Origin of the sequence: Pseudomonas sp. 2024-210 (assembly GCF_045062345.1) — a bacterium.
In the GTDB taxonomy this organism is placed as follows: domain Bacteria; phylum Pseudomonadota; class Gammaproteobacteria; order Pseudomonadales; family Pseudomonadaceae; genus Aquipseudomonas.
In genome coordinates, this window is the sequence record NZ_JBJGEJ010000001.1 from 403,701 (window position 1) to 458,765 (window position 55,065).

58 protein-coding genes (1 of these 58 cut by a window edge) are annotated in these 55,065 nt (G+C 56.6%); 24 read left to right on the plus strand and 34 right to left on the minus strand.

The window, feature by feature from the left end:
- On the minus strand, nt 1-223 hold the 5' end (the start) of the coding sequence (trxB, locus tag ACI7MX_RS01855; protein WP_405588703.1) for a thioredoxin-disulfide reductase. Its footprint begins 743 nt before the window's first position; only the first 223 of its 966 coding nucleotides appear in the window; the start codon lies at nt 221-223; its stop codon lies beyond the left edge, outside the window.
- Nucleotides 224-534: 311 nt separating this feature from the next.
- On the opposite strand from trxB, the gene cysZ reads away from it, so the two are divergent.
- Together cysZ and ACI7MX_RS01865 are read left to right on the plus strand one after the other, a co-directional pair.
- Nucleotides 535-1,293 carry a sulfate transporter CysZ gene (cysZ, locus tag ACI7MX_RS01860; RefSeq protein WP_314490633.1) on the plus strand — a complete coding sequence of 253 codons (759 nt, stop codon included), beginning with the start codon at nt 535-537 and terminating at the stop codon, nt 1,291-1,293.
- A 40-nt stretch (nt 1,294-1,333) separates the two neighbouring features.
- A complete protein-coding gene (locus tag ACI7MX_RS01865) occupies nt 1,334-2,539 on the plus strand; it encodes a glycosyltransferase family 4 protein (RefSeq protein ID WP_405588699.1) in 1,206 nt (401 codons plus the stop codon).
- Here the strand turns inward: ACI7MX_RS01865 and ACI7MX_RS01870 are convergent.
- Entirely contained in the window at nt 2,536-3,018 is a 483-nt protein-coding gene (locus ACI7MX_RS01870) for a glutathione peroxidase (protein ID WP_314490628.1), read from the minus strand. The two genes, ACI7MX_RS01865 and ACI7MX_RS01870, sit on opposite strands and share 4 nt — an antisense overlap.
- Nucleotides 3,019-3,153: 135 nt before the next feature.
- Nucleotides 3,154-3,639: a peptidylprolyl isomerase gene (locus tag ACI7MX_RS01875; protein ID WP_153404431.1), complete on the minus strand. Its 486-nt coding sequence runs from the start codon at nt 3,637-3,639 to the stop codon at nt 3,154-3,156.
- On the opposite strand from ACI7MX_RS01875, the gene ACI7MX_RS01880 reads away from it, so the two are divergent.
- From ACI7MX_RS01880 to ACI7MX_RS01890, 3 genes are all read left to right on the plus strand, one after another.
- A complete protein-coding gene (locus ACI7MX_RS01880; protein ID WP_314490622.1) occupies nt 3,608-3,946 on the plus strand; it encodes a DUF3565 domain-containing protein in 339 nt (112 codons plus the stop codon). The two genes, ACI7MX_RS01875 and ACI7MX_RS01880, sit on opposite strands and share 32 nt — an antisense overlap.
- Before the next feature lie 62 nt (nt 3,947-4,008).
- Nucleotides 4,009-6,108 (plus strand): phosphate acetyltransferase, encoded by a 2,100-nt coding sequence (pta, locus tag ACI7MX_RS01885; RefSeq protein ID WP_405588694.1) that lies wholly within the window; start codon nt 4,009-4,011, stop codon nt 6,106-6,108.
- Entirely contained in the window at nt 6,109-7,005 is an 897-nt protein-coding gene (locus tag ACI7MX_RS01890) for an acyltransferase (protein ID WP_405588691.1), read from the plus strand.
- 210 nt (nt 7,006-7,215) lie between these two features.
- On the opposite strand, the gene cysN is transcribed toward ACI7MX_RS01890, so the two are convergent.
- From cysN to ACI7MX_RS01910, 4 genes are all read right to left on the minus strand, one after another.
- On the minus strand, nt 7,216-9,114 hold the full coding sequence (gene cysN / locus ACI7MX_RS01895; protein ID WP_405588688.1) for a sulfate adenylyltransferase subunit CysN: 1,899 nt from the start codon (nt 9,112-9,114) through the stop codon (nt 7,216-7,218).
- A 53-nt stretch (nt 9,115-9,167) separates the two neighbouring features.
- On the minus strand, nt 9,168-9,509 hold the full coding sequence (locus tag ACI7MX_RS01900) for a four helix bundle protein (protein WP_405588686.1): 342 nt from the start codon (nt 9,507-9,509) through the stop codon (nt 9,168-9,170).
- A 104-nt stretch (nt 9,510-9,613) separates the two neighbouring features.
- Nucleotides 9,614-10,531, minus strand: coding sequence for a sulfate adenylyltransferase subunit CysD (gene cysD, locus ACI7MX_RS01905; protein ID WP_405588683.1), 918 nt, complete (start codon nt 10,529-10,531; stop codon nt 9,614-9,616).
- A 155-nt stretch (nt 10,532-10,686) separates the two neighbouring features.
- Entirely contained in the window at nt 10,687-11,445 is a 759-nt protein-coding gene (locus ACI7MX_RS01910) for a Nif3-like dinuclear metal center hexameric protein (RefSeq protein WP_314488455.1), read from the minus strand.
- Between the two features lie 101 nt (nt 11,446-11,546).
- Here ACI7MX_RS01910 and algW point away from each other — a divergent pair, with 101 nt between their 5' ends.
- A complete protein-coding gene (algW, locus tag ACI7MX_RS01915; RefSeq protein WP_314488453.1) occupies nt 11,547-12,707 on the plus strand; it encodes a Do family serine endopeptidase AlgW in 1,161 nt (386 codons plus the stop codon).
- 125 nt (nt 12,708-12,832) lie between these two features.
- On the opposite strand, the gene hisC is transcribed toward algW, so the two are convergent.
- The 10 genes from hisC to ACI7MX_RS01965 all read right to left on the minus strand — a co-directional run bounded on the left by hisC (nt 12,833) and on the right by ACI7MX_RS01965 (nt 20,881).
- Nucleotides 12,833-13,885, minus strand: coding sequence for a histidinol-phosphate transaminase (hisC, locus tag ACI7MX_RS01920; protein ID WP_405588678.1), 1,053 nt, complete (start codon nt 13,883-13,885; stop codon nt 12,833-12,835).
- A gap of 2 nt (nt 13,886-13,887) precedes the next feature.
- Complete coding sequence (gene hisD / locus ACI7MX_RS01925) at nt 13,888-15,216, minus strand: histidinol dehydrogenase (RefSeq protein ID WP_146426625.1); 1,329 nt, start codon at nt 15,214-15,216, stop codon at nt 13,888-13,890.
- Between the two features lie 160 nt (nt 15,217-15,376).
- Nucleotides 15,377-16,012, minus strand: coding sequence for an ATP phosphoribosyltransferase (gene hisG / locus ACI7MX_RS01930; protein WP_314488444.1), 636 nt, complete (start codon nt 16,010-16,012; stop codon nt 15,377-15,379).
- A 183-nt stretch (nt 16,013-16,195) separates the two neighbouring features.
- Nucleotides 16,196-17,461 carry a UDP-N-acetylglucosamine 1-carboxyvinyltransferase gene (murA, locus tag ACI7MX_RS01935; protein ID WP_153378546.1) on the minus strand — a complete coding sequence of 422 codons (1,266 nt, stop codon included), beginning with the start codon at nt 17,459-17,461 and terminating at the stop codon, nt 16,196-16,198.
- A gap of 31 nt (nt 17,462-17,492) precedes the next feature.
- Nucleotides 17,493-17,732: a BolA family protein gene (locus ACI7MX_RS01940; protein ID WP_008070578.1), complete on the minus strand. Its 240-nt coding sequence runs from the start codon at nt 17,730-17,732 to the stop codon at nt 17,493-17,495.
- Between the two features lie 114 nt (nt 17,733-17,846).
- Nucleotides 17,847-18,152, minus strand: a complete 306-nt coding sequence (locus ACI7MX_RS01945; protein ID WP_314488441.1) for an STAS domain-containing protein — start codon at nt 18,150-18,152, stop codon at nt 17,847-17,849.
- A complete protein-coding gene (locus tag ACI7MX_RS01950; protein ID WP_314488438.1) occupies nt 18,149-18,796 on the minus strand; it encodes an ABC transporter substrate-binding protein in 648 nt (215 codons plus the stop codon). The genes ACI7MX_RS01945 and ACI7MX_RS01950 overlap by 4 nt, the downstream gene beginning before the upstream one ends.
- 11 nt (nt 18,797-18,807) lie before the next feature.
- Nucleotides 18,808-19,275 (minus strand): outer membrane lipid asymmetry maintenance protein MlaD, encoded by a 468-nt coding sequence (gene mlaD / locus ACI7MX_RS01955; RefSeq protein ID WP_314488435.1) that lies wholly within the window; start codon nt 19,273-19,275, stop codon nt 18,808-18,810.
- Complete coding sequence (gene mlaE / locus ACI7MX_RS01960) at nt 19,275-20,072, minus strand: lipid asymmetry maintenance ABC transporter permease subunit MlaE (protein ID WP_122786404.1); 798 nt, start codon at nt 20,070-20,072, stop codon at nt 19,275-19,277. Before mlaE ends, mlaD begins: the two co-directional genes overlap by 1 nt.
- A complete protein-coding gene (locus tag ACI7MX_RS01965) occupies nt 20,072-20,881 on the minus strand; it encodes an ATP-binding cassette domain-containing protein (protein ID WP_146385426.1) in 810 nt (269 codons plus the stop codon). Before ACI7MX_RS01965 ends, mlaE begins: the two co-directional genes overlap by 1 nt.
- Before the next feature lie 294 nt (nt 20,882-21,175).
- Between ACI7MX_RS01965 and ACI7MX_RS01970 the strand changes: the two genes are divergently transcribed.
- The 10 genes from ACI7MX_RS01970 to ACI7MX_RS02015 all read left to right on the plus strand — a co-directional run bounded on the left by ACI7MX_RS01970 (nt 21,176) and on the right by ACI7MX_RS02015 (nt 28,261).
- Nucleotides 21,176-22,150, plus strand: a complete 975-nt coding sequence (locus ACI7MX_RS01970) for a KpsF/GutQ family sugar-phosphate isomerase (RefSeq protein WP_314488430.1) — start codon at nt 21,176-21,178, stop codon at nt 22,148-22,150.
- Nucleotides 22,150-22,674: an HAD family hydrolase gene (locus tag ACI7MX_RS01975; RefSeq protein WP_314488429.1), complete on the plus strand. Its 525-nt coding sequence runs from the start codon at nt 22,150-22,152 to the stop codon at nt 22,672-22,674. Before ACI7MX_RS01970 ends, ACI7MX_RS01975 begins: the two co-directional genes overlap by 1 nt.
- Before the next feature lie 8 nt (nt 22,675-22,682).
- Nucleotides 22,683-23,255 (plus strand): LPS export ABC transporter periplasmic protein LptC, encoded by a 573-nt coding sequence (lptC, locus tag ACI7MX_RS01980; protein WP_314488426.1) that lies wholly within the window; start codon nt 22,683-22,685, stop codon nt 23,253-23,255.
- The gene (gene lptA, locus ACI7MX_RS01985; protein ID WP_314488423.1) at nt 23,242-23,787 is read left to right on the plus strand and encodes a lipopolysaccharide transport periplasmic protein LptA; all 546 of its coding nucleotides are present in this window, start codon (nt 23,242-23,244) and stop codon (nt 23,785-23,787) included. The genes lptC and lptA overlap by 14 nt, the downstream gene beginning before the upstream one ends.
- The gene (gene lptB, locus ACI7MX_RS01990; protein WP_314488421.1) at nt 23,787-24,512 is read left to right on the plus strand and encodes an LPS export ABC transporter ATP-binding protein; all 726 of its coding nucleotides are present in this window, start codon (nt 23,787-23,789) and stop codon (nt 24,510-24,512) included. Before lptA ends, lptB begins: the two co-directional genes overlap by 1 nt.
- Before the next feature lie 238 nt (nt 24,513-24,750).
- On the plus strand, nt 24,751-26,244 hold the full coding sequence (locus ACI7MX_RS01995) for an RNA polymerase factor sigma-54 (RefSeq protein WP_314488418.1): 1,494 nt from the start codon (nt 24,751-24,753) through the stop codon (nt 26,242-26,244).
- Between the two features lie 76 nt (nt 26,245-26,320).
- On the plus strand, nt 26,321-26,635 hold the full coding sequence (gene hpf, locus ACI7MX_RS02000; protein WP_153378531.1) for a ribosome hibernation-promoting factor, HPF/YfiA family: 315 nt from the start codon (nt 26,321-26,323) through the stop codon (nt 26,633-26,635).
- 12 nt (nt 26,636-26,647) lie between these two features.
- The gene (gene ptsN / locus ACI7MX_RS02005; protein ID WP_314488414.1) at nt 26,648-27,112 is read left to right on the plus strand and encodes a PTS IIA-like nitrogen regulatory protein PtsN; all 465 of its coding nucleotides are present in this window, start codon (nt 26,648-26,650) and stop codon (nt 27,110-27,112) included.
- 2 nt (nt 27,113-27,114) lie between these two features.
- Nucleotides 27,115-27,972 (plus strand): RNase adapter RapZ, encoded by an 858-nt coding sequence (gene rapZ / locus ACI7MX_RS02010; RefSeq protein WP_314488411.1) that lies wholly within the window; start codon nt 27,115-27,117, stop codon nt 27,970-27,972.
- Between the two features lie 16 nt (nt 27,973-27,988).
- A complete protein-coding gene (locus tag ACI7MX_RS02015; protein WP_314488409.1) occupies nt 27,989-28,261 on the plus strand; it encodes an HPr family phosphocarrier protein in 273 nt (90 codons plus the stop codon).
- 92 nt (nt 28,262-28,353) lie between these two features.
- Here ACI7MX_RS02015 and ACI7MX_RS02020 read toward each other — a convergent pair whose 3' ends face one another.
- From ACI7MX_RS02020 to pmbA, 6 genes are all read right to left on the minus strand, one after another.
- Nucleotides 28,354-29,247, minus strand: a complete 894-nt coding sequence (locus ACI7MX_RS02020; protein ID WP_314488468.1) for a ZIP family metal transporter — start codon at nt 29,245-29,247, stop codon at nt 28,354-28,356.
- 22 nt (nt 29,248-29,269) lie between these two features.
- On the minus strand, nt 29,270-29,881 hold the full coding sequence (locus tag ACI7MX_RS02025) for a superoxide dismutase (RefSeq protein WP_405588663.1): 612 nt from the start codon (nt 29,879-29,881) through the stop codon (nt 29,270-29,272).
- A gap of 1 nt (nt 29,882) precedes the next feature.
- On the minus strand, nt 29,883-30,332 hold the full coding sequence (locus tag ACI7MX_RS02030) for a hypothetical protein (protein WP_405588660.1): 450 nt from the start codon (nt 30,330-30,332) through the stop codon (nt 29,883-29,885).
- Between the two features lie 27 nt (nt 30,333-30,359).
- Nucleotides 30,360-31,736, minus strand: a complete 1,377-nt coding sequence (locus tag ACI7MX_RS02035) for a class II fumarate hydratase (protein WP_405588657.1) — start codon at nt 31,734-31,736, stop codon at nt 30,360-30,362.
- Nucleotides 31,729-32,124: a FagA protein gene (locus ACI7MX_RS02040; RefSeq protein ID WP_405588654.1), complete on the minus strand. Its 396-nt coding sequence runs from the start codon at nt 32,122-32,124 to the stop codon at nt 31,729-31,731. Before ACI7MX_RS02040 ends, ACI7MX_RS02035 begins: the two co-directional genes overlap by 8 nt.
- 157 nt (nt 32,125-32,281) lie before the next feature.
- On the minus strand, nt 32,282-33,628 hold the full coding sequence (gene pmbA / locus ACI7MX_RS02045) for a metalloprotease PmbA (RefSeq protein ID WP_405588651.1): 1,347 nt from the start codon (nt 33,626-33,628) through the stop codon (nt 32,282-32,284).
- A gap of 107 nt (nt 33,629-33,735) precedes the next feature.
- Between pmbA and yjgA the strand changes: the two genes are divergently transcribed.
- Nucleotides 33,736-34,257 (plus strand): ribosome biogenesis factor YjgA, encoded by a 522-nt coding sequence (yjgA, locus tag ACI7MX_RS02050; RefSeq protein ID WP_122786385.1) that lies wholly within the window; start codon nt 33,736-33,738, stop codon nt 34,255-34,257.
- 44 nt (nt 34,258-34,301) lie between these two features.
- Here the strand turns inward: yjgA and tldD are convergent, their stop codons facing one another.
- From tldD to mreB, 8 genes are all read right to left on the minus strand, one after another.
- Complete coding sequence (gene tldD, locus ACI7MX_RS02055; RefSeq protein WP_314488392.1) at nt 34,302-35,744, minus strand: metalloprotease TldD; 1,443 nt, start codon at nt 35,742-35,744, stop codon at nt 34,302-34,304.
- 61 nt (nt 35,745-35,805) lie between these two features.
- Nucleotides 35,806-36,654: a carbon-nitrogen hydrolase family protein gene (locus tag ACI7MX_RS02060; RefSeq protein WP_314488390.1), complete on the minus strand. Its 849-nt coding sequence runs from the start codon at nt 36,652-36,654 to the stop codon at nt 35,806-35,808.
- Nucleotides 36,655-36,715: 61 nt separating this feature from the next.
- The gene (locus tag ACI7MX_RS02065) at nt 36,716-40,528 is read right to left on the minus strand and encodes a YhdP family protein (RefSeq protein ID WP_405588646.1); all 3,813 of its coding nucleotides are present in this window, start codon (nt 40,526-40,528) and stop codon (nt 36,716-36,718) included.
- A 77-nt stretch (nt 40,529-40,605) separates the two neighbouring features.
- On the minus strand, nt 40,606-42,063 hold the full coding sequence (rng, locus tag ACI7MX_RS02070) for a ribonuclease G (protein WP_314488384.1): 1,458 nt from the start codon (nt 42,061-42,063) through the stop codon (nt 40,606-40,608).
- A gap of 56 nt (nt 42,064-42,119) precedes the next feature.
- Complete coding sequence (locus ACI7MX_RS02075; RefSeq protein ID WP_314488381.1) at nt 42,120-42,725, minus strand: Maf family protein; 606 nt, start codon at nt 42,723-42,725, stop codon at nt 42,120-42,122.
- Between the two features lie 52 nt (nt 42,726-42,777).
- Complete coding sequence (mreD, locus tag ACI7MX_RS02080) at nt 42,778-43,266, minus strand: rod shape-determining protein MreD (RefSeq protein WP_314488378.1); 489 nt, start codon at nt 43,264-43,266, stop codon at nt 42,778-42,780.
- The gene (gene mreC / locus ACI7MX_RS02085; RefSeq protein WP_314488466.1) at nt 43,266-44,345 is read right to left on the minus strand and encodes a rod shape-determining protein MreC; all 1,080 of its coding nucleotides are present in this window, start codon (nt 44,343-44,345) and stop codon (nt 43,266-43,268) included. The genes mreD and mreC overlap by 1 nt, the downstream gene beginning before the upstream one ends.
- Nucleotides 44,346-44,489: 144 nt before the next feature.
- Complete coding sequence (gene mreB, locus ACI7MX_RS02090) at nt 44,490-45,527, minus strand: rod shape-determining protein MreB (protein WP_002555108.1); 1,038 nt, start codon at nt 45,525-45,527, stop codon at nt 44,490-44,492.
- Between the two features lie 210 nt (nt 45,528-45,737).
- On the opposite strand from mreB, the gene gatC reads away from it, so the two are divergent.
- From gatC to ACI7MX_RS02115, 5 genes are all read left to right on the plus strand, one after another.
- Nucleotides 45,738-46,025 (plus strand): Asp-tRNA(Asn)/Glu-tRNA(Gln) amidotransferase subunit GatC, encoded by a 288-nt coding sequence (gene gatC, locus ACI7MX_RS02095; protein ID WP_153378510.1) that lies wholly within the window; start codon nt 45,738-45,740, stop codon nt 46,023-46,025.
- Between the two features lie 15 nt (nt 46,026-46,040).
- Nucleotides 46,041-47,492: an Asp-tRNA(Asn)/Glu-tRNA(Gln) amidotransferase subunit GatA gene (gatA, locus tag ACI7MX_RS02100; protein ID WP_405588638.1), complete on the plus strand. Its 1,452-nt coding sequence runs from the start codon at nt 46,041-46,043 to the stop codon at nt 47,490-47,492.
- A 10-nt stretch (nt 47,493-47,502) separates the two neighbouring features.
- A complete protein-coding gene (gene gatB, locus ACI7MX_RS02105) occupies nt 47,503-48,948 on the plus strand; it encodes an Asp-tRNA(Asn)/Glu-tRNA(Gln) amidotransferase subunit GatB (protein WP_405588635.1) in 1,446 nt (481 codons plus the stop codon).
- Nucleotides 48,949-49,128: 180 nt separating this feature from the next.
- A complete protein-coding gene (locus ACI7MX_RS02110) occupies nt 49,129-49,500 on the plus strand; it encodes a septal ring lytic transglycosylase RlpA family protein (RefSeq protein WP_314492416.1) in 372 nt (123 codons plus the stop codon).
- A gap of 47 nt (nt 49,501-49,547) precedes the next feature.
- Nucleotides 49,548-50,588, plus strand: a complete 1,041-nt coding sequence (locus ACI7MX_RS02115; protein WP_405588851.1) for a calcium/sodium antiporter — start codon at nt 49,548-49,550, stop codon at nt 50,586-50,588.
- A gap of 9 nt (nt 50,589-50,597) precedes the next feature.
- On the opposite strand, the gene ACI7MX_RS02120 is transcribed toward ACI7MX_RS02115, so the two are convergent.
- The 3 genes from ACI7MX_RS02120 to ACI7MX_RS02130 form a co-directional block, all read right to left on the minus strand.
- A complete protein-coding gene (locus tag ACI7MX_RS02120; RefSeq protein ID WP_405588632.1) occupies nt 50,598-51,539 on the minus strand; it encodes an AEC family transporter in 942 nt (313 codons plus the stop codon).
- A 67-nt stretch (nt 51,540-51,606) separates the two neighbouring features.
- Nucleotides 51,607-52,080, minus strand: coding sequence for a WbuC family cupin fold metalloprotein (locus ACI7MX_RS02125; protein ID WP_314492411.1), 474 nt, complete (start codon nt 52,078-52,080; stop codon nt 51,607-51,609).
- Nucleotides 52,081-52,097: 17 nt separating this feature from the next.
- Complete coding sequence (locus ACI7MX_RS02130) at nt 52,098-52,655, minus strand: hypoxanthine-guanine phosphoribosyltransferase (protein ID WP_153378503.1); 558 nt, start codon at nt 52,653-52,655, stop codon at nt 52,098-52,100.
- Nucleotides 52,656-52,820: 165 nt separating this feature from the next.
- On the opposite strand from ACI7MX_RS02130, the gene upp reads away from it, so the two are divergent.
- Nucleotides 52,821-53,459, plus strand: coding sequence for a uracil phosphoribosyltransferase (gene upp / locus ACI7MX_RS02135; protein WP_405588628.1), 639 nt, complete (start codon nt 52,821-52,823; stop codon nt 53,457-53,459).
- A gap of 1 nt (nt 53,460) precedes the next feature.
- Nucleotides 53,461-54,735 carry a uracil-xanthine permease family protein gene (locus ACI7MX_RS02140; RefSeq protein WP_122786369.1) on the plus strand — a complete coding sequence of 425 codons (1,275 nt, stop codon included), beginning with the start codon at nt 53,461-53,463 and terminating at the stop codon, nt 54,733-54,735.
- The last annotated feature ends 330 nt before the right edge of the window (nt 54,736-55,065 follow it).

A 55,065-nucleotide genomic window follows, 5' to 3' on the forward strand; every position in this document is an offset into this window, starting at 1 on the left:
GCTCGGCGTGCTCACGCATGCGTTCCATCAAAACAGGGCCGGTCAGGCCGTGAACATCACCCGGCCAGTTGTCGACTTCAGTGGTCGTGGTCAATTGGCCGCCCGCCTGCATGCCCGTAATCAGCAAAGGCTTGAGGTTGGCGCGGGCCGCGTAGACAGCGGCGCTGTAGCCGGCAGGGCCGGAACCCAGAATAATGACTCGCGAATGACGTACTTCAGACATGACTCACTCCTATGACCGCCCGTATCGACACCGGGTCGGAACGCCGCTTTGGCGGCGGGAATAAAAAAAAACCGCATATCTGCTCAGGCTGTGCCTGAAATCCGCAGATCCTTGAAAAGTAGGTGCAGCGTATAGAGGCCGCAGAGAGTAAGGAAATACGCAATAACAATCCAGCTCATAGCGGGTCTCTATGCAGTCAACGTGACGTTTTTAACGTCTTTGTTACAGTTATTGTCGATCCTGACTCAAGGCTTTCGTCCTACAGATAAAGCCGCTAAGGTCGCCCCGTTTACCACTGCTCGGAGCACACTATGCCCGCCCCCGTTCTTTCTGGCCCGCAGTACCTGCGTGAAGGGTTGACGTTAGTCCTCAGCCCCGGACTTCGCCTGTTTGTACTCTTGCCATTGCTGATTAATCTGGTGCTGTTCGTCGGGCTGATCTACTTTGCCGGCCATCAGTTCAGCCTGTGGGTCGATACCCTGATGCCAACGTTGCCCAGCTGGCTGAGCTTTCTCAATTACGTGTTATGGCCCTTGTTTGTAGTGCTGGTCGCTTTAATGGTGTTTTTCACCTTCACCATGCTGGCGAATATCATTGCGGCCCCTTTTAACGGCTTTCTCTCGGAAAAAGTCGAAGCGGTCGTGCGCGGTGCCGACAATGCGCCTCCCTTTAGCTGGGGCGAACTGGTGGCGATGGTGCCGCGTACGCTGGCACGTGAAATGCGCAAACTGGGTTACTTTCTGCCACGCGCCATTGCCTTGCTGATCCTGTCATTTATCCCGGTACTCAACCTGATTGCTGCCCCACTGTGGCTGATTTTCGGGATCTGGATGATGGCCATTCAGTACATCGACTACCCGGCGGACAACCACAAACTGGGCTGGAACGAGATGCTCGCCTGGTTGCGCGAAAAACGCTGGCAGAGCATGAGCTTCGGCGGCGTTGTGTATCTGGTGTTGCTCATTCCGGTGGTCAATATCCTGATGATGCCTGCCGCCGTTGCGGGCGCCACGTTGTTCTGGGTTCGAGAGCGCGGTGAAGAGGCTCTGGCCGCCTCAAGCCGCAGCTGACGGGTTCATCAATCCATCATGTCGGTGAAACAGCTTCGTCATGGCTCCAGCCGATACTGGGGCCATGACGACAGCCCTGCATATAACCCTGATTAGCGACACCTTCGCCCCCGAAATCAATGGCGTGGCCAATACCCTTGGCCATTTGTTCGAAGGTTTGCGCGCACGCAAGCATTTCGTCGAACGGGTACGCCCGCGTCAACCGGACGAAGGCCGCCGCCCCAGCTCCCCTGAACTGATGTTATGCCGAGGCTGGCCTTTACCGGGCTACCCGGGCCTGCTATGGGGCATGACGTCAACACAACGCCTGAGCAGGCGCTGGCAGCAACAGCGCCCGGACGTGGTGTACATCGCCACCGAAGGGCCGTTGGGCTTATGTGCCCTGCGTGTCGCCCGACGCTTGGGTATCGCCGTGGTCAGCGGCTTCCATACCCACTTTCAGCAGTACGTGAACCAACACGGTCTCGGGTTGTTTTCTCGTTGGCTGACGCATTATTTACGCTGGTTTCATAACCGCTCATTCTTGACGCTGGTACTCAGCGCCAGCCAGCGCGATGAACTGACACGCCGTCACTTTGACCGCCTGGAACTGCTCTCGCAGGGTGTCGACAGCCAGCTGTTCAATCCCTGCCGACGGCAAGCAGCCTTGCGTCAAAGCTGGGGCCTGCGAGAAAACGACATTGCCTTGCTCTATGTGGGACGTTTAGCCCCGGAAAAAAATCTGGGTGCCCTCAGGCTCGCTCTTGATGCGCTTCAAGCCCGCTACCCGTCCCGGCGATTCAAATTAATTGTGGTCGGCGAAGGATCGAAACGCGTCACCCTGGAAGCCTCTCTGCCCGAAGCCTTATTTTGTGGCGTGCAAAGTGGTGAAGCCCTGGCCAATCATTACGCCAGCGCCGATGTGTTTTTATTTCCCGGCTTGTCGGAGACGTTTGGCAACGGGGTGCTTGAAGCGCAAGCATCTGGCCTGGGTGTGGTGGCCTATGACGAAGCCGCCGCCGGGCAGCACATCCGCCATGGCTACAGCGGTGTATTGGCCATGCCGGGCGATGAAGATGCCTGGATCGAAGCCGCCTGCTGGTTGCTGGAAGCCCCGGAGACCTTGCGTACCATACGTCTCAATGCCCGCAGACACGCCAGTCGTCAAGGCTGGGCGCAGAGCATCGAGCAATTGGAAACTCACTTAAGGCGGGCCTGCCATCGTGAGGCCGATGCTGTGGAAGTACCGGCTCACATTGCGCCTTAGGCCAGCGCTTTTTCGATGGCTTGGATAACCGACGGGTCATCAGGCGCCGTACGGGGAGAAAAGCGCGCGAGCACCCGACCGTCCTTGCCCATCAAAAATTTCTCGAAATTCCAGGTGATGTCGCCCGGGAACTCGGCGCCTTCGCCAGCCAGCAAGCGGTACAGCTGATGACGATCAGGCCCGTTGACCTCCAGTTTGCTGCTCAAGGGGAACGTCACCCCGTAATTGAGGCTGCAAAATTCCCTAATTTCCTGCTCGGTTCCTGGCTCCTGACCTGCAAACTGGTTGCAAGGCACGCCCAGAACGCTAAAACCCTTGTCCTTGTATTGCTGGTAGAGGTTTTCCAGTGCGGCGTACTGCGGGGTCAAACCACACTTGGAGGCGACGTTCACCACCAGCACCACCTTGCCGTTAAAGGTACTCAGAGGCAGAGGCTCGCCATCCAGCGCCTCTAAGGTAATTTCGTGAAAAGCACTCATGACCGACTCCACAATTTGCATCTCAACATTTAAACAATCGCACGACCCGCGGACTGCCCTCATGACTAAAAATGAAAAAAGGCGCCCGTAGGCGCCCTTTTCTGGCTAGCTCACACATGAGCGTAGCAGCACTTATCAGTGCTGATGACCGCCTTCACCGTGAACGTGGCCGTGAGCCTGTTCTTCTTCGGAGGCGTCACGTACCGCAACAACTTTAACCTTGAAGTTCAGACGCTGGCCTGCCAACGGGTGGTTGCCGTCTACAGTCACGTCGTCGCCGTCCAGATCACGGATGGTCACGATCTGCATTTGGCCGTCCGGCGCAGAAGCGTGGAACTGCATGCCCACTTCCAGTTGGTCAACGCCTTCGAACATGCTTTTGTTCAGGGTGCTGACCAGTTCGGCCGAGTATTCGCCGTAAGCGTCTTCCGGTTCAACGGTCACGTCCAGCTCATCGCCAACAGCCTTGCCTTCCAGTGCCTTTTCCAGACCTGGAATGATGTTACCTGCGCCTTGCAGGTAAACCAGTGGAGCACCACCAGCAGAGCTGTCGATGACATCACCAGCGTCGTTGGTCAGGGTATATTCGATGGAGACTGCCTTGTTGGTGGCGATCGTCATGGGGCGAGACCTTTTGCAAAATAATAAAGAGTGCGCAAGTCTAACCAAGCAAACGCCCGAAAGCGAACACAACCAAGACCAACGGATAATTTTGAAAACATCAATGATCATTGGCTGGCACCAAGACGAGGAGCAACATTGGGTTGCCGTCCTTTCTTGCGGCCACACTCAGCATCATCGACACCAACCACCGTGGCAATCGCGCCCTTGGGTACTTGACCCTGAACTACGGCGTAAAAAAATAGGTCAACCCTTTGACTGTGGCTGGTGTGCTCAAGCGACAGATAGCGCTAATCTTCACCATTGACTCAGACACACGCCCGCCGTTTCAAAGGTGTTGCCTGGGGACTGCCACGTCAGGAAGCTCGCATGCAAACTTTCTTTATCGCCCCCACTGACTTTGGTGTGGGCTTGACCTCTATTAGCCTTGGTCTGGTACGCACACTGGAGCGCGCAGGGTTGAAAGTCGGTTTTTTCAAACCGATTGCCCAGCCTCATCCCGGCGATGTCGGCCCCGAGCGCTCGACCGAACTCGTCGCCCGTACCCACGGCCTAAAACCCCCGACCCCTTTGGGTTTGGCCCACGTGGAACGCATGCTTGGGGATGGCCAACTGGATGAACTGCTCGAAGAAATCATCCGTCTTTATCAAGAGGCGGCCATTGGCAAAGACGTGCTGATCGTTGAAGGCATGGTGCCCACCCGCACCGCCAGTTATGCCGCACGCGTCAACCTGCACCTGGCCAAGAGTCTGGATGCCGAGGTGATTTTGGTCTCGGCCCCTGAAAACGAGGTACTGACTGAACTTTCAGGTCGCGTTGAATTGCAGGCTCAGTTGTTTGGCGGCCCTAAAGACCCGAAGGTACTGGGTGTCATACTCAATAAAGTGCGCACCGACGAAAGCATGGACGTGTTTGCAGCACGCCTCAAAGAGCATTCGCCCTTGCTGCGCAGCGGTGATTTCAGGCTGCTGGGCTGTATTCCCTACCAACCCGAACTCAATGCCCCACGCACCCGCGACGTGGCCGAATTGCTCGGCGCGCAGGTCCTGAACGCCGGAGACTATGAAACGCGGCGCATGTCCAAAATCATCCTGTGCGCGCGCACCGTGCTCAACACCCTGCAACTGCTTAAACCCGGTGTGCTGGTGGTAACCCCCGGTGATCGAGACGACATCATCCTCGCCGTCAGTCTGGCGGCGATGAACGGCGTTCCGTTGGCCGGCTTGCTGCTGACCAGCGGCACCACACCTGATCCCCGCTTGATGGAGCTGTGCAGCGGAGCCTTACAGGCCGGTTTGCCGGTACTGTCGGTCAGTACCGGTTCTTATGACACGGCCAACCAGCTTAATCAGTTGAACAAGGAAATTCCCATCGATGACCGCGAGCGGGCGCAGATCATCACTGATTTTGTTGCCAGTCATCTGGACGCCAACTGGCTGCATCAGCGCTGTGGCACTCCGCGGGAAATGCGCCTGACCCCGGCGGTGTTCCGCTACCAACTGATCCAGCGCGCCCAGCAAGCCAATAAACGGATCGTGCTGCCCGAGGGCAATGAACCGTTGACCGTGCAAGCGGCGGCTATTTGTCATGCCCGAGGGATTGCCCGCTGTGTCTTGTTGGCAAAGCCCGAAGACGTTCACGCGGTGGCCAAGGCGCATGGCGTCGAGCTGCCTGAAGGCCTGGAAATTCTAGACCCGGATCTGATTCGCGAACGCTACGTAGAACCGATGGTGGCGCTGCGCAAGAGCAAAAGCATTAACGCCCCAATGGCCGAGCAGCAACTCGAAGACCCGGTAGTGATTGGCACCATGATGCTCGCGCTGGACGAGGTCGACGGGCTGGTATCGGGTGTCGTGCACTCCACGGCCAACACCATTCGTCCGGCCTTGCAGCTGATCAAAACCGCGCCTGGCTGCACGCTGGTGTCGTCGGTGTTCTTTATGCTGTTCCCGGAGCAAGTACTGGTTTACGGCGACTGCATCATGAACCCGCACCCGTCAGCCACGGAACTGGCCGAAATTGCCCTGCAAAGCGCCGATTCTGCTGCTGCGTTCGGGATCACCCCACGCGTGGCCATGATCAGTTACTCCAGCGGCGACTCAGCCAGCGGCGAAGAGGTCGAAAAAGTGCGCGAAGCGACCTTACTGGCCCACGAAGCCCAGCATGCCTTATTGATCGACGGCCCCTTGCAATACGACGCCGCCGCCAACGACAAGATAGCCCGGCAACTGGCCCCGAACAGCCAAGTGGCGGGTCGGGCAACAGTGTTCGTGTTTCCCGACCTGAACACCGGCAATACCACCCTCAAGGCCGTGCAACGCAGTGCTGATTGCGTCAGCCTGGGGCCGATGTTACAAGGCCTGCGCAAACCGGTTAACGACCTGCCTCGCGGCGCCCAGGTAGACGACATCGTCTACACCATCGCCCTTACGGCAATTCAAGCCGCCAACCGACCAATGGATGTGTAAATGCTGGATTCTCTGCCTGCGCCAGTTCGTGGCGTTATTGCATCGCTGTTGCTGGCGATCAACACCATCGTGTGCTGCACGCCGCTGTTCATCGTTGCCATTTTCAAGCTGTGCCTGCCCTTCCCGGCCGCGCAGCGGGTGACAGACGAGTTGATGCGCCGTATTCACGAAGCATGGGTCAGCAATAACTCGCGCTGGATGGACTTGATCCGTAAAACCCGTTGGCACATCAAAGGCCTAGAAGGCCTGGACTATGAGCACTCCTACCTCGTGACCAGCAACCACCAGAGCTGGGTCGACATCATGGTGCTGCAATACGTGCTCAACAAACGTATTCGCCCGCTCAAGTTCTTCCTTAAACAAGAGCTGATCTGGGTGCCGGTGATCGGTCTGGCCTGGTGGGCGCTGGGCTTCCCGTTTATGAAGCGCTATTCCAAGGCCTATTTAGCCAAACACCCCGAGAAGAAAGGCGCCGACCTGGCGACCACGCGTAAAACCTGTGCCAAGTTTAAAAATCAGTCCGTCGCCATTTTCAACTTTGTTGAAGGCACGCGATTTACCGAGGGCAAACACGCGCAACAGCAGTCACCGTTTCGCTACCTGCTCAAGCCAAAGGCCGGAGGTATCGCTTTTGTGCTGGATGCGATGGGTGAACAGTTGAAGTCCATCGTCAACGTGACGATTCACTACCCGGGCGGGCGTCCGGGGTACTGGGACTTGCTGTGTGGCAATGTGAAGGACGTGGTTGTGGTGTTTGAAGAACTGCAAATCCCGGCTGAGTTTTTGGGTAAAAACTACGATCAGGATGCCGAGTACCGATTGGCGTTCCAAGGCTGGATCAATCGGCTGTGGGAAGACAAAGATCGTTTGTTGGACCAGCTGCATCGCGAATACTAGGAGCACCCTCACCCTAGCCCTCTCCCAGAGGGAGAGGGAACTGATTGGGGGTAGTGCTGCAATATGGGCTTTAACGCAAGCCGGCCCCCTCTCCCTCTGGGAGAGGGCTGGGGTGAGGGTAAAGTCTTCACCCATTAAAAAGCCCGCCACCGATCTCTCGGTGGCGGACTTTTACTTGCCGCTTGAAGCTAAACGCTTACCGCTGCTTTATCAAATCGCGCCGCGTTGACGCAACAGATCCAGCACCAACTTCACGCTTTCATCCAGCGACAGCGACTGCGTGTTAACCACCAGATCGGCGTTCAACGGCACGTCATACGGGAAGGATTCGCCCGGAATGTTGTCACCGCCCGCCGCGTACAGGCCTTGCGGATCGCGCTCGGCACACACTGCTGGGGATGCCTGGACATACACCGTCAACAGTCGGTCATCACCAATCAGCGCTTTAGCCTGTTCGCGACCTTCGGCATCCGGCGCCACAAACGCAGCCAGAGTCAGCAAACCAGCTTCGTTGAACTGACGCGCTACATGTGCAGCACGACGCCAGTTTTCAGTCCGCCCGGCTCGGTTCTGAGGCAGACCTTTATTCAGGTCATGGCGCAAGTTCTGGCCATCCAGCACAAACACCGCACGGCCCATGTCGAACAACTTGCGCTCTACCGCATACGCCAGCGTACTTTTACCCGCACCCGACAAGCCGCTGAACAACACGGTCGCTGGCTGCTGGCCAAAACGCTGGGCGCGCTCTTCTGTGGTCACGTGGGCAAGGTCGCCGTGATGGCTGGCGCTTCCATGGCCCAGTGGCTGAGCGATGATCATGCCGGCCCCGACCGTGCCATTGGTCAGGCGGTCGATGATGATGAACGAACCCGTGGTGCGATTGCTTTCATAACCGTCCAGCGCAATCGGAGCGTCCAGACTGATCTTGACCTTACCGATTTCGTTCAACTGCAAGGCACTGGCCGGCCCTTCTTCCAGTGTGTTCACATCTACTTTGTTGACGATGCTGGCAATCGAACCCGGTACGTAGCTGGTCGCACGCTTGATGTCGTACTTCTTGCCCGGCAACATCGGCTCTTCAGCCATCCATACCAGCATGGCTTCGAAGCTGTCGGTCACTACAGGCACATTGTCAGCATGCACCAACAGGTCGCCGCGGGAGATGTCGATCTCGTCTTCCATGGTCAGGGTAATGGCCTGACCTGGGCCAGCGTGCTCCAACTCACCTTCGAAGGTGACAATGGATTTGACCCGGCTGCTTTTGCCCGAAGGCAACACCACGATTTCGTCGCCCTTGCGCACGATACCGCTGGCCAGCGTACCGGCAAACCCACGGAAGTTCAGGTTCGGACGGTTTACGTACTGCACCGGGAAGCGCAAGTCGGTGAGGTTGCGGTCAGCCGCCACTTCCACGGTTTCAAGAATTTCCATCAATGACTGGCCGGTGTACCAAGGCGAACGCTCGCTCTTGTTCACCACGTTGTCGCCTTTAAGGGCAGACATCGGCACAAAGTGCAGGCTGGTCGGCTTGAGTTTCAAGCCTTCGGCGAACTTCAGGTAATCGGCCTTGATCGACTCGAATACACCTTCGTCGAAACCCTTGAGGTCCATTTTGTTAATGGCCACAACGATGTGCTTGATGCCCAACAACGACGCAATAAAGCTGTGGCGACGGGTTTGGGTCTGCACGCCGTAACGGGCATCCACCAGGATGATCGCCAGATCACAGGTCGACGCACCGGTGGCCATGTTGCGGGTGTATTGCTCATGGCCGGGTGTGTCGGCAATGATGAATTTGCGCTTGGCGGTTGAGAAGTAACGATACGCCACGTCGATGGTGATGCCCTGCTCGCGCTCTGCTTGCAGACCGTCTACCAACAGCGCCAGGTCGATATCATCGCCCGTGGTGCCGCTTTTTTTCGAATCACGGGTAATGGCTTCCAGATGGTCTTCATAGATCATCTTGGAGTCGTGCAGCAGGCGCCCGATCAGGGTGCTCTTGCCGTCATCGACGTTGCCGCAGGTCAGAAAGCGCAACATCTCTTTGCGTTCATGCTGGCCCAGGTAGGCGAGGATGTCCTCGCTGATCAAATCAGATACGTGGCTCATTGGGTGAAAGCTCCAAGCGGTAAGCTTCAAGCGGCAAGCTTGTCGGCGTACAGCTAGTCAGAAATTTTGTTGATCAAGGCGCTAAGCATTTTCGATAGCTCGCGAGTTTCTGTAATCCACTTTTCAGCCAGCGGTTCTGCGATATAAGCAATGTCACGGCCGATGATGATCTGGGTGCGTAACTCCCCACACGAAGCCTTTGCGATCCAAAGAAAACGTGCTTTCTCTTTGGCACTGAAACGCTCCATGCCTTCCGCAATATTGGATGGAACAGAAAGGGCGGAACGGGTTATTTGGTCTTTGAAACCAACATCACCACAGCGCGCAAACTGTCTGTAAACATCAACGGTCAAACACTTGCTTCTCTGCCAAACAATCAGTTTCTCGAAATCCATTACGAGCAACCCAATGAAGGCTCGCAGCATCCTGCTGCAAGCATCAAGCTGCAAAGTTACGCATACCGCCTTTAACTTGCAGCTTGCAGCTTGTAACTCGAAGCTTAGAAATAACCCTGACGTTTTTTATCTTCCATTGAGCCGGCGCCATCGTGATCGATGACTCGGCCCTGGCGCTCGGAAGTTCGCGTCAGGAGCATTTCCTGAATGATGTCAGTCAGCGTTTCAGCCTCTGACTCCACCGCGCCGGTCAGCGGGTAGCAGCCCAGCGTACGGAAACGGACCTTTTTCTTGACGATGCGCGCTTTGTCTTCATCAGACAGGTGCTCAAGAATGCGCTCGTCGTCGATCATGATCAGCGTGCCGTTCTTCTCGATGACTTCACGCTCAGCGGCGAAATACAACGGCACAATCGGGATGCCTTCGAGGTAGATGTACTGCCAGATGTCGAGCTCGGTCCAGTTCGACAACGGGAATACGCGGATCGATTCGCCCTTGTTGACGTTACCGTTGTAAACATTCCACAACTCGGGGCGCTGGTTTTTCGGGTCCCAGCGGTGCTTGCTGTCGCGGAACGAGTACACACGCTCTTTGGCGCGCGACTTCTCTTCGTCACGACGGGCGCCCCCGAAGGCGGCATCAAAACCATACTTGTCAAGAGCCTGCTTCAGGCCCTCGGTTTTCATGATGTCGGTGTGCTTGGCACTGCCGTGGGTGAACGGGTTGATGTCCTGCGCCACGCCATCGGGGTTGATGTGAGTGATCAGATCCAGGCCCAGCTCCGCAACCATCTTGTCGCGAAAGCTGTACATCTCCTGGAATTTCCAGCGAGTGTCGACATGCATCACCGGAAACGGCAGCTTGCCAGGGAAAAATGCCTTGCGGGCAAGGTGCAGCATCACGGCGGAATCTTTACCGATCGAGTACAGCATCACCGGGTTATCGAACTCGGCGGCCACCTCGCGGATGATGTGGATGCTTTCCGCCTCCAGCTGTTTCAGGTGCGTCAGTTTGTCGACCATGGCTACTCACGAAAGCTATCTTATGAACGGCCTGCGGGCCGTGTTCGAGGGGCGAATCCTAGCACAGCGCCTTCTTATATTGAGGGCGCCTACTAGATCGAAACGGTCTAAGAATAGATCGCCGGGTTTGGCCTTGGTGCTGCGCGGTTGATCACTCAAATAGGATTCGGGCAATCAATAAACAGATGCTCGAGGGCAAAACGACGGGCCAGATAGTCACCCAAAGCCTGCACACCATACCGCTCAGTCGCGTGGTGCCCGGCGGCAATAAAGCTGATGTCGTTTTCACGCGCGCTGTGGAAGGTTTGCTCAGAGGCTTCGCCACTCAAGTACAAATCGACCCCTGCCAGAACGGCTTGATCGATGTACCCCTGACCGCCTCCTGTACACCAGCCCACCCGGCGAATCATTTCGCTGCCTTGAATCACCAGCGGCTCACGCCCCAGTGCTTCTTGCACCTTGCGGGCAAAATCCCGGGCGGTCATGGGTTCAGCCAATGAGCCTACTAGCCCGACTACCTTGGCATTTGTCGGGTCCAACGGGCCTTCGACGGTGATGTCCAACTGGCGCGCTAACTGCACGTTGTTACCCACCTCGGGGTGCACGTCGAGGGGAAGGTGATACGCCAACAGACTGATGTCGTGTTTGAGCAAGGTTTTCAACCGACGTTGCTTCATGCCGGTGACGCACGGGTCTTCGCCCTTCCAGAAATACCCGTGGTGCACCAACACCAGATCCGCCTGGGCTTCAACGGCTGCATCGAGTAGCGCCTGACTGGCCGTCACGCCGCTGACGATTCGCATCACCTGCGGGCGCCCTTCGACTTGCAGGCCGTTGGGACAATAATCGCTGATTGCGGCACAGTTCAGGTAACGATTTGCTTCTTCTACCAGCGTGCTCAGGGCTACTGCCATAAAAGACTCCTAAATATAGCGTTCAGAGCCGTTCGGCCCTCGTATAATGGCCGCCATTATGAGCCGTCGAGATGGCTCTGCAACCTTCAGGACTGAGTTCAATGTTTAAGGCTTTGCGTTTTTTTGGCTGGCCACTGCTGGCTGGCGTGCTTATCGCGATGCTGATTATTCAGCGTTACCCGCAGTGGGTTGGGCTGCCGAGCCTTGACGTCAACCTGCAACAAGCGCCCCAAACCAGTTATGTGCAACAGGGTCCCGTCACCTATGCCGACGCCGTGACCCGTGCAGCCCCTGCCGTGGCCAACCTTTACACCACCAAAGTGGTGAACAAAAATGCCCGGCCCTTGTTTGAAGACCCGCAGTTCCGCCACTTCTTCGGCGACAACGCCCCCAAGCAAAAGCGTATGGAATCGAGCCTCGGCTCGGCGGTCATCATGAGCCCCGAAGGCTATCTGCTGACCAATAATCATGTGGTCACCGGCGCCGATCAAATTGTGGTGGCGCTCAAGGATGGTCGGGAAACACTGGCCCGGGTGATTGGCAGCGACCCTGAAACTGACCTTGCGGTGCTCAAGATCGACTTGAAGGACCTGCCATCGATCACCATCGGTCGCTCGGACACCTTACGTATCGGCGATATAGCCCTGGCAATCGGTAACCCGTTCGGGGTTGGCCAGACCACCACCATGGGCATCATCAGTGCCACCGGCCGCAATCAGTTGGGCTTGAATAACTACGAAGATTTTATCCAGACCGACGCCGCGATTAACCCCGGTAATTCGGGCGGTGCGCTGGTGGATGCCAATGGCAACCTGACCGGGATCAACACAGCCATTTTCTCCAAATCCGGGGGATCACAGGGCATTGGCTTTGCGATTCCGATCAACCTGGCCATGGAAGTGATGAAGTCCATCATTGAGCACGGCCAAGTGATTCGCGGCTGGCTGGGGATTGAAGTGCAGCCGCTGACAGCAGATCTGGCCGAGTCGTTTGGTTTGAGCGGTCGCCCGGGGATTGTGGTGGCGGGTATTTTCCGTGATGGCCCGGCGCAGAAAGCCGGACTGCAATTGGGTGACGTGATCTTGAGCATTGATGGCGCCCCGGCAAGCGACGGTCGTCGCTCGATGAATCAGGTCGCTCGTATCAAGCCATCGGACAAAATCTCGATTCAGGTCATGCGCAATGGCAAGGAACTGAATCTCACCGCTGAAGTGGGCTTGCGTCCACCGCAAGAGCAACCGCCGCAGAAGGAAGAGGAGTAAGCAGGCCTCCCCTCACCCCAGCCCTCTCCCAAATGGAGAGGGGAGCTTGATTGAAACCGTCACGTAAATCTGCTGTTGACTTTAGTCCCCTCTCCCTTTGGGAGAGGGTTAGGGTGAGGGCGCGATTACAGCGCTGACAACCCTTCAATCAACGCCGCATTCTGCTCCGACGTTCCAATGCTGATACGCAAGAACTGTGCGATGCGCAGTTGCTTGAAGTGACGCACGATCACCCCCTGCCCCCGCAACTTCGCAGCCAGCGCCGCAGCATCATGCTCCGGGTGACGAGCAAAGATGAAGTTGGCCGCCGATGGCAGCACCTCAAACCCCAGCGCCTGCAACTGGCCCACGACTTGCTCACGGCTATCCATCACCCGCTGACAGGTGTGCTCAAAATACTCGCGGTCAGCAAACGCTGCTGCGGCACCGGCTATCGCGATGCGATCCAGAGGATAGGAGTTGAAGCTGTTCTTGATCCGCTCCAGCGCCTCAATCAGGTCTGGATGCCCCACCGCCAATCCAACACGCAGACCGGCCAGAGAGCGCGACTTGGACAAGGTTTGCGTCACCAACAGGTTCGGATAGCGGCCGACCAAGCTGATGGCCGTCTCCCCCCCAAAGTCGATGTAGGCTTCATCCACTACGACCACAGAATCCGGGTTGGCCACCAAAATCTGCTCAATGGCTTGCAATGCCAACAAGCAACCCGTCGGCGCGTTGGGGTTCGGAAAAATAATCCCGCCATTGGCCTTGGCATAGTCCGCAGGCTGAATCTGAAACTGCTCATCCAGTGGCACCGCATCAAACTCAATGCCATACAAACCACAGTAAACCGGATAGAAGCTATAGCTGATGTCCGGAAACAACAGCGGCTTGTCGTGCTGGAACAAACCGTTAAACACATGGGCCAGCACTTCGTCAGACCCGTTCCCCAGAAACACCTGATCGGTCTGTACGCCGTAATACTCAGCCACAGCCTGCTTGAGCAGGTCACTGTTGGGGTCCGGATATAAACGCAGGTCGTCGTTGATCTCGGCCTGCATCGCTGACAGCGCTTTAGGCGAAGGCCCATAAGGATTTTCGTTGGTGTTGAGTTTGACCAGTTTGGTCAACTTCGGTTGCTCACCCGGCACATATGGCACCAGTTCTTTAACGAACGGACTCCAGAATTTGCTCATGCTTATTGCCCCTGCTCGGTGTCAGCGATGATTCGGTATTCAGCGCTGCGGGCGTGCCCGGTCAACGATTCGCCACGCGCCAGAATTGAGGCGGTTTTACCCAGCTCCGATGCGCCTTGCTCGGAGCAGAAGATGATGGATGAGCGTTTCTGGAAGTCGTACACGCCCAGCGGCGAGGAGAAACGTGCGGTGCCGGAAGTCGGCAGCACGTGGTTGGGCCCGGCACAATAATCACCCAGGGCTTCAGAGGTGTGACGACCCATGAAGATGGCACCCGCATGACGGATTTGCGGCAACCAGGCTTGAGGGTCAGCCACTGAGAGCTCCAAGTGCTCCGGAGCAATGCGATTGGACACATCAATCGCCTGCTGCATGTCCTTGACCAGAATCAACGCGCCTCGGCCTTTGATCGAAGTTTCGATAATCTCGGCACGTTCCATGGTCGGCAGCAGCTTGGCAATACTGGCCGCGACTTTGTCGAGGAACTCTGCATCCGGGCTGACCAAAATAGCCTGCGCATCTTCGTCATGCTCGGCTTGGGAGAACAGGTCCATGGCGATCCAGTCCGGATCAGTCTGGCCATCACACACCACCAGAATCTCCGAGGGTCCGGCGATCATGTCGATACCCACTTGCCCGAAAACGTGGCGCTTGGCCGTGGCTACATAGATATTGCCCGGGCCAACCACTTTGTCGACTTTGGGTACGCTTTCGGTGCCGTATGCCAGCGCAGCAACGGCTTGGGCACCGCCGATGGTGAACACCCGATCAACACCGGCGATGCACGCCGCCGCCAATACCAATTCGTTGATTTCACCGCGCGGGGTAGGAACCACCATGACCACTTCAGTCACACCCGCCACTTTGGCCGGGATGGCATTCATCAATACCGACGACGGGTATGAAGCTTTACCACCCGGCACGTACAGGCCCGCACGGTCCAGCGGCGTGACTTTCTGGCCCAGCACCGTGCCATCGGCTTCGGTATAGCTCCAGGAATCCTGCTTCTGTTTTTCGTGGTAGCTGCGCACGCGCTGAGCGGCTTTTTCCAGTGCCTCACGCTGAGGCACGGTGATGCGGGTCAAGGCGAGTTCCAGACGCTCACGCGGCAGGATCAAGTCAGCCATAGAATTCACGGTCAACCCGTCAAAGCGCTGGGTAAATTCAACCAGCGCCGCGTCTCCGCGCTCGCGCACTGCTTTGATGATGTCGAGTACGCGCTGATTGACCGAGTCGTCTGACACACTTTCCCAGCTCAGCAGATGATCCAGATGCTGCGCGAAATCCGGGTCAGCAGCGTTGAGTCGGCGAATTGCAGTGGGAGCGGTCATAGCGAGGGCCTCGGTAATGGGCGTTTGCTTGGAATGGTTGTTTGCAAGGATCAGGCACGGCAAGACTACCAAGCCATCCGCGTGGGTACCTGAAATTCTGGCTATTACGCGGATAGATGGGCGCGACGTCAGGGGTGAGCCCCCAGGTCGCGCAGGTGAGTCAGCCGCGGTGTCGCGACTCCACTGCTTTGCGCAGGGTGTCGATCAGGGCTTGAATTCGGGCGTGCTGCATTTTCATCGAAGCCTTGTTAACCACCAGACGGGAGCTGATGGCGGCAATGAATTCCTGAGGCTCCAGGCCATTGGCACGCAAGGTGTTACCGGTATCGACCACGTCGATGATCTTGTCGGCCAAGCCAATCAATGGCGCCAGTTCCATCGAGCCATACAGCTTGATGATGTCGACCTGACGGCCTTGTTCGGCGTAGTAGCGCTTGGCAACGTTGACGAACTTGGTGGCAATGCGCAGACGGCCTTTAGGTTCAGCAACACCAATGGCTCCGGCGGTCATCAACTTGCACTGGGCAATCTGGAGGTCGAGTGGCTCGTAAAGCCCCTGGCCGCCGTATTCCATCAGCACGTCTTTACCGGCCACACCGAGGTCGGCAGCACCATGTTCAACGTAAGTCGGCACATCGGTCGCACGAACGATCAGCAGGCGGACGTCTGGCTGTGAGGTCGGGATGATCAGCTTGCGGCTTTTGTCCGGATTCTCGGTCGGCACAATGCCCGCTTCGGCCAGAAGCGGCAGGGTGTCGTCAAGGATACGGCCCTTGGACAGTGCAATGGTCAACATGGGAAACGTAAGTCCTTATCAGGGTACTTTTGCCCGTGCGCAATCGGCGCCGGACAAACATCGAGCCTGATGATCAGGCTCGACTTGAACGATTCAAGGCCAGGTACGATAACGCGTGAACGCCGTTACGTCACCTGGCGGCTGGACACGATCCGTGTGCCCATGAGGCCAGACGCCAAAAAACTAGCCCGGAACGCGGCGAATTTTGGCACCCAGCATTTGCAGTTTTTCTTCGATGCATTCGTAACCACGGTCGATGTGGTAGATGCGGTCGATCAGGGTGTCACCTTCAGCAACCAGTGCCGAAATAACCAGGCTGGCGGATGCGCGCAGATCGGTGGCCATCACTGGCGCGCCTTTTAGCGTTTCAGTGCCGGTGACGATGGCGGTGTTGCCTTCAACCTGAATTTTGGCGCCCATGCGGTGCAGTTCATACACGTGCATGAAACGGTTTTCAAAGATGGTCTCAATGACCGCACCCGTGCCTTCGGCAATGGCGTTGAGCGAGATGAATTGCGCCTGCATGTCAGTCGGGAATGCCGGGTACGGAGCCGTACGCACATTCACCGCTTTAGGGCGCTTGCCGTGCATGTTCAGTTCGATCCAGTCTTCACCGGTCGTGACTTCTGCACCCGCTTCCTTGAGCTTTTCAAGCACCGCTTCAAGAATGGTCGGATCAGTGTCCTTGACCTTGACGCGGCCACCCGTCACGGCAGCAGCCACCAGATAAGTACCGGTTTCAATACGGTCCGGCATTACGCGGTAAGTGGCAGGGTGCAGTTCTTTAACGCCATCGATGATGATGGTGTCAGTGCCTGCACCGCTTACCTTGGCGCCCATGGCGTTCAGGAAGTTGGCAAGGTCAACGACTTCAGGCTCGCGAGCAGAGTTCTGCAATACACTGCGGCCATTGGCCAATGCTGCGGCCATCATGATGTTTTCAGTACCGGTCACGCTCACGGTATCGAAGAAGAAGTTAGCACCGTTCAAGCCGCCTTCAGGCGCCTTGGCTTTGATGTAACCGCCTTCAACATCAATCACTGCGCCCATGGCTTCAAGGCCACGGATGTGCAGGTCGACCGGACGCGAACCAATGGCGCAACCGCCTGGCAATGCAACTTCGGCGTAACCGAAGCGAGCAACCATCGGCCCCAGAACCAGAATCGACGCCCGCATGGTTTTAACCAGTTCGTACGGTGCCACCAGGGTTTTGATGGTGTTCGGGTTGATTTCTACGCTGAGCTTTTCATCAATCACCGGCTCAATGCCCATGCGACCAAACAGCTCGATCATGGTGGTGATGTCATGCAAATGCGGCAGGTTGGCTACGGTAACCGGGCCGTTACACAGCAAGGTTGCGGCCAGAATCGGCAGAGCGGAGTTTTTTGCCCCGGAAATACGGATTTCGCCATCAAGACGGGCACCGCCGGTAATAATCAATTTATCCATAACAATCTCGACGCCAATGGGCTCAGGGGGCTCAGGTGCGCTCGGCCCAGGCCGCGCTGCTGAAGAATTTCATAGTGACCGCGTGGATGCTGCCATCAGCAATCCAAGGGTTCAAATGGGCATAGATGCTTTGTTGACGTTTAACCGGGCTTAAGGCCGCCAGTTCGTCACTAATCACGTTCAGCTGAAAGTTGCAGCCTTCGCCCTCAACTTCTACCTGGATCCCAGGCAGCTTTCCCTCAAGAAAGCTCTTCACTTCTACGGCCTGCATGCTCAACCTCAATCGGCGCCTAACGCGCGCGGGTCGGCCATCATACAAAAAAGCCCCGCGCCTGCGAACCCCACTTAGCAGGACTCTGACGGGGGGCTTAGCTGTAGGTGGCGATTAATGGTGTGCCAGTAACTCGGTCAAACCCGACACTTGGGCGATTTCGCGCATGTCCTCGGGTAATCCACGAATGCTTAATGACTTGTTCTGGGCGTCTGCGTCCCGGATAAAACACAACAGCAGCGACAACCCCACGCTGCTGGATTTACTGACCGCAGAGCAATCCACCACCAAGGCGTTGGCCACGGCTTTTTTGATCAGCGCCTGACCTTCCTTGCGTAAACGAGGACCGGTCTGATAATCGAGTACGCCACTGAGGCGCAACTCGCTTTCGCCGGCCAGGGTGACGGCGGCTTCACTCATTGGCTCAGCTTCTCATCGGTTTTTTCCTTGGCTTTGGCCACTTCGCCAGCCCAGTTATCGATGGTCTTGTCCAGATTGTTGCCGTTACGGCTCATGGCATCTGCGAACTGATCACGGAACAACTTGCCAATGTTGATGCCATTGATGATGACGTTACGCACCTTCCACTCGCCATTCACCTTGTTAAGGGTGTAGGACAGCGGATACACAGCGCCTTTTTCACCTTTGACGGTCATGTCGACGCTGGTGCGATCACCGCTTTCGTCCTTGGCAGGCGAAACAGTAATGCCCTCGTTTTTAAACTCAAGCAAGGCATTGCCATAGAACTGCATCAGGCTACGCTTGAAGTTTTCTTGAAAACGCTGCATTTGCGCAGGTGTCGCGTTACGCGAATATTTCACGGTCATGATGCTTCGCGAAATACCATCAACATCCACAACCGGGCCGACGATGTTGTTCAGCGCATCGTAAAACTTGGCCGGATTTTGCTTGTACTGCTCTTTATTGGCAGCCAGATCGGCCAGCAGCCGAGTGGTTGTATCGGAAACGATGTCATGGGCAGATTGACCCGGTGCGGCAGTAGCCATCATTGGCAGTGCGGCTGCCAGAATAACCAGCAGGCCACGGCGCAAGAGAGAGATCATCTATAAGCTCCTTATTTGGCTTCTTTGCTAACGGTATTCATCAGGAATTTCCCGATCAGATCTTCAAGCACCAACGACGACTGGGTGTCGTGGATAGTGCCGCCATCTTTTAACAGGGTGTCATCGCCACCGACGCTGATACCGATGTATTTCTCGCCCAGCAGACCCGCCGTGAGAATAGACGCTGTCGAATCGGTCGGCAGGTTATCGACACTCTTATCGAGTTGTAAGGTCACGCGGGCCGTGAAGTTGTCACGGTCCAGGTCGATCGCCGTGACCTTGCCAATGGTCACGCCTGCCATAGTGACCTTGGCGCGCACAGTCAGACCGGCGATGTTGTCAAAGTAAGCGTAGAGCTTGTAGGTGTCGGTGCTGGCCGTCGGAGACAGTCCACTGACTCGCAGGGCAAGCAACAATAAAGCCAGGATGCCAGCCAGCAAAAACAGGCCGACACCGATTTCCATGGTGCGGTTTTGCATCAGAAGTCTCCAAACATCAAGGCAGTCAAAATAAAGTCCAGCCCGAGGACTGCCAGCGAGGCATACACCACGGTCTTAGTAGTGGCACGGCTGATTCCCTCGGAAGTGGGCTCACAGTCGTAACCTTGGAACACAGCAATCCAGGTCACCACAAAAGCAAACACGATGCTTTTAATGATCCCGTTAAGTACATCACCACTGAAGGTCACGCTGTTTTGCATGTTTGCCCAGTACGAGCCGTCATAAACGCCCAACCAGTCGACCGCCACCCACGAACCGCCCCAGATCCCGACCACGCTGAAAATCATCGCCAGCAGCGGAAGGGAAATAAAACCGGCCCACAAGCGAGGCGCAATGATGTACTTGAGCGGGTCCACACCGATCATTTCAAGGCTGGACAGTTGCTCACTGGATTTCATGTTGCCGATTTCAGCGGTCAGGGCTGAGCCCGCCCGCCCGGCAAACAACAGCGCAGTCACCACGGGTCCCAGTTCACGTAACAAAGTCAGGGCAACCATCTGCCCGACAGCCTGTTCGGAACCATAGCTGGACAAAATGCTGAAGCCTTGCAAGGCCAGCACCATGCCGATAAACACCCCGGACACGACGATAATGACCAGCGACATGACGCCAACAGAATGCAGTTGCTTGAGCAATAGCCCAAACATGCCGCCGATGCCACCACGTCCCAGCAAGGCGTGAAAAAGGAATATCACCGAGCGCCCCAAGACCGAGACCATATCGATCCCGGCCCGGCCAAATAACGCGATGCGGTCCATTATTGAATGCTTGCGCATCAGCGCTTCCCCAGTAAATCGGTTCGGTAGTCCGACGCCGGAAAGTGAAACGGAACAGGACCGTCCGGGTCGCCGTTCATAAATTGACGAATACGCGGGTTATCGGCATTCATCAGTTCTTCTGGCGTACCCTGCCCCAGTACCTGACCATCACCCACTACATAGAGATAGTCAGCAATACTCGCGGTTTCAGCCAGATCGTGCGAAACAACAATACTGGTGATACCCAGCGCATCATTGAGCAAGCGTATCAGACGAACCAGAACCCCCATTGCAATGGGGTCTTGCCCGACAAACGGCTCGTCATACATCAGGATTTGCGGGTCAAGGGCAATAGCCCGTGCCAGAGCAACCCGACGCTTCATGCCGCCTGACAGCTCGTCGGGCATCAGATTGATTGCCCCGCGCAGCCCCACGGCCTGCAACTTGAGCAGCACGATGTCGCGAATCATTTCTTCAGGCAAATGGGTATGAACACGCAGCGGAAAGGCTACGTTTTCAAAGACGTCCAGATCGGTAAACAGCGCACCACTCTGAAACAAAACGCCCATGTGCTTGCGCGCATCAAACAGATCACTGCGCGACAGCGTCGGCAGATTCTGACCGTTGACCCACACTTCGCCGCTGCTGGGACGCAGTTGCATCCCCATCAAACGCAAAAGGGTAGTCTTGCCACAGCCCGAAGGCCCCATGATTCCCGTGACTTTGCCACGCGGGATCAAAATATCGACATTATTGAAGATGCTGCGCGTGCCGCGCTTGAAGGACACTCCCTTCAGCTCGACCGCGTAGGCGTTATCAGCGCTCATCTAAACTCCTTGCGATGCAGCCTCTGCCTCTCACTCGGACACCCGGCCTCTTAAGTAAAAAGAAGCGTGCTCCCTGAGCGGGCCGAACTGGCGGCGAACTATACCACTGCTCTTACTGACCGCCCAAGGCCGAAGGAGTGCCGTGTAAGCATCCAGACAGCGAAATTAATCCTGTTGAGCAGCAACCTCTGACCTCTTTACGAGCGCAGACTACAAACTACGACGATCGCACGTGAGTGATCAGCACATAACCGCTATAATCTTTGCCTTTTCTCAGGCTACCCGACTTCAAACATGAGCCAATCCAGCGACCTGATTCAATCTGCCCAACGCACCATCCGCCTCGAGCTGGAAGCTGTAGAAGGCTTGCTGACCCACATCGACGCTGATTTCGTAAGCGCTTGCGAGATGATTCTTGCAAGTAAAGGCCGTGTAGTTGTAGTCGGCATGGGCAAGTCCGGGCACATCGGCAACAAAATTGCCGCGACCCTGGCCAGTACCGGCACCACGGCTTTCTTCGTCCATCCGGCTGAAGCCAGTCATGGCGACATGGGCATGATTACCCATGACGACATTATCCTCGCACTGTCCAATTCCGGGTCGACCGCTGAAATCGTCACCCTGCTGCCCCTGATCAAGCGCCTGGGCATCAAGTTGATCAGCATGACCGGCAACCCCGAGTCGCCATTGGCCAAAGCCGCCGATGTCAGCCTGGACGCTCGCGTGGCACAGGAGGCTTGCCCACTCAATCTGGCGCCCACCTCCTCGACCACAGCGGCATTGGTACTGGGCGACGCATTGGCCATTGCATTGCTTGAAGCACGCGGTTTCACCGCCGAAGACTTTGCGTTTTCACATCCCGGCGGCGCTTTGGGTCGACGCTTGCTGCTGAAAGTCGAAAACGTTATGCACTCGGGTGATGAATTGCCGCACGTGGTACGCGGCACCTTGCTCAAAGATGCGTTGATGGAAATGACCCATAAAGGCCTCGGCATGACCGTGGTAATAGAAGAAGATGGCCGCCTGGCCGGAATCTTCACCGACGGCGACTTGCGTCGCACGCTGGATCGCGAAATCGATATACGCAATGCCATCATCGACACGGTCATGACCCCACATGGCAAAACAGCACGAGCCGACATGCTCGCCGCTGAAGCCCTGAAGATCATGGAAGACCATAAAATCAGCGCACTGGTAGTTGTTGACAAGGAAGATCGCCCGGTAGGCGCCTTGAACATGCACGACTTGCTGCGCGCAGGAGTGATGTAATGCCTCAGGAACTGCTTAAACGCGGCAAAGATATCAAGCTTGCCATTTTCGACGTCGACGGTGTGCTGACCGATGGGCGGCTGTATTTCCTTGAAGACGGCAGCGAATTCAAGTCTTTCAGCACCCTTGATGGCCAGGGCATTAAAATGCTGATGGCGGCGGGCGTACAAACAGCAATCATCAGCGGCCGCAAGACACCTGCGGTTGAGCGTCGTGCGCAAAACCTGGGCATTCCTCATCTGTATCAGGGCCGTGAAGACAAATTAGTGGTTTTGGACGAGCTTCTCGGCCAACTCAACCTAAGCTATGAACAGGTTGCTTATTTGGGCGATGACCTCCCCGACTTGCCGGTTATCCGCCGCGTAGGCTTGGGCATGGCGGTCGCCAATGCGGCCAGTTTTGTTCGTCAGCACGCCCATGGTGTCACTCAGGCGCGAGGCGGCGAAGGTGCAGCACGTGAATTTTGCGAGCTGATTCTGCGTGCCCAAGGCCGCCTTGATGCTGCCCTCGCCGCCTACCTATAGAGCTTTATATGCTGAGCAAAAAGATTCGCAACATTCTGCTATTCACAGTCATTGCTGCACTGTTTGCAGCCGTGGGCTACTGGAATATCAGCCCGGAGCGCTTTCTCGACAGTCCACCCGTGGCTGTGGATGACGGCGCCATTGACTACTACGCCCTGAACACGCGCAGCCTTCAATATTTACCGGACGGTAAGTTGCAGTACGAAATGACAGCCGACAAAGTTGAACACTTGAAGGCGTCCGAAGTCACCTTGCTGACCACGCCCGACCTGCAAATGTATCGCGGCACAGCTTATCCGTGGCACGTGCAAAGCGAGCGCGGCGAAGTAAACCCAGACGGTACTGAAGTTGAGCTGATCGACTCGGTACGTGTGGCACGCACAGACGAAAAAGATCGCACTACGATTATTACCAGCACCCGCATGACTGTTTTCCCACAGAAGCAATATGCGCAGACCGACCGAGACGTTAGAATCGACGGCGCTGGCGGTGTAACGACTGGCAAGGGAATGAAAGCATATTTGAAAGACGGCAGGATGGACCTGCTGTCCAACGTAAGAGGACAGTATGAGTCTCGTTAAAACCCTCCCATTATTGCTCAGCCTGAGCGCAGCACTGGGAAGCGCGAGCGCCTGGGCTCTGCCGAACGACAATGAACAGCCTATTCGCATCCAGGCTAATGAAGCGCAGCTGGATGACAAAAAAGGGGTCGCTACCTACAAGGGCGACGTCATCATCACCCAAGGCTCGATGAAGATTACCGGCAACACGGTAACCATCACTCGCAACGCTGCGGGCGAAATTGACGTTGTGACTTCGGTGGGCAACCTGGCTTATTTCGAGCAATTGCAAAAAGCCACTGACCCCAAGCCCGTACAGGCTTACGCCGTAACGATTCAATACCATGCGCCTCAAAACCGCATCGTACTGATCGACAAGGCCAAGGTTATCAATGACGGCAACACCACCGAAGGCGAGAAAATCGTCTACGACACCGTCAAGCAAGTGGCTAACGCTGGCCGTGCCAATGGCACCAATGTCACCACACCGCGACCACGCATCGATATGGTGATCCAGCCGAAGAAGAAAACCGACCAGCAGAAGGCCCAGTAATGGCTACTCTGAAAGCCCAGCATTTGGCTAAAAGCTATAAAAGTCGCCAAGTGGTACGCGATGTCAGCTTGTCGATCGACAGCGGGCAAATCGTAGGCTTGCTTGGGCCTAACGGCGCAGGCAAGACCACGTGCTTTTATATGATTGTCGGCCTGGTACAGGCCGATCAGGGCCGTGTGCTGATCGATGATCTGGATGTCAGCCACCAACCCATGCACGGCCGCGCACGGGCTGGTATCGGTTATTTGCCTCAGGAAGCGTCAATCTTTCGCAAGCTGTCGGTTGCCGATAACATCATGGCGATTCTCGAAACGCGCAAGGAGCTCGACAAAGCCGGTCGTCGCAAAGAGCTGGAAAGCCTGCTGCAGGAATTCCATATCACTCACATTCGCGACAGCCTGGGCATGAGTTTGTCCGGTGGCGAGCGACGCCGGGTTGAAATTGCCCGCGCTCTGGCTACTGCGCCCAAGTTCATCCTGCTCGACGAACCTTTTGCCGGCGTTGACCCTATTTCCGTGGGTGATATCAAACAGATCATTCACCACCTCAAAGCCAAAGGCATTGGGGTGTTGATCACGGATCACAACGTGCGTGAAACCCTCGATATCTGCGAAACAGCCTACATCGTCAACGACGGTCAACTGATCGCAGAAGGCGACGCTGAAACCATTTTGGCCAACAAACTGGTCCGCGAAGTGTATCTGGGGCATGAGTTCCGCTTGTAAACCCTCAAGTGAGTGCCTCTTTTAGCGATAAACCTTGAACTTCACTATGACGATCAAGGTTTTTTCGCATTTGGGGACCCGCTAGCATGGCGCTTCTGAAAACAACTCAAACTAATTGGAAACGCCCCTAGTCAAACGCACCGGGTTCAGGCATATAATTTGCTTATGTTTGGCGCTCACGCGCCTTGGTAGTGGATGGCGCCATGCGCGCCGGCGAATAAGGTCTTAAGCCCCAGCCATGAAACCATCGCTAGTCCTCAGAATGGGCCAGCAGCTGACGATGACACCCCAGCTGCAACAGGCCATCCGTCTGCTCCAATTGTCTACCCTGGATCTGCAACAGGAAATCCAGGAGGCTCTGGAATCCAATCCAATGCTCGAGCGCCAGGAAGAAGGCGACGACTTCGACAATTCGGACCCTCTGGCCGATAACATCGAGCAAAAGCCCAATAACGATATTCAGGAACCTTCCTATCAGGAATCCACACCCACGGTGGACAACCTGGAAGAAGGCGAATGGAATGAACGCATTCCAAACGAACTGCCTGTCGACACCGCCTGGGAAGACGTCTACCAAACCAGCGCGAGCAGCCTGCCAAGCAACGATGATGACGAGTGGGACTTCACCACCCGCACATCGGCCGGCGAAAGCCTGCAAAGCCACCTGCTGTGGCAATTGAATCTGGCCCCTATGTCAGACACTGACCGGCTGATCGGCGTAACGCTGATTGACTGCATCAACAATCAGGGGTATCTCGACGAGTCACTGGACGAAATCCTTGAGGCATTCGACCCGGAACTCGACATTGAACTCGACGAGATCGAAGCCGTTCTGCACCGCATTCAGCAATTCGAACCGGCCGGTATTGGCGCACGCAACCTCAGCGAGTGTTTGCTTCTTCAATTGCGCCAACTGCCGTCCAAAACGCTCTGGCTCAATGAAGCCAAGCGCTTGGTGACTGACTACATCGACCTTCTGGGCGCCCGCGATTACAGTCAGCTTATGCGCCGCATGAAGCTCAAGGAAGATGAGCTGCGCCAAGTCATTGAACTGATACAAAGCCTCAACCCGCGCCCTGGCTCGCAGATCGAGTCCAGCGAAGCCGAATACGTGGTGCCGGACGTGATTGTGCGCAAAGACAATGAGCGCTGGCTGGTCGAGCTCAATCAGGAGTCCATGCCGCGCTTGCGGGTAAACCCTCAATACGCGGGGTTTGTGCGCCGCGCGGATACCAGCGCCGACAACACCTTCATGCGCAATCAGTTGCAAGAAGCCCGCTGGTTTATCAAAAGCCTGCAAAGTCGCAATGAAACGCTGATGAAAGTGGCGACGCAAATCGTCGAGCACCAGCGCGGCTTTCTGGAATATGGCGATGAAGCCATGAAGCCTTTGGTGCTGCATGACATTGCCGAAGCGGTAGGCATGCACGAGTCGACCATTTCCCGGGTGACTACGCAAAAGTTCATGCACACGCCCCGCGGCATTTATGAGTTGAAGTACTTTTTTTCGAGCCACGTCAGCACTTCTGAAGGGGGCGAATGTTCGTCCACAGCGATCCGCGCCATCATTAAAAAACTGGTGGCGGCTGAAAATCAGAAAAAGCCGTTGAGTGACAGCAAGATCGCTGGTTTACTGGAGGCACAAGGTATTCAAGTGGCCCGTCGCACCGTCGCGAAGTACCGCGAATCCCTCGGGATAGCGCCTTCCAGCGAGCGCAAGAGATTGATGTAAGCCACGGGCCACCGCGTTTCAGTGGCAGGCTGTTCGGCCTGCCACTCTAGGCAATGGCAACCGAAGGAGAAACTGCATGCAAATCAACATCAGTGGACAGCATCTGGAAGTCACCGACGCGTTACGTGCTTACATAGGCGAAAAATTCAAACGACTGGAGAACCATTTCGACAAGATCACCAATGCCCAGGTCATCATGAAAGTCGAAAAACTTCAGCAGAAGATTGAAGCCACCCTGCACATACCCAAGGGTCCAAAGGAAGTCGTTGCGAACGCAGAGCATAATGATATGTATGCTGCCATCGACCTGCTCGCTGACAAGCTCGATCGCCAACTGAAAAAACATAAGGAAAAGTCCCAAAGCCTGCTTCAGGGCGCAACGGGGCGTTAATACTCCATACCCATGATTCGACTTGAAAATATCCTGACCCCCGGCCGCTCCCTTGTGAATGTGCCGGGCGGCAGTAAAAAGCGCGTTCTCGAACAAACTGCCAAGCTGATTCACGATCAGGTGCCTGATCTGGCCATGCAGGACGTTTACGAGAGTTTGCTTGCCCGTGAAAAACTGGGTTCCACCGGTTTTGGTAACGGCATCGCCATACCTCATTGCCGCCTCAAGGGTTGCGAGTCGCCTGTCAGCGCCTTGTTGCACCTCGATGCGCCCATAGATTTCGACGCCATTGATGGCGCGCCGGTCGACCTGCTATTCGTTTTGCTCGTGCCTGAAGCGGCCACCGATGCTCATCTGGAACTGCTTAGGCAGATCGCCAGCATGCTCGACCGCAAAGACGTGCGCGACAAACTGCGCGCAGCCAGCAGCAACGAAGCGCTGTATCAGGTTGTTCTGGACGTACAGAACGGTCATTAATCATGCGCTTAGTCATCGTTAGCGGACGCTCCGGCTCCGGAAAAAGCACTGCACTGGCTGTCCTCGAAGACAACGGTTTCTATTGCATCGACAATCTGCCAGCCGGACTGCTACCGGAACTGGCAGAGCGGGCGCTGATTCACACGGAATTGGCACAGCCGTTGGTTGCCGTGTCCATTGACGCACGCAATTTGCCCAGCCATTTATCGCGTTTTCCGCAACTGCTTGAAGAAGTGCGCAACCGGCACATACAGTGCGATGTGCTGTTTCTCGATGCCGACGAAGAAACCTTGCTCAAACGCTTCTCGGAAACACGCAGGCGTCACCCACTGAGCAGCGCCAGCCGCTCGCTGGCCGAGGCCATACGTGACGAGAACCTCTTGCTCGGGCCGATTGCCGACCTGGCTGACCTGACGATCAATACCACCAACCTGAACCTCTATCAGCTGCGCGATACCATCAAGCTGCGCTTGCTGAACAAACCTGAGGCCGGGACCGCATTTTTGGTTGAGTCGTTTGGTTTCAAGCGTGGCATGCCGGTTGATGCCGACCTGGTTTTCGATGTGCGCTGCTTGCCTAACCCGTACTGGAAGCCAGAGCTACGCGAGCAATCGGGGCTGGACAAGCCAGTTGCAGATTACCTAGCAGCACAGCCGGATGTCGAAGAGATGTTCCAGGACATCTCCAGCTACCTGCTTAAATGGCTGCCCCGCTTCGCAGCCAGCAACCGGTCGTATGTGACTATTGGCATTGGCTGCACAGGTGGTCATCATCGTTCGGTCTACCTGACTGAACGCCTCGGTAAATGCCTGCAAGAAACCCTGAAGAACGTCCAGGTTCGCCACCGCGACCTTACCTGAAAGGATCACTCACGCGATGCCTGCACTGGAAATTGAAATTATCAACAAGCTGGGCTTGCACGCCCGGGCATCCGCCAAGTTCGTGGGTATCGCGGGACAGTTTCCATGTCAGGTCAGAGCAGGACGTACCGCTGACTCGATGGTAGATGGCAAAAGCATCATGGCCATGATGATGCTTGCCGCAGGCAAGGGCACAACCATCCACCTCAAGACTGAAGGCGAGAAAGAGCAGGAAGCCCTGGAGGCCCTCACACAACTCATCAATAACTACTTTGATGAGGGCGAGTGATCCGCTGAGCGTTTAGTCGCTGCCGAAGGCTGCGAAAGCTGCCCCTCAAACGGGTAACAGCTCGTTGCTCGTCAGCGACTACACAAACGTACTCACCCCAATGCTGTATCCATCACCATCATCAAGCAGAAACCGACACACAATCCCAGACCGGCGAGTTTCTCGTGGCCATTGCGTCGCGACTCAGGGATAACTTCTTGCGTGACCACCAGCAACATGGCGCCCGCCGCCAATGCCAACCCCAAAGGCAACAACACTTCGGCCAGATTGACCAACCAGGCGCATAGCAAGGCGAATACCGGCTCCACAAGGCCTGAGGCAGCACCTATCAGGAATGCTTTAACCCGGGACATGCCTGCACCCGCCAGCACCAAGGCAATGACCAGTCCCTCTGGCACATCCTGAAGCGCGATGCCCATCGCCAGGCTATCTGCGGCAGGCATCCCGCCACCGGCTGACACACCTACTGCCATGCCCTCAGGAATGTTGTGCGCCACAATCGCAATGACGAACAACCAGATTCGCGGGGCAATCACCGGTTCAGCAGGGCGACTGACCAGCACTTGCGGATCGCCCCCCGCCATCTTACGGTCCACCAGAAACAAAAAAAGAGCGCCCGACAGAATGCCTGCACTGATTAAGCCGCTGGCTGCCCAAGGCGACATACCAAGGTTTTCAGCGGCGGCTATCCCGGGAACAATCAATGAAAATGCCGTAGCCGCCAACATCACTCCGGCGCCAAAGCCCAGCATGGTATCGCTCACCGCTACTGGCATATTGCGAATAACCAGCACCGGCACAGCGCCCAGCGCCGTACCCAATGCACAGAGCGCTCCGCCTTGCAGTGCCCTTAACATTCTGGGCTCCAGATCCAGCCAGACCAGTCCCTTGGCTACCAGCAAGGCCGTGCCCGCTAACAGCAAGAGCGTGCCAAGGGCATAGCGAAACATTCGCACGCCCCCAACCGCTAATATTTGCGTGCCCATCATCTGCCTGAATCCTGTTGAGTCAGCCCATTGCGGTTTGATAACGACGCGCCACTTCTGGCCAGTTAATAACATTGTAGAAAGCACTGATGTATTCGGGACGACGGTTTTGATAACGCAGGTAATACGCGTGCTCCCACACATCCAGCCCAAGAATCGGCGTGTTGCCGTTCATCAGCGGACTGTCCTGATTACCGCTGCTTTCTACCACCAGCTTTTTTTGTGGAGTGACACTCAACCATGCCCAGCCACTGCCAAACCGGGTGAGTGCAGCCTTGGTAAAGGCCTCTTTGAAGGCTTCAAGTCCTCCCAACTGTTCATCAATCGCCTTGAGCAATGCGCCTTCCGGAATACCTCCTCCTTTAGGACTCATCACTTCCCAGAATAGAGAGTGATTGGCATGTCCACCGCCATGATTGATCACCGCGGGGCGAAGCTTATCGGGCAGTTGCTGAACGCTGGCGACCAGTTTTTCCACTGGCCACTCTTCCCACTCGGTTCCCTGCACCGCCGCATTAAGATTATTGATATAGGTCTGATGGTGCTTGGTGTGGTGGATTTCCATGGTTTGCGCATCAATGTGCGGCTCAAGGGCGTCATAGGCATAAGGTAAGGCAGGCAATGTATAAGTCATATCAATGTGCTCCTGAGTGTTGGCCGCTGTGTACCGAGCGTTCCTGAGGGGTTTGAGCCACGTTGTTTTTGAGCAATAACTTGGTGCGCGGGTATTCGCCGTGTTCGCTAATGAAATTCATCAGTTCTACATAGGTCTTGCTGCTATGACGCAGCGCAGCCTCGCGCAACGCTGGCATCAACCGGTCGTTCTGCAGGGTGAGCAGTAAACGTTGATGAATCGCACAGAGGTACTCCACGCTTTCTTCTGGCTGCTTGAGGCGCATATGCAAATCCGCCAGGTTGTGGTGCGAAATCACACACGCTGCCACTGCTTCGTCGGCATCACTCCAGCGTTCAAATAGAACCTGTGCCAGAGCAAGGGCCTGCAAGTAGTGCTCGCGGGCGTCGACCAGTTCGCCTTGAGCGAAACAGCGGTTCGCTCTTTCGATGGTGCGTTTCCAGTGCTCCATGTGAAACCTCCAAAGCAGTGTCGTGGGTTAAACGCCGCCGTCGGTCAGCTTTTCGGGGTCGAGCAGGACTTCAAGCTGGCTACGTGGCAGATCAGTGAACTCCAACGCGACATCGATCACCGGGCGCCCTTGCTGGTAGGCGCTCTTGGCGATTTCTGCGGCTTTTTCATAACCAATGATCGGATTCAGCGCAGTCACCAGAATCGGGTTGCGCGACAGTGCTTCCTTGAGTTTGGCTTCATTGACCTTGAAGCTGGCAATGGCTTTGTCAGCCAGCAGGCGGCTCGAATTAGCCAGCAGTTCAATACTGCTCAACAGGTTCTGGGCAATCACCGGCAGCATGACGTTGAGTTCGAAGTTGCCAGATTGACCGGCGACAGTGATCACCGTGTCGTTACCGATGACCTGAGCGGCAACCATGGCTGTAGCTTCCGGAATCACCGGATTGACCTTGCCCGGCATGATCGAGGAACCCGGTTGCAAGGCTTGCAGCTCGATTTCTCCCAAACCGGCCAATGGGCCTGAGTTCATCCAGCGCAGATCATTGGCAATTTTCATGAGCGACACAGCCGTGGCTTTGAGCTGGCCTGAAACCGAAACCGCCGTGTCTTGCGATCCGATCAACGCAAACAGGTCTTTGCCAGGGGTGAATTTCAGGTGAGTCAGCTCGCTGAGTTGCTGGCTGAACAAGCCGGAAAATAGAGGATGAGCATTGACGCCAGTACCCACCGCCGTGCCCCCTTGCGCCAACGATTGCAGGGCCGGTTGTAGATTATGCAAATGCTCGATATTAGCTTTGAGCTGCTGCGCCCAGCCATTGAGCACCTGGCTCATGCGCACGGGCATGGCGTCCATCAGATGCGTACGGCCGGTTTTGACGTAGACATGAACCTGTTCGGCCTTGCGCTCAATGACCTGTACTAGATGAGTCAGCGCTGGGAGCAGTTCTTCATGCAGGCCCAGAGCTGCACTGACATGAATGGCGGTAGGAATTATGTCGTTACTGCTTTGCCCGCAGTTAACGTGATCATTGGGGTTGACCGGCTCACCCAGTACCCGCGTCGCGAGTGTGGCAATCACCTCATTAGCATTCATGTTGGAGCTGGTACCCGACCCCGTCTGGAAGATGTCGACCGGGAAATGCTCCATATAATCGCCGGACAGCAGGATCTGAGTGGCCTCAACAATGGCCTTTCCCTGCGCCTCGGTGATTTGTTTGAGCTCAATATTGGCCTTGGCGGCCGCTGCCTTGGCCAGGATCAATGCCCGAATGAACAGCGCGGGCATGCGTTGATGACTGATGGGAAAGTTGTTCACCGCACGCTGGGTTTGAGCGCCATACAGAGCCTCTTCAGGCACATGCAATTCACCCATGCTGTCACGTTCGATACGCGTATTACTCATCGTGAAATCCTTGCAACAGTTCGGTTAAAGAAATCGATGGCTCGAGCTCGCAGGTTGCCAATTGCCAGGCAAAGCTTTGCCAGCGCTTGAGACGGCACGCGCACAGGGCTTGAGTTTCGAGGTCACGAAGCGGACGCCACGCGTTGTCCAGGCAGACGCTTCGCCAATGCCAAGGCAAGGCGGTGTCACACGCCGTGTCGAGCAACAGCCTGAAGGAGGTCACGGCCACTCCCCACGGAGAAGTGGCCGTACAGGCCGCAAGATAGCGGCCTTCAGCCAGATAATGTTCAATCAGGCGCGGCTCGTCGGGCGCCAGCCCGCAACGGATCTGGCGACTCATCCAGCGCCAGCTTTCCAGATAAGGCCCTTCATGCAAGGCTGAACTCATGACCCTGGCTCACTCGATAATGAGATTCATTATTAAGCGATATTGATTATCAAAACAACCCTACCAAGGGCGAGATGTTGCCTAGGCGCCGTCTATAGCCCACAAAAAAGGCGTATCACCGAATGAGTGATACGCCTTAGTGTGAAACAGAACAGATTTAACTGCCTGCCACCGTCATACGTTCAATCAACACCGATCCGGTGCGGATATTGCTACGCAACTCCAGGTCGCTACCAACAGCAACAATCTGTTTGAACATGTCGCGCATATTGCCGGCAATGGTCACTTCCTGCACAGGGAACTGAATTTCGCCATTTTCAACCCAAAAGCCTGCCGCGCCGCGGGAATAGTCACCTGTCACCATATTCAGACCGCTGCCCATCAGCTCGGTGACAAACAGACCACGGCCCATTTTGCGAATCAAGGCCGCCTGGTCTTCATCGCCGTGTGTCACAAACAGGTTATGCACACCCCCTGCGTTGGCCGTGCTCGGCATGCCCAACTTGCGACCCGAGTAGGTGCTGAGGATGTACGACACCAGTTCACCGTCCTTGATAAAGGGTTTGGCGTACGTCGCCAGACCGTCGTTATCAAACGATGAGCTGCCCATCGCACGCATCAGGTGCGGGCGTTCATCCAGCGTCAGCCACTCAGGGAAAATTTGCTGGCCCATCGCATCCAGCAAGAAAGATGACTTGCGGTACAGGTTGCCACCCGAGATGGCACCCAGAAAGCTGCCAAATAGACCGCCGGCCAATTCAGCCGAAAACAGCACCGGCACTTCACAAGTTGGCACCGGGCGTGCGCCCAGACGACGGGCAGCCCGCTCAGTCGCTCGTTTACCGATGATCGCGGCATCTGTCAGCAACTCACCCTGGCAGTTAACGTCATACCAATAGTCTCGCTGCATCTGCCCGTCGCCTTCGGCGATCATGACGCAGCTCAGGCTGTGGCGGGTTGATGCCGAGCCACCGATAAAGCCGTTGCTGTTGCCGTACACACGACACCCTTGATGCGTGCTGAGACTGGTGCCATCCGCGTTTTTGATGCGACTGTCGGCTTCGAACGCCGCAGCCTCACAGGCCAGCGCTTTTTCGATGGCTTGTTCCGGGGTGATGTCCCACGTGTGGAACACATCAAAGTCTTTCAGGTCGCGCGCCATCAGGCTGGCATCGGCCAGGCCCGAGCTTTCGTCTTCGGAGGTATGCTTGGCAATCGCCAACGCCGCCGCTACGGTTTCGCGAATCGCTTCAGGCCCCGTGGCCGAAGTGCTGGCCGACCCTTTGCGCTGCCCCACGTAGAGCGTGATGCCAAAACCCTGGTCGCGGTTGAACTCCACGGTTTCGACTTCACGTTGACGTACAGTCGTCGACAGCCCCTGCTCAAGCGATACCGCCACTTCACAGGCACTGGCGCCTTGGCGCTTGGCTTCTGCAATGATTTGTTCGACCTGCTCTTGCAGTGCCGGCAGGGCCTGCGGGCCAACGCTTTGTACTGCACTCATGGTTTTCTCCACTCAAATTCTGTTTTCGGTAGGGCCGCCGAGCGACCGGGCCGGACAAGCGGCCCCCGACTGGTTATCATGGCGGCGTTTCTTTGCGGACTGCCACCATGGTTGATTCTTACGACGACGCCTTCGACGGCGAAAAAAGCAAATCACAGGTCAAACGCGAGCTTCATGCTCTGGTTGAACTGGGCGAGCGTCTCACGACACTCAAGCCTGACTTGCTCAACAAAATGCCTTTGACCGACGCACTGCGCCGGGCCTTGGCAGATGCTTCAAAACACACGGCCAATATTGCGCGCAAGCGCCATATGATGTTCATCGGCAAGCTGATGCGCGATCAACCGCTGGATGAAATTCTTGCGCTGATCGATCAAGTCGATGCCTCTTCGCGTCAATACAACGAGCGTTTCCATGGTCTGGAGCGCTGGCGTGATCGCCTGATTGAGGGCGATGACGCCGTACTGGAAAAATTTGTCGCCGAGTTCCCTGAGGCTGATCGCCAGCAAATGCGTTCGATCATCCGTCAGGCCAAACACGAACTGGCTCAAAACAAGGCACCGGCTTCCAGCCGTAAATTGTTCAAGTACATTCGTGGGTTGGACGAGACTCAACGCGGTCTGCGTTAAATCTCGTACGTGAGCGGGTTGCCCAGCAACCCGCTCACTGCCCTTCAAGCGCCTGTACCACCAACCGTAATCGCGTCAATTTTCAAGGTCGGCTGGCCTACGCCTACCGGCACCGACTGTCCATCCTTCCCGCACGTGCCCACACCGCTGTCCAGCGCCAGATCGTTACCGACCATCGACACCTTGCTCATCGCTTCCGGCCCATTGCCGATCAAGGTCGCGCCTTTGACCGGGCGAGTAATCTTGCCATCTTCGATCAAGTACGCCTCGCTGGTGGAGAACACAAACTTACCGCTGGTGATGTCGACCTGACCGCCACCCAAATTGGCGCAGTAGATACCTTTCTTCACCGAGGCGATGATTTCTGCCGGATCGCTTTCACCACCGAGCATGTAGGTATTAGTCATGCGCGGCATGGGCAAATGCGCGTAAGACTCACGACGACCATTGCCGGTACGCGCTACGCCCATCAGGCGAGCATTCAACTTGTCCTGCATGTAACCCTTGAGCACGCCGTTCTCGATCAACGTGGTGCATTGGGTCGGGGTGCCCTCGTCATCGACGCTCAGCGATCCACGACGGCCAGCCAAGGTGCCGTCATCGACGATGGTGCAAAGTTTTGAAGCAACCATTTCGCCCATGCGTCCGCTGTAGGCCGAGCTGCCCTTGCGGTTGAAGTCACCTTCCAGACCATGCCCAACCGCTTCGTGCAGCAACACGCCTGACCACCCGGAACCCAGGACGACCGGCATGGTGCCAGCAGGCGCAGGCACCGCTTCAAGGTTGACCAGCGCTTGGCGCAACGCTTCACGGGCGTACCCCATGGCACGGTCGTCAGTGAGGAAGTAGCGATAATCCGTACGCCCGCCGCCGCCATGCCCACCGCGTTCGCGGCGGCCATTTTGCTCAACGATCACGCTGACGTTAAAGCGCACCAATGGACGCACATCGGCAGCCAGGCCACCGTCGGTCGACGCCACCAGAATGCGTTCCCAGACACCGGCCATGCTGACGGTAACTTGCTGAATACGCGGATCAAGGGCTCGAGTGGCGGCATCGACACGCTTGAGCAACTCAACCTTTTCTGCGCGGCTGATGACTTCAAGCGGGTTATCCGGGGCGTACAGCTGGGCAACGTCCTGAGCCGTAAACGCCTGAACGGTGCCGTTCTGCCCGGCGCGGGAGATTGAGCGCGCAGCCCGTGCTGCCAGTCCCAATGCTTCGAGGGTAATGGCGTTACTGTAGGCGAAGCCGGTTTTCTCACCCGATTGGGCGCGCACACCGACACCCTGGTCGAGGTTGAAACTGCCTTCTTTGACGATGCCGTCTTCCAGTGCCCAAGATTCGGAAATCTGACCCTGGAAATACAAATCTGCCGCATCAATACCCGGCCCGGCCAGATCGCCCAGCACACTTTGCAGACTTTCGATGGTGACACCGCCCGGTGCCAACAGGTGTTCGCTGACTGAGGTCAACAACTCGCTCATATTCACTCCGTCTTGGCCCCTGCTTCAGCATCTTTGAGTGCTGAACCCACGGGCCTGAAAATTAGTCGTGCGTTTCAGGCCGCTGTGCGCCCTGCGAAAAAAATCGCCGGTGGTTCACCACCGGCATGCGCGCCCTGATAGACGCCTGCTCTGCACTGTCGCGCTCGGCCAGCAATACCCCTTCGCCTTGTGCCTGTTGTGCCAGCACACGTCCCCAGGGGTCAATGATTGCGGCATGCCCCCAGGTTTCGCGCGGGCCAGGATGAACACCTCCCTGAGCGGCGGCGAGGATATAACACTGGGTTTCAATGGCTCGGGCGCGAATCAACACCTCCCAATGGGCTTGCCCAGTCACGGCCGTAAAGGCCGAAGGCGCGGTGATCAGTTCAGCGCCTGCGGCTCTTAACTCACTGTATAGCTCGGGAAAACGCAAGTCGTAACAGACCGTGAGGCCCAGCTTGCCCACCGGGGTTTCGGTCACCACCACACACTCACCGGGTGAATAATCATCGGACTCACGGTAACGGCCACGGCTGTCAGACACGTCAACATCGAACAAGTGCAGCTTGTCGTAACGTGCAACTTGCTCGCCGTCAGCGCTGATGAGCAATGAACAGGCATTGACCTTGGCATCGGGTTGATTCGCAGGCGGTAGAGGTAATGTGCCTGCCACAATCCATAAGTTGAGGTCGCGAGCGGTCTGTTTCAACCACGGCAGAATCGGACCTTGGCCCAAAGCCTCAGCGCGACCGATATTAGCGATGTCACGCCGGCCCATTGCAGCGAAGTTCTCGGGCAGCACGGCCAGTTGCGCTCCGCCCTCGCCAGCCTGCTCAAGCAGCCGCCGGGCCTGGCCCAGATTTGCCAGCACGTCGCTCTGGCTGACCATTTGAATCACTGCAAGCGACATGGCGTTTTCCTGATAAGCATCGTGGATAAGCGTTTAGCCCTGAACCCGCACCATGCTACTCCTAGTTTTTCTCAAAAGGTTTGTCGAAGGTGATCTTCGGATCTGTCCATGGGCCTTGAATGCTGTACTGCACGCTGGCAAAACGCGACACCTGATCACCAATCAACTTGTTCAGCAGAAACATCGCCCCGCCTGCCGCCGGGCCGCCTACCAACAGCGCAGCAAGCGGCAGGTTGTTAGTGACCGGCAATGTAACCAAGAGTTTGGCATTGACCTGATCCGTCACCATGTTCAACGTGCCATTAAGCTCCAAGTTAGTGGACGGCCCAGTCATCAAAATGGGTTTACTGGTGCTGTACACGCCATTGCTGGCGTTCAACACACCCTTGACCCGGTCATAACTCAGGCCTTTACCAAACAGGTCAGAGAAGTCCAGACGCAAGCGGCGGCCTATGGCATTGAAGTTCAACAGGCCAAAAATGCGCAACACCTGAGCGCTGCCATCCACCTCGACAAACTGACCTTTGTTCAAAGATGCATCCAGTGTGCCGGAGAAGCGCTTAAGCCCGATCCAGGCTGGTGAACCCGGCCAGCGACCATCCACGTCGACATGGAAGTTTTCGCTGGTCACGCTCGGCGCGAACCCCCAATTCTTAAGCACATCGGCAAGATTGCGACCGCTAAGACGTCCCTGATACCAGCTGTTGCTGGCACCGGCAACGCCTTCCCAGCCACCGGAGCCGTCAAGCAGCAAGCCCTTAAGCCCCAGGTTGAGCGAACTCAGTTTGATGCCACGGCTGGTCGGACGAATATTCAGTGACCAGGCTCCCAGCAGATCCGGCCCTTGATAGAGCTGGCGAATAATGATGTCCAGCGCCGGGATTTCTCGTGGGTCGACTGAGGCCAGTGGATCCGGGGCATTGTCGTCGGTCACCGCTTTGGGATCAGGTGCGGGCAAACGGATGGTCTGCATCGTGACCACGATGGGCGCGCTCTTGGCGTCCGGAAGTCTTACCGTACCCACAGCTTGTTTGCTGTCGATCTGCAAGCCCCACGCCGAGCCCGTACGCTTCATGTTCAAGCTGACTTGATCAAGCTGCGTGCCAAATCCGGTCAGCTTGCCCACTTTAAAATCCGCACTGCTGAGCATTTGCTTGGCATTGCCTCCCGCGTCCTTGCCTGCATACCGTTCGACCAGAGCCTGCCAGGGTGCAATATCCAGTTCCGACAAGACGCCGCGAATGCGTAGACCTTTGGCGGGCGGTAAAACCGGCGTGCCGCCCCCCAAAAACAACTCCCCCCGACCCTCTTCAAACTTGCCATTGGGTGCGGCAAACGTCAGGTTGGCCAGATCGCCATAATCAAACCAGTAGCGGCGCTCAGCCCCCTGCAAGGTCATGCGAAATACCGTGTCGCGAGCTTCATTGGCACCCAGACCGAAAGGTGCAGGTAGGTCAATCACCGCTCCGCGCAGATTGGAGTTGACCCGCAATTGACTGTCCGCGCCGTCCAGCGTGAGCTGTAACTGATAAGGCAAGACACCACTCACGGGAATTTGCTGATTGAACTTGAGCCAATCGGTCAGCTGCTGAACGCCGACCTGACCGTTCGCCACCACGCGTGTGTTCAGCCTGCCAGCTTTGCCATCGGCATAAATCTGCGCCGTGACGGGACGATCGAACGCCCGTGCGCTGATGCCTTTACCACTCAGGCCCTTATTACTGTCAAACCGAAAGGCGCCTTTGAGTTGCGTCAATTCAAACTCGGGCTCGCTGATTTTCAAGCGCGCCTTGTCAGTGTTGAAGTCGACCAGAATTTTCGGCTCTACGCCCTTTTCAAGAGGGATATCGAGATCAACACGGCCTTTGAGTGAGCCTTCACCCTGCCACCCGGCAAAGGTTTCAGCGGTGCCAATCGGTGCCTCCTGAAGAATTTTCAGTCCATCGCCCAGACCGCCATCAAAATCGCCGTTCAACAACAAATGGCTGACTTTCCCGGTACTAACATGCGGGATGCTGACCGCGACATTACGCACCTTGGTGTCGAGCAACAGGCCTTTGCTGGCCATGATGCGCACGCCGCTGTCTTCGATAAATACATCGCCCGCTACCTCTCGCACGTGAGGCCAACCGGGTTGAAAGGCCATCTCGACGCCGTGCACTTTGAAGAACAGGCTAATATTGCGTGCTGCCGCGACGGCATCGTGGCTGAGCGAACCTTGATACTGGAAGAAACCCTCTTCGACGGTCCCCTTGATAATGGCCGTGCTCAGCCATTCAGTGAGTGCAGGGCTCAAGACTTCAGGCAGGTACTTGGGCGTGAAGCGACCATCACCATCGGTCAGCCCCACCCGCAGATCCATGTAGTCCTCTGACGAATGATCCAGATGAATGCGGATCAAGAAGTCAGCGGCAATCTTGCCCTCTTCGCCCAGCACTTTGATATAGGGCGCAATCAGCGTGAAGGTGTTCTTGTCCAACGTCCACTTGAGCAGGGCGTTGGCTTGCTGGTACTGCCAGGGCTTGGCAAAGATCGGGTCCAGGTGCAGTGAAAAGTTCTTGCTGTCGAGGCGCAGTTCACCCTTCCCCAAATCACCGCTGATCAAGCCGCTGACATTGCGTGCCGCCGGCGCGCCGTGAGTGGCATTGAAACCCACCTGCTGCAGGTTGGCAGCAAAACTGAGTTTCTGATCATCCGAAGCATGGGGCCGGTAGTCGGCCACTACATTGCGCAGGGTGCCAGTGACGTTGAGTTGATCAATGACTTTGGCGGCGGCCTGCGGCAAAGGTGCCAGCGAATCCATCAACGCCGTGAGGGGGGTCAGGTCAATGTGATCGGCCTGCAGGTGCCAGCGCTCCTGCGCCGGATCATTGGCGGCAAACTGCTGCAACTGCATGCGGGTTTCCCAGCGTTTATCACCCAGGTTCATCGCCAGCGAATCAAGAACGACATTAAACCCCTGCTCGCCGCGTTCCACCCAGGCACGCAAGGCCACATTGTCGAAGGTTTGAGGCTTGCGCTCTGCATAAGCGCCACGCAATTTTGGCGCATTCAAACGCGCGACCGCGTGCTGCACCGAGCCTTTGCTCCAGTCAAACCACAGCTCGCCGCCCGCCTTGAGCTCTGACACTTTCCACGGGTTGATCAGCGAAGCCGGCAACCATTTGGCCCAATCACTTTGAGGCAGGCTCACATAGGCCTGAGCCGCTGCGTCGCGCCAGTGACTGGCCTCAATTTGAGTTTTGACACTCAAGGCTACAGGCTGGCCATCGGGCAAGGTCAAGCGCGCATCGAGCCGCTGATTAGAAGCGTCTACATCCAGCGTCAGGCCGACATAGGTCAGGGTCAACGGCGCTTGCTTGTAAGGCTCAAGGGTCACCTGGCTGTCGAGCACGGACAGCCGCGCCACGCGCTGCAACTGATTAAGAAATTGTTCAGGATCGAGGGGCTGGTCGTCCTGCACCGGCAGACCTTCGAGGGTCCAGTGACCGGCCTGATCCTGACGTGCGCTCAACTGCAACCCGTTGAGCTGCAAATGGGCAATGCGAATATCGCGATGCAACAGGCTGGACCAGATATCGGGCACCACCTGCACCCGGTCAAGACGCAAGGCATGGTTGCCCTCGCCGACCATCACGTCATGGGCCATCAGCACCGGAGCCATTCCACTCCAGCTGCCTTCAAGGCTGCCGATGGTCAACGGCATGCCCAAGGCATCACGTGCCTTGTTTTGAAGTTCTACGCGGTACTCGGCAATCAGCGGCGTGAGCTCACGCCCTAAACTGACATACAGCGCCGTGATCACTAGAACCACAGCACTTATTCCCAGCCCCCAGCGGGTCAGCGCGGCAAAAAAGCGTGACAGACGCTCCATGTCATGTGGCCCCTTTTGTCATTGATCGCAGGGGCCGAAACGGCCCGCTGTTTTTACCCTGCATGGCCCGCGGCTGTTCAGAGCAGCACCACATCGTATTGTTCCTGGGAGTACATGGTTTCAACCTGAAAACGTATCGTGCGGCCAATGAATCCTTCAAGCTCTGCGACGTTACCTGACTCTTCGTCGAGCAAACGATCAACCACCTTCTGGTTGGCCAATACACGATAGCCAACCGCTTGATAAGCACGGGCCTCACGCAGAATTTCACGGAAGATCTCGTAACAGATGGTTTCCGGAGTCTTCAGCTTGCCACGTCCCTGACAGCACAGGCACGGCTCGCAGAGCACCTGCTCCAGACTCTCGCGTGTACGCTTGCGGGTCATCTGCACCAAACCCAACTCGGTGATACCGATGATATTAGTCTTGGCATGATCACGTTCGAGCTGTTTTTCGAGGGTGCGCAAGACCTGACGCTGGTGCTCTTCATCTTCCATGTCAATGAAGTCGATGATGATGATCCCGCCCAGATTGCGCAGGCGCAATTGCCGCGCGATGGCGGTAGCCGCCTCAAGGTTGGTTTTGAAAATGGTTTCTTCAAGATTGCGGTGGCCCACAAAAGCGCCTGTGTTGACGTCAATCGTGGTCATGGCCTCGGCGGGGTCGACGACCAGATAACCACCGGACTTGAGTGGCACCTTACGGTCCAGCGCTTTCTGGATTTCATCTTCAACGCCATACAGATCGAAAATGGGCCGCTCACCCGGATAATGCTCAAGGCGATCAGCGATTTCAGGCATGAGCTCAGCCACAAACTGCGTCGTTTTCTGAAAGGTTTCTCGCGAATCGATGCGGATTTTCTCAATCTTTGGGCTGACCAGGTCACGCAGCGTACGCAGCGCCAAGCCCAGGTCCTCATAGATCACACTCGGGGCACCGGCGGTTTTTATCTGCAAGCCGATTTGATCCCACAGACGGCGCAGGTAGCGAATGTCCATCAGAATCTCATCTGCTCCGGCGCCTTCGGCCGCCGTGCGCAGGATAAAACCACCCGCTTCCTTGATGCCTTCCTGAGCCACGCAATCACTGACCACCTGTTTCAGGCGATCACGCTCGGCTTCATCTTCAATTTTCAGTGAAATGCCAACATGAGCGGTACGCGGCATGTACACCAGATAGCGCGAAGGTATGGACAGCTGTGTGGTCAGGCGCGCGCCTTTTGAGGCAATCGGGTCTTTGGTCACTTGCACCACCAGACTCTGACCTTCATGCACCAGCGCACTGATGCTTTCCACGGCCTGACCTTCACGCAGGGAAATTTCGGAGGCGTGGATAAACGCCGCGCGGTCCAAACCGATATCGACAAAGGCGGCCTGCATGCCAGGCAAGACCCTGACTATTTTGCCTTTATAGATATTGCCAACAATGCCGCGGCGCTGGGTCCGCTCGACGTGCACCTCTTGTAGAACACCGTTCTCTACCACCGCCACGCGCGATTCCATCGGCGTGATGTTGATCAGGATCTCTTCACTCATGGCTGGGTCTCGTTCAGGCGTCATCACAGTAGTGCCACATCTCGTAGGTGCGGTATTCAGCGCACGGTAAGGTTTTGCCAACAGGGTATGCCGAAATGCCCCAACAGTTCTGCGGTTTCGCATAGGGGTAAACCCACGACACCGGAATAACTGCCATTGAGGCCCGCCACAAACACCGCACCCAAGCCTTGAATGGCGTATCCGCCAGCTTTGTCCTGCGGTTCTCCGCTGGCCCAATAAAGGCTCGCTTCTTGTTTACTGATGTCTCGAAATTTCACACGACTGCGCACCACACGGGTCTCGCAGAGCTGGCTATCAATGACTGCAATGGCCGTTAACACATCATGTTCACGCCCTGAAAGCGCCTTAAGCATAGCCATGGCATCGGCCTGATCGACCGGCTTGCCGAGAATTCGGCCCTCCAGCACCACGGCCGTGTCGGCACCCAACACGCAGAACAAATCCGGGTGGATCGATTTCAGCAATACATTACGCCCAGCCTGAGCCTTCTCGCACGCCAGGCGTTCGACATAGGACTCAGGGGATTCGTTGACGTGTGGGGTTTCGTCAATGGCGGCAATGATCGTATTGAACGGCACATCGATTTGAGTCAATAACTCACGTCTGCGCGGTGACCCGGAAGCCAGGTAAAGCGAAAGCATCGAGACATCTCCTTGTCAAAGTGCACAAACCCGGAAATGGCTCGCGCTCCTGTTAATTGATTTTGAAACGTCGGCGCAAGCCGCGCAGACCATAGCTGACCCACGGCCAAAGTAGCGCACTGACCAGCGCTGGCAAAACCAGTGCAAGCGTCGGCTGACGGTTTCCCGTCAAGGCACTTAGCCACAGTTGAGCCAACTGAGCCAGCCCGAAAATGACCAGCAGCACCAGACTTTGTTGCCACATCGGGAACATCCGCAGACGCTGCTGAAGTGTCAGTACCAAGAACGTGATAAGCGTCAGGATGAGTGCGTTCTGGCCCAGAAAGGTGCCATACAGCACGTCTTCGGCCAAGCCCAGACACCACGCAGTGACCATGCCGACTTTATGCGGCAGGTACAGCGCCCAGAAGGTCAACAGCAATGCCAGCCACAAAGGACGGAACACCTCCATGAATTGCGGCATGGGTGAAATGCTGAGCAGCAGGCCAATGGCAAATGTCAGCCAGATGATCCAGCCATTACGTGAACGGGTACTCGCCATTATTGCCTCTCCCGAGTCGTGGCCGGCGCAGCGGCTGGCGGGTTGGGTGCGGCGGGGGTTGACGCTGGAGCCGGTTTTTTCGCCGCCGCTGGCACTGCTACGGGAGCAACAGGTGCAACGACAGGAGCAGGTGCCGCGGCTGGCGCCGGGGTAGCCGCCGCAGGTTTGGGCACCGTGGCCGGGATAATGGCTGGGCCGACGCCACCCTGCTCTGCGTCCTGAGCCTGGGCCGCATCATTGGCGCGCTCTTCCGGCGTGCGGCTGTCGCTGAACACCAGCAGCAAGTAGCGGCTGCGGTTCAAGGCTGCTGTGGGAACGGCGCGCACAATGGCAAACGGTTGACCGGAGTCGTGAATCACTTCTTTGACCGTCGCAACCGGATAACCCGCAGGAAAGCGCTGCCCCAGCCCTGAGCTGACCAGTAAATCGCCTTCTTTGATGTCTGCTGTGTCCGCCACATGGCGCAACTCCAGGCGTTCGGGATTACCCGTGCCGCTGGCAATCGCACGCAAGCCGTTGCGGTTGACCTGTACCGGAATGCTGTGGGTTGTATCCGTCAGCAACAAAACCCGAGAGGTGTAGGGCATCAACTCAACCACTTGCCCCATCAAGCCGCGAGCATCGAGTACTGGCTGACCCAGCACGACACCGTCCCGCTCACCTTTGTTGATGATGATGCGATGGGTAAAGGGGTTCGGGTCCATACCGATCAACTCGGCGACTTCAACCTTTTCGTTGACCAGCGCCGAAGAGTTGAGCAACTCGCGCAAACGAACGTTCTGCTCAGTCAAGGCAGCCAATTTTTGCATGCGGCCTTGCAGCAGAATGTTTTCGGTTTTGAGTTTCTCGTTTTCAGCCACCAGCTCAGTACGGCTGCCAAACTGACTGGCAACGCCCTGAAACAAGCGCTGCGGCAAGTCAGTGATCCAGTAGGACTGCATCAGCACCAGCGATATTTGGCTGCGCACGGGCTTTAGCACCGTGAAACGGGCATCAACCACCATCAGCGCGACCGACAGTACGACCAGTACTAACAGGCGTACGCCCAACGAGGGGCCTTTGGTGAAGAGCGGTTTAATAGGCCGCTCCTCCCGGGCAAGTGTTCAATGTATTCATACGGCTTCAAAGCGGCCTGGATGAAGATTGACAGAAGGTAAACGCCAAAAGGCAGCACTGCAAAGTGCTACCTTTTGGTGATAACCGTAGAACTGCACCAGGCGATCTTATTCGCTGGAAAGCAGGTCCATCGTGTGTTTGTCCATCATTTCCAGCGCACGGCCACCACCACGAGCAACGCAAGTCAGCGGGTCTTCGGCGACGATCACCGGCAGACCGGTTTCCTGGGCCAGCAACTTGTCGAGGTCACGCAACAGGGCCCCACCACCGGTCAGTACCAGACCACGCTCGGCAATATCCGAAGCCAGCTCTGGCGGCGATTGCTCCAGCGCGCTTTTCACGGCCTGAACGATGGTTGCCAGCGACTCTTGCAGAGCCTCAAGCACTTCGTTGGAGTTCAGGGTGAACGCACGAGGTACGCCTTCTGCCAGGTTACGGCCGCGCACGTCGACTTCACGCACTTCACCGCCCGGATAGGCTGTGCCGATTTCCTGCTTGATACGCTCAGCGGTCGACTCACCGATCAGGCTGCCGTAGTTACGGCGCACATAGGTAATGATCGCTTCGTCGAAGCGGTCACCGCCGACCCGTACTGATTCGGCGTAAACCACACCGTTCAGGGAGATCAGTGCGATTTCAGTGGTACCGCCACCGATATCGACGACCATCGAACCGCGCGCTTCTTCAACCGGCAAGCCGGCACCGATGGCGGCCGCCATTGGCTCTTCGATCAGAAACACTTCGCGAGCGCCGGCACCCAGTGCCGATTCACGAATGGCGCGACGTTCAACCTGAGTCGATTTGCATGGCACGCAAATCAGCACCCGAGGGCTGGGTTGCAGAAAACTGTTTTCGTGCACTTTGTTGATGAAATACTGCAGCATCTTTTCGCAAACGCTGAAATCAGCGATCACGCCGTCCTTCATCGGACGAATGGCAGCAATGTTGCCCGGTGTACGGCCAAGCATGCGCTTAGCCTCGGTGCCAACGGCAACGACACTTTTCTGGTTACCGTGCGTCCGAATAGCCACAACCGATGGCTCATTCAGGACAATACCGCGCTCACGCACGTAAATCAGGGTGTTGGCAGTGCCCAGGTCGATGGAAAGATCGCTGGAAAACATGCCACGCAGTTTCTTGAACATGGGAAAGGGACCCTAGGCAACGCGTGGGTAAAAAAGTGCGGCAAACTCTAACAACGACAGGGATTTTGGGCAAGGCGCCAATATGTTAAATTGGCAGCTTTTCAGAGCACCAGCCCCCACAATCGCGGCCATTAAACCGTAGAATTGCGGTAGTGTTCCGACAATCTAACACACGGATAGCATCCGTCTTGTTTTCCACTGGAGAATCCCATGGCGCTTGAACGCTCCGACGTGGAAAAAATCGCTCATTTGGCCCGTCTGGGTCTCAATGATGCCGATATTCCACGCACCACCGAAGCACTTAATAGCATTTTGGGGCTGATTGACCAGATGCAGGCTGTCGATACCACCGGTATCGAGCCTCTGGCTCACCCCCTGGAAGCCAGCCAGCGCCTGCGTGCAGACGTCGTGACTGAGACCAATCATCGCGAGGCGTACCAGTCCATCGCACCGGCGGTCGAAGACGGCCTCTACCTGGTTCCTAAAGTCATCGAGTAAAAGGAAAGAGCCTGCATGCATCAATTGACTCTGGCCGAGATCGCTCGCGGACTCGCCGATAAAAAGTTTTCTTCCGAAGAGCTGACCAAGACCCTGCTGGCGCGTATCGCTCAGCTCGATCCACAGCTCAATAGCTTTATCACCCTCACCGAAGACCTCGCGCTAGAGCAGGCCAAGGCCGCCGACGCACGTCGCGCCAATGGCGAAACCGGCGCTCTGCTGGGCGCGCCCATCGGTCATAAAGACCTGTTCTGCACCCTGGGTGTGCGCACCAGTTGCGGTTCGAAGATGCTCGACAACTTCAAAGCCCCGTACGACGCCACCGTGGTGTCCAAGCTGGCGGCTGCCGGTGCTGTCTCCCTTGGCAAAACCAACATGGACGAGTTCGCCATGGGTTCGGCCAACGAATCGAGCTACTACGGTGCGGTTAAAAACCCGTGGAACCTTGAGCACGTGCCCGGCGGTTCGTCGGGAGGCTCGGCAGCCGCCGTTGCTGCCCGACTGTTGCCTGCGGCAACCGGCACCGACACCGGCGGTTCTATCCGACAGCCGGCAGCACTGACCAACCTCACCGGCCTGAAACCGACCTACGGTCGCGTCTCACGCTGGGGCATGATTGCCTACGCGTCCAGTCTTGATCAGGGCGGCCCATTGGCCCGCACCGCTGAAGACTGCGCTATTTTGTTACAAGGCATGGCTGGCTTCGACCCACAAGACTCCACCAGCATCGATGAGCCCGTGCCGGACTACAGCGCCACCCTCAACGGTTCGCTGCAAGGCCTGCGCATCGGCGTGCCTAAAGAGTACTTCAGCGAAGGGCTTGACCCGCGTATTGCCGAGCTGATCCACACCAGCGTCAAAGAACTTGAAAAGCTCGGTGCAGTGATCAAGACCATCAGCCTGCCTAACATGCAGCACGCTATCCCTGCGTACTACGTGATCGCTCCGGCCGAGGCATCCTCCAACCTGTCGCGTTTTGACGGTGTGCGCTTCGGCCATCGCTGCGAAGACCCGAAAGACCTCACTGATCTGTACAAACGCTCGCGTGCCGAAGGCTTTGGGCCTGAAGTACAGCGCCGAATTCTGGTGGGCGCTTATGCCCTGTCCGCCGGCTACTACGACGCTTACTACTTGCAAGCTCAAAAAATCCGTCGCCTGATCAAAAACGACTTCATGACCGCTTTCAATGAAGTCGACATCATCCTCGGCCCAACCACGCCTAACCCGGCCTGGAAAATCGGCGCTAAAAACAGCGACCCGGTTTCTGCCTATCTGGAAGACGTGTACACCATCACCGCTAACCTCGCGGGCCTGCCAGGCCTGTCGATGCCAGCCGGTTTTGTTGACGGGTTGCCTGTGGGCGTGCAGTTGCTGGCACCCTACTTTCAGGAAGGTCGCTTGCTCAATGTCGCCCACCAGTATCAGTTGAACACTGACTGGCACACGCGCTCACCTGCCGGCTTCTGAGGAGAAACATATGCAATGGGAAGTTGTGATCGGGCTGGAAATTCACTCCCAGCTCGCCACCCAATCGAAGATTTTCTCCGGTAGCGCCACCACGTTCGGCTCTGAGCCAAACACCCAGGCCAGCCTGATTGACCTGGGTATGCCAGGCGTTTTACCGGTACTGAACGAAGAAGCCGTGCGCATGGCCGTGATGTTTGGCCTGGCGGTTGACGCCGAAATCGGTCAGCACAGCGTATTTGCCCGCAAGAACTACTTCTATCCGGATTTGCCCAAGGGCTACCAGATCAGTCAGATGGAACTGCCTATCGTCGGCAAAGGCCATCTGGACATCACACTGGAAGACGGCACTGTTAAACGTGTCGGCATCACCCGTGCTCACCTGGAAGAAGACGCAGGCAAAAGCTTGCACGAAGATTTCAGCGGCGCCACCGGCATCGACCTGAACCGGGCCGGCACGCCGTTGCTCGAAATCGTTTCGGAACCGGACATGCGCAGCGCCAAAGAGGCCGTGGCTTACGTCAAAGCCATGCACGCGCTCGTTCGTTACCTGGGCATCTGCGATGGCAACATGGCCGAAGGCTCCTTGCGCTGCGACTGCAACGTGTCGATTCGCCCTGTGGGCCAGGCCGAATTCGGTACTCGTTGCGAGATCAAGAACGTCAACTCGTTCCGCTTCATCGAAAAAGCCATCAACAGCGAAGTTCAGCGCCAGATCGAACTGATCGAAGACGGTGGCAAGGTCATCCAGCAAACCCGCCTGTATGACCCGAACAAAGATGAAACCCGCGCCATGCGCAGCAAGGAAGAAGCTAACGACTACCGTTACTTCCCCGATCCTGACCTGCTGCCGGTGGTGATCGAAGATTCGTTTATCGAAGACGTGCGCGCCACCCTGCCAGAATTGCCACCGCAAAAGCGCGAGCGCTTTCAGTCGCAATTCGGTTTGTCGGCTTACGATGCAAGCGTACTGGCATCAAGCCGTGAACAAGCGGACTACTTCGAAAAAGTCGTCAGCATCAGCGGCGACGCCAAACTGGCGGCCAACTGGGTCATGGTTGAGCTGGGCAGCCTGCTCAACAAGCAAGGCCTGGACATTGATCAGTCGCCGGTCACTGCCGAACAACTGGGCGGCATGTTGCAGCGCATCAAGGACAACACCATCTCCGGCAAGATTGCCAAAGTGGTGCTTGAAGCAATGGCTAACGGCGAAGGCAGCGCTGACGAGATCATCGAAAAGCGCGGTCTCAAGCAAGTGACCGACAGCGGCGCGATTGAAAAAGTGCTGGATGAAGTGCTGGCGGCCAACGCAGAACAAGTCGAGCAATACCGCGCGGCAGACGAAGCCAAGCGCGGCAAGATGTTCGGCTTCTTCGTCGGTCAGGCCATGAAAGCATCCAAAGGCAAAGCCAACCCGCAACAGGTCAACGAACTGCTGAAAAGCAAACTCGAAGGCTAAAGCAATGCGAAACCCGTAGCAGCTGCCGCAGGCTGCGTCCGATTGCGAAGCGATCGTAAATCAGGAAGCGCGGTTCAAAGTTTGAATTGAAAACTTCTGGTTTACGACGGCTTCGCCGCCGAACGCAGCCTGCGGCAGCTGCTACGGGCGGTATTTTTCATAGCAATAAAAGGATTCCCCATGAAGCAGCTACTCGGCGCCTGCGCCCTGTTCAGCTTGCTCGCTGGCTGTGCCAGTCATGACATTGACCCTCGCGGTTATGACAAGACCGGCATGGCCTCTTATTACGGCGCTCGTCATCACGGCAAACGCACTGCCAGTGGCGAACCCTTCAACCAGCATGGGCTCACCGCCGCCCACCCCAGCCTGCGATTTGGCAGTCGGGTATTGGTGACCAACCTCAACAACGACAAGTCTGTGGTGGTCCGCATCAATGATCGCGGCCCCCATACACGAGGGCGAATCATTGATCTGTCTCGTCAGGCCGCTCGACAGTTGGATATGCTGCGCAGCGGCACTGCTAAAGTCCGCGTGCAGGGCTTGAGCGATTAATCGAGGGGGTGGGTATTTTCGGGTTGAACGCATTATCAGCGTGGAGTTTGCTGCAATTGCTCGGCGGCCTTGTGCTGTTGGTCGCCGGGGCGCAGTTGCTGGTGCGCTGCGCCGAGCATATCGCCGCTAAATTGAAGGTTCGCCCGCTACTCATCGGCTTGACCGTGGTCGCGATGGGCAGCAGCGCACCCCAAATGACGGTCAGCCTGCAAGCGGCATTCAATGACACGGCAGACATTGCCGTCGGCAGCGTGATTGGCAGCAACACGTTCAACATCCTCGTGACCCTCGGCCTTTCGGCGCTGATCATTCCGCTGCGGGTCTCGCGCCAATTGGTGCGGCTGGATATCCCGCTGATGATCCTCGCCAGTGCACTGGTCTTCACCTTGGCCTTGAACCATCAACTCGACCGTCTGGACGGCTTCTTGCTACTGGGCGGCTTGCTGGCCTACCTGCTCCTGCTGCTGCACCAGTCGCGCCACAGCGGCCATCACCATCCCCATCACGATCGCCCGCCGACTTCATGGTTGCGCACGCTCTCGCTGATGGGCTGTGCGTTGCTGCTCCTTGGGGTTGCTGGCCACCTGCTGTTGGGCGCTGCATTGGAAGTGGCCTCAGAACTCGGCTTGTCCGAACGCATCATCGGCCTGACCATCGTTGCCGTCAGCACCTCACTGCCCGAATTGGCGACCTCCCTGATCGCCGCGTTTCGCGGCCAGCGTGAAATTGCAGTCGGCAACGTGATTGGCAGCAACGTGTTCAATCTGCTGGGCGTACTGGGGCTCACCGCGCTGCTGGCACCCTCACCGTTATCCGTTTCGCCTAATGCACTGGCTTTCGACCTGCCAGTCATGCTCGGGGTCGCAGCACTGTGCTTACCCGTGTTCTATAGCGGCTATCGCGTCACACGGGTGGAAGGTTTGCTGTTTCTGGGTTTATATCTGGCGTATGGGCTGCACGTGGTGTCATTCACCACGGGCATGCCGCTGGCAAGCAAGCTCGAACACCTGATGTTGTTTTATATCCTGCCGGCCCTGCTGGTAGGGGTGCTGTTGAACGCCGTGCGGGCATGGCGTCGGCAGCACTGAGGCCTGGCGCTAGATCCAACCGCCCCACTGCAACACAAAAATCCCGATATTAGTGGTAATCGCCGCCATCAACGTGGTGATCACGATAATCGCCGCAGCCAATTCATGATTGCCATTGGCCGCCCGTGCCATGACATAACTGGCGGCGGCCGTCGGGCTGGCGAAGTATAAGAACAACGTACCCAGCTCAGGCCCGCGAAAGCCGCAAAGCCACGCACCCAATGTGGCCAGCACGGGCAAGCTGACCATTTTCACCAGACTGGCGCTCACCGCCATGTTGCCGCTTTTGCGCAAGCTGGCCAGCGACAGCGTGCCACCAATGCAGATCAGCGCCAGCGGCAAGGTCATTGCGGCCAAGTATTCGCCTGAGGCCTGCAACCAGCCGGGCAAGCCAATTTTGAAAGCCGCAAAGGGTACAGCCGCCAACACGCTGATGATCAGCGGGTTCTTGACCACACTTTTGCAGATGCTCCACGGGTCGGACTTGATCACCGGGCTATAGACCGCCAGCACAATGGTCGACAAGGTATTGAAGAGCAAAATCACCAGACCGGCGAGCACAGCTCCCAGCGATATGCCGTAGTCACCGTACATGCTGGCCGCCAGGGCCAGACCGATAACCCCGTTATTACCGCGAAAGGCGCCTTGGGTATAGATGCCACGGTCTTCACGCGGGCACCGCCAAATCGCCCAACCCCATGCCAATGCAAAGCTGATCAGCGTTGCCAGCGTGAAGTAACCGAGCACTTTGGGCTGCATAGCGGCCCTGAGATCAGCGTGCAAAATACCCAGGAACAACAACGCCGGCATGGTGACGTTAAACACCAGTGCCGACGCCGTATGGATAAAGTTGTCATTGATCCAGCCCACACGCTTGAGCGCCACACCCAGAAACAACATGGCAAATACGGGGGCGGTTATAGAGAGCGTCTGAAGGAAAATGGCCAGCATGTCAGCGCACTCAAGGAAGTAAGCAAGCTAACGGTATGCCAGCTTTTTTGGCAACGGTTAATACAATTTAAAAGAATTGCGCACGCATCCAAGCCTGATATTCAGCCACACCCGGCTCACCCTCACGAGGTGCCCAGTGAGCTAGCTCACCGTCTCCCACGGGTTGATAGGGCCCGGCTTTGCATTCAAACATCAAACTGTCTGGCTCCAGCACCACCAAGGCATGAAACACACCTGGCGGCAGATCTACCCCAAGGCTATCACCGCCCGCTTGCAATACACGCTTGTCGAGCACCTGACCGCCTTCATCGAAGATCAGTACACCCAGTGCGCCCCTGAGCACCAACAAGGTTTCGGCCTTCTCGCTGCTCAAATGGCGATGCGGCGGCACATAGGTTGACGGTTGCAGCCCGACCACCATGCGATGGCAAGGCTCCTGCATCTGATGCAGGTTGTGATGCTGGCGACCGCGAGGGTTCCCGGCAGCTTTCTCGGCCAAGTCGTCAAACAGCGATTTATCAAGAAAGCGTGGGCCAACCATAGGATAAACGTCCTTGTTTATAAACCTTTAACCGCATAAATGCCGGCAGCGTTACGCCAGTAACCTTTGTAGTCCATGCCATAACCAAAGATGTAACGGTCAATGCACGGCAGCCCCGCATAATCGGCTTTCAGGCCCGGGCTCGCTTTGCGGTCATGCTCTTTATCGATCAACACCGCAGTATGAACCTGACGCGCACCCGCGTGTTTGCAGAAGTCCACAATCGCGCTAAGGGTATGACCCTCGTCGAGAATGTCATCAATAATCAGCACGTGACGGTCCATGAAAGACACTTCCGGCTTGGCTTTCCAGAACAAGTCACCGCCACTGGTTTGGTTGCGATAGCGCGTGGCGTGCAAATAAGACGCCTCAAGCGGGAATTTCAGGTGGGTGAGCAGCTTGCCAGCAAAAATCAGGCCTCCGTTCATCACGCAGAACACCACTGGATTGGTCTCAGCCATTTCGGCTGTGATTTGCGCGCCGACACGGGCGATAGATGCCTCGACTTCAGCTTCGGTGTACAGGCAGTCAGCCTCTCGCATGACTTGACGGATATGCTCGAGATCAGCAGACATGACGCTCTCCAGGGGGGGTTGTGCAAGAAAAGCGGGCAAAGGTACGCATCCGCATGGCTCAGATCAAGCGTTTATGGACTAACGTGCACTAATGTCTGTAGGACATAACCTCGGATTAGATTAATCTAGGCCGGTTTTTTTGCCTGCCCCCCGGAGTCTTTCCCTATGCCCACTCTTGAGATCCGCCATCCGCTGATCCGCCACAAACTCGGCTTGATGCGCCGCGCTGACATTAGCACGAAGAACTTCCGTGAGCTTGCACAGGAAGTCGGCGCGCTTCTGACCTACGAAGCCACTAAAGACCTGACGCTCGAATCCTACGAAATTGCAGGGTGGAGCGGTACAGTCACGGTTGAAAAAATTGCCGGTAAGAAAATTACCGTTGTGCCTATCTTGCGCGCCGGTATCGGCATGCTGGAAGGCGTTCTGAGCCTGATCCCGGGCGCCAAAGTCAGTGCTGTAGGCGTTGCCCGCAACGAAGAAACCCTGCAAGCCCACACGTATCTGGAAAAACTCGTACCGGAAATCGACGAGCGTCTGGCGATGATCATCGACCCGATGCTGGCCACCGGCTCGTCAATGGTAGCCACCATCGACCTGCTGAAGAAAGCTGGCTGTAAAGAAATCCGCGCCATGGTGCTGGTTGCCGCGCCTGAAGGGATCGCAGCAGTTGAAGCCGCACACCCGGACGTGACCATCTACACCGCGTCCATTGATGAGCGCCTTGATGATCACGGCTACATCATTCCGGGGCTGGGCGATGCCGGCGACAAGATCTTCGGCACCAAGCAAAAGGACGCATAACATGCAGGACGAGTTCAACGACCCGCTCTGGCGTCAGATTATTTCTGGTGCGCAGATGCTCTTCGTGGCCTTTGGCGCGTTGGTGTTGATGCCTCTGATTACTGGCCTCGACCCTAACGTTGCGCTGTTCACGGCGGGTCTCGGGACTCTGCTGTTCCAGATCGTGACCCGGCGCCAGGTGCCGGTCTTTCTGGCGTCGAGTTTTGCGTTTATCACCCCGATCATTCTCGCCAAAGGCCAATTTGGCCTGGCCGCGACGATGGGCGGCGTCATGGCAGCCGGTTTCGTGTACACCTTCCTCGGGTTTGCGGTGAAGCTTAAAGGCACCGGTTTTATTGACCGCCTGCTGCCACCCGTGGTGATTGGCCCGGTCATCATTTCGATCGGCCTGGCAATGGCCCCGATTGCTGCGCACATGGCCATGGGCCGTGCGGAAGATGGCACCGAACTGATCCACTACCAAACCGCCATGCTGATCTCGATGCCAGCCCTACTGACCACCTTGATCGTGGCGGTATTCGGTAAAGGGATTTTCCGTCTGGTGCCGATCATTGCGGGCGTACTGGTAGGTTTTGGCATGGCGTTCTACTTTGGCGTCGTCGACACCGCGAAGATCGCGGCAGCCCCGTGGTTCGCCTTACCGCACTTCACGGCCCCCGAGTTTAACTGGCAAGCGATTCTGTTTATCGTCCCTGTGGCGTTGGCCCCAGCCATTGAACACATTGGAGGCGTGATAGCCGTGGGCAGCGTGACAGGACGCGACTACCTGAAAAATCCGGGCCTGCATCGCACGTTGTTTGGTGACGGCATTGCCACCACCGCAGCGGGATTGCTCGGCGGCCCACCCAACACCACCTACGCCGAAGTGACGGGCGCAGTGATGCTGACCAAGAACTACAACCCGAAAATCATGACCTGGGCAGCGATCTTCGCCATCAGCCTGGCCTTTATCGGCAAGTTCGGCGCATTGCTGCAAAGCATACCGGTGCCAGTGATGGGCGGGATTCTGTGCCTGTTGTTCGGTTCGATTGCAGCGGTGGGCATGAACACCCTGATTCGCCATCAAGTCGACCTCAGTGAAGCGCGCAATCTGGTGATTGTGTCGGTCACTTTGGTGTTTGGTATTGGCGGCGTGCTGATCGGCACGGGGATGGGGCCTGAAGACTTCGGTCTTAAAGGCATCGCGCTGTGCGCCATCGTGGCGATTGCGCTGAACCTGATACTGCCGGGTAATGACAGCTGGAAAAAGAAGAAAGGTGATGAGCCGATTATCTAAATCGGCTTGACCCTCACCCCAACCCTCTCCCAAAGGGAGAGGGGGCTTGATCTCTAACAACTCTGACACTGTGCAAATTTGCTCTTGCTGTTAGTCCCCTCTCCCTCTGGGAGAGGGGCTTGATCTCTAACAACTCTGACACCGCGCAGATTTGCTCTTGCTGTTAGTCCCCTCTCCCTCTGGGAGAGGGGCTTGATCTCTAGCAACTCTGACACTGTGCAAATTTGCTCTTGCTGTTAGTCCCCTCTCCCTCTGGGAGAGGGGCTTGATCTCTAACAACTCTGACACCGCGCAGATTTGCTCTTGCTGTTAGTCCCCTCTCCCTCTGGG

What these genes read in the sequence shown, in the direction of transcription:
- cysZ (WP_314490633.1), top strand. Translation starts at nt 535, where the DNA reads ATGCCCGCCCCCGTTCTTTCTGGCCCGCAGTACCTGCGTGAAGGGTTG.
- ACI7MX_RS02140 (WP_122786369.1), top strand. Translation starts at nt 53,461, where the DNA reads ATGCAGGACGAGTTCAACGACCCGCTCTGGCGTCAGATTATTTCTGGT.
- cysN (WP_405588688.1), bottom strand. Translation starts at nt 9,114, where the DNA reads ATGAGCCACGTATCTGATTTGATCAGCGAGGACATCCTCGCCTACCTG.
- ACI7MX_RS01995 (WP_314488418.1), top strand. Translation starts at nt 24,751, where the DNA reads ATGAAACCATCGCTAGTCCTCAGAATGGGCCAGCAGCTGACGATGACA.
- gatA (WP_405588638.1), top strand. Translation starts at nt 46,041, where the DNA reads ATGCATCAATTGACTCTGGCCGAGATCGCTCGCGGACTCGCCGATAAA.
- upp (WP_405588628.1), top strand. Translation starts at nt 52,821, where the DNA reads ATGCCCACTCTTGAGATCCGCCATCCGCTGATCCGCCACAAACTCGGC.
- rng (WP_314488384.1), bottom strand. Translation starts at nt 42,063, where the DNA reads ATGAGTGAAGAGATCCTGATCAACATCACGCCGATGGAATCGCGCGTG.
- ACI7MX_RS01870 (WP_314490628.1), bottom strand. Translation starts at nt 3,018, where the DNA reads ATGAGTGCTTTTCACGAAATTACCTTAGAGGCGCTGGATGGCGAGCCT.
- ACI7MX_RS02110 (WP_314492416.1), top strand. Translation starts at nt 49,129, where the DNA reads ATGAAGCAGCTACTCGGCGCCTGCGCCCTGTTCAGCTTGCTCGCTGGC.
- gatC (WP_153378510.1), top strand. Translation starts at nt 45,738, where the DNA reads ATGGCGCTTGAACGCTCCGACGTGGAAAAAATCGCTCATTTGGCCCGT.
- pmbA (WP_405588651.1), bottom strand. Translation starts at nt 33,628, where the DNA reads ATGAGTGCAGTACAAAGCGTTGGCCCGCAGGCCCTGCCGGCACTGCAA.
- ACI7MX_RS02030 (WP_405588660.1), bottom strand. Translation starts at nt 30,332, where the DNA reads ATGGAGCACTGGAAACGCACCATCGAAAGAGCGAACCGCTGTTTCGCT.
- ACI7MX_RS01945 (WP_314488441.1), bottom strand. Translation starts at nt 18,152, where the DNA reads ATGAGTGAAGCCGCCGTCACCCTGGCCGGCGAAAGCGAGTTGCGCCTC.
- ACI7MX_RS02125 (WP_314492411.1), bottom strand. Translation starts at nt 52,080, where the DNA reads ATGGTTGGCCCACGCTTTCTTGATAAATCGCTGTTTGACGACTTGGCC.
- gatB (WP_405588635.1), top strand. Translation starts at nt 47,503, where the DNA reads ATGCAATGGGAAGTTGTGATCGGGCTGGAAATTCACTCCCAGCTCGCC.
- ACI7MX_RS01965 (WP_146385426.1), bottom strand. Translation starts at nt 20,881, where the DNA reads ATGAGCGCTGATAACGCCTACGCGGTCGAGCTGAAGGGAGTGTCCTTC.
- ACI7MX_RS02040 (WP_405588654.1), bottom strand. Translation starts at nt 32,124, where the DNA reads ATGAGTTCAGCCTTGCATGAAGGGCCTTATCTGGAAAGCTGGCGCTGG.
- algW (WP_314488453.1), top strand. Translation starts at nt 11,547, where the DNA reads ATGTTTAAGGCTTTGCGTTTTTTTGGCTGGCCACTGCTGGCTGGCGTG.
- rapZ (WP_314488411.1), top strand. Translation starts at nt 27,115, where the DNA reads ATGCGCTTAGTCATCGTTAGCGGACGCTCCGGCTCCGGAAAAAGCACT.
- ACI7MX_RS02015 (WP_314488409.1), top strand. Translation starts at nt 27,989, where the DNA reads ATGCCTGCACTGGAAATTGAAATTATCAACAAGCTGGGCTTGCACGCC.
- ACI7MX_RS01940 (WP_008070578.1), bottom strand. Translation starts at nt 17,732, where the DNA reads ATGCAGGCCGTAGAAGTGAAGAGCTTTCTTGAGGGAAAGCTGCCTGGG.
- lptA (WP_314488423.1), top strand. Translation starts at nt 23,242, where the DNA reads ATGAGTCTCGTTAAAACCCTCCCATTATTGCTCAGCCTGAGCGCAGCA.
- ACI7MX_RS02025 (WP_405588663.1), bottom strand. Translation starts at nt 29,881, where the DNA reads ATGACTTATACATTGCCTGCCTTACCTTATGCCTATGACGCCCTTGAG.
- ACI7MX_RS02065 (WP_405588646.1), bottom strand. Translation starts at nt 40,528, where the DNA reads ATGGAGCGTCTGTCACGCTTTTTTGCCGCGCTGACCCGCTGGGGGCTG.
- ACI7MX_RS01865 (WP_405588699.1), top strand. Translation starts at nt 1,334, where the DNA reads ATGGCTCCAGCCGATACTGGGGCCATGACGACAGCCCTGCATATAACC.
- cysD (WP_405588683.1), bottom strand. Translation starts at nt 10,531, where the DNA reads ATGGTCGACAAACTGACGCACCTGAAACAGCTGGAGGCGGAAAGCATC.
- yjgA (WP_122786385.1), top strand. Translation starts at nt 33,736, where the DNA reads ATGGTTGATTCTTACGACGACGCCTTCGACGGCGAAAAAAGCAAATCA.
- mlaD (WP_314488435.1), bottom strand. Translation starts at nt 19,275, where the DNA reads ATGCAAAACCGCACCATGGAAATCGGTGTCGGCCTGTTTTTGCTGGCT.
- ACI7MX_RS02020 (WP_314488468.1), bottom strand. Translation starts at nt 29,247, where the DNA reads ATGGGCACGCAAATATTAGCGGTTGGGGGCGTGCGAATGTTTCGCTAT.
- lptB (WP_314488421.1), top strand. Translation starts at nt 23,787, where the DNA reads ATGGCTACTCTGAAAGCCCAGCATTTGGCTAAAAGCTATAAAAGTCGC.
- mreB (WP_002555108.1), bottom strand. Translation starts at nt 45,527, where the DNA reads ATGTTCAAGAAACTGCGTGGCATGTTTTCCAGCGATCTTTCCATCGAC.
- ACI7MX_RS01900 (WP_405588686.1), bottom strand. Translation starts at nt 9,509, where the DNA reads ATGGATTTCGAGAAACTGATTGTTTGGCAGAGAAGCAAGTGTTTGACC.
- ACI7MX_RS02035 (WP_405588657.1), bottom strand. Translation starts at nt 31,736, where the DNA reads ATGAGTAATACGCGTATCGAACGTGACAGCATGGGTGAATTGCATGTG.
- mlaE (WP_122786404.1), bottom strand. Translation starts at nt 20,072, where the DNA reads ATGCGCAAGCATTCAATAATGGACCGCATCGCGTTATTTGGCCGGGCC.
- hisD (WP_146426625.1), bottom strand. Translation starts at nt 15,216, where the DNA reads ATGACCGCTCCCACTGCAATTCGCCGACTCAACGCTGCTGACCCGGAT.
- pta (WP_405588694.1), top strand. Translation starts at nt 4,009, where the DNA reads ATGCAAACTTTCTTTATCGCCCCCACTGACTTTGGTGTGGGCTTGACC.
- lptC (WP_314488426.1), top strand. Translation starts at nt 22,683, where the DNA reads ATGCTGAGCAAAAAGATTCGCAACATTCTGCTATTCACAGTCATTGCT.
- ACI7MX_RS01975 (WP_314488429.1), top strand. Translation starts at nt 22,150, where the DNA reads ATGCCTCAGGAACTGCTTAAACGCGGCAAAGATATCAAGCTTGCCATT.
- ACI7MX_RS01880 (WP_314490622.1), top strand. Translation starts at nt 3,608, where the DNA reads ATGGAGACTGCCTTGTTGGTGGCGATCGTCATGGGGCGAGACCTTTTG.
- murA (WP_153378546.1), bottom strand. Translation starts at nt 17,461, where the DNA reads ATGGATAAATTGATTATTACCGGCGGTGCCCGTCTTGATGGCGAAATC.
- mreD (WP_314488378.1), bottom strand. Translation starts at nt 43,266, where the DNA reads ATGGCGAGTACCCGTTCACGTAATGGCTGGATCATCTGGCTGACATTT.
- hisC (WP_405588678.1), bottom strand. Translation starts at nt 13,885, where the DNA reads ATGAGCAAATTCTGGAGTCCGTTCGTTAAAGAACTGGTGCCATATGTG.
- hpf (WP_153378531.1), top strand. Translation starts at nt 26,321, where the DNA reads ATGCAAATCAACATCAGTGGACAGCATCTGGAAGTCACCGACGCGTTA.
- ACI7MX_RS02120 (WP_405588632.1), bottom strand. Translation starts at nt 51,539, where the DNA reads ATGCTGGCCATTTTCCTTCAGACGCTCTCTATAACCGCCCCCGTATTT.
- ACI7MX_RS01950 (WP_314488438.1), bottom strand. Translation starts at nt 18,796, where the DNA reads ATGATCTCTCTCTTGCGCCGTGGCCTGCTGGTTATTCTGGCAGCCGCA.
- ACI7MX_RS02075 (WP_314488381.1), bottom strand. Translation starts at nt 42,725, where the DNA reads ATGCTTTCGCTTTACCTGGCTTCCGGGTCACCGCGCAGACGTGAGTTA.
- ptsN (WP_314488414.1), top strand. Translation starts at nt 26,648, where the DNA reads ATGATTCGACTTGAAAATATCCTGACCCCCGGCCGCTCCCTTGTGAAT.
- hisG (WP_314488444.1), bottom strand. Translation starts at nt 16,012, where the DNA reads ATGTTGACCATTGCACTGTCCAAGGGCCGTATCCTTGACGACACCCTG.
- ACI7MX_RS02130 (WP_153378503.1), bottom strand. Translation starts at nt 52,655, where the DNA reads ATGTCTGCTGATCTCGAGCATATCCGTCAAGTCATGCGAGAGGCTGAC.
- ACI7MX_RS02060 (WP_314488390.1), bottom strand. Translation starts at nt 36,654, where the DNA reads ATGTCGCTTGCAGTGATTCAAATGGTCAGCCAGAGCGACGTGCTGGCA.
- tldD (WP_314488392.1), bottom strand. Translation starts at nt 35,744, where the DNA reads ATGAGCGAGTTGTTGACCTCAGTCAGCGAACACCTGTTGGCACCGGGC.
- ACI7MX_RS01890 (WP_405588691.1), top strand. Translation starts at nt 6,109, where the DNA reads ATGCTGGATTCTCTGCCTGCGCCAGTTCGTGGCGTTATTGCATCGCTG.
- ACI7MX_RS01875 (WP_153404431.1), bottom strand. Translation starts at nt 3,639, where the DNA reads ATGACGATCGCCACCAACAAGGCAGTCTCCATCGAATATACCCTGACC.
- ACI7MX_RS01970 (WP_314488430.1), top strand. Translation starts at nt 21,176, where the DNA reads ATGAGCCAATCCAGCGACCTGATTCAATCTGCCCAACGCACCATCCGC.
- ACI7MX_RS01910 (WP_314488455.1), bottom strand. Translation starts at nt 11,445, where the DNA reads ATGGCAGTAGCCCTGAGCACGCTGGTAGAAGAAGCAAATCGTTACCTG.